The 57,671-nt window shown below is 32.3% G+C and carries 55 protein-coding genes, 1 pseudogene and 1 riboswitch (1 of these 57 only partly in view); of the genes and pseudogenes, 17 read left to right on the top strand and 39 right to left on the bottom strand.

What is annotated here, in order from left to right:
* The 3 genes from HMPREF2580_RS06795 to HMPREF2580_RS06785 form a co-directional block, all read left to right on the top strand.
* On the top strand, window positions 1-482 hold the 3' end of the coding sequence (locus tag HMPREF2580_RS06795; protein WP_037541437.1) for an aminoacyltransferase. 772 nt of this gene lie to the left of the window's left edge; 482 of the gene's 1,254 nt are visible here — the last part of the coding sequence; its start codon lies off the left edge, out of view; its stop codon occupies window positions 480-482.
* A gap of 28 nt (window positions 483-510) precedes the next feature.
* A complete protein-coding gene (locus HMPREF2580_RS06790; RefSeq protein ID WP_070831434.1) occupies window positions 511-1,764 on the top strand; it encodes an aminoacyltransferase in 1,254 nt (417 codons plus the stop codon).
* A gap of 1,032 nt (window positions 1,765-2,796) precedes the next feature.
* On the top strand, window positions 2,797-3,573 hold the full coding sequence (locus tag HMPREF2580_RS06785; RefSeq protein ID WP_070831431.1) for an HAD-IIB family hydrolase: 777 nt from the start codon (window positions 2,797-2,799) through the stop codon (window positions 3,571-3,573).
* An 84-nt stretch (window positions 3,574-3,657) separates the two neighbouring features.
* Here HMPREF2580_RS06785 and HMPREF2580_RS06780 read toward each other — a convergent pair whose 3' ends face one another.
* From HMPREF2580_RS06780 to HMPREF2580_RS06760, 5 genes are all read right to left on the bottom strand, one after another.
* A complete protein-coding gene (locus HMPREF2580_RS06780; RefSeq protein WP_070832591.1) occupies window positions 3,658-4,353 on the bottom strand; it encodes an ATP-binding cassette domain-containing protein in 696 nt (231 codons plus the stop codon).
* A gap of 2 nt (window positions 4,354-4,355) precedes the next feature.
* Window positions 4,356-5,129, bottom strand: a complete 774-nt coding sequence (locus HMPREF2580_RS06775; protein WP_070831428.1) for an ATP-binding cassette domain-containing protein — start codon at window positions 5,127-5,129, stop codon at window positions 4,356-4,358.
* Window positions 5,101-5,946 (bottom strand): nickel transporter permease, encoded by an 846-nt coding sequence (gene nikC, locus HMPREF2580_RS06770; protein ID WP_070831425.1) that lies wholly within the window; start codon window positions 5,944-5,946, stop codon window positions 5,101-5,103. Before nikC ends, HMPREF2580_RS06775 begins: the two co-directional genes overlap by 29 nt.
* The gene (gene nikB, locus HMPREF2580_RS06765; RefSeq protein ID WP_070831422.1) at window positions 5,936-6,940 is read right to left on the bottom strand and encodes a nickel ABC transporter permease; all 1,005 of its coding nucleotides are present in this window, start codon (window positions 6,938-6,940) and stop codon (window positions 5,936-5,938) included. The genes nikC and nikB overlap by 11 nt, the downstream gene beginning before the upstream one ends.
* Window positions 6,941-7,133: 193 nt before the next feature.
* Window positions 7,134-7,484: a membrane protein gene (locus HMPREF2580_RS06760; RefSeq protein WP_002442782.1), complete on the bottom strand. Its 351-nt coding sequence runs from the start codon at window positions 7,482-7,484 to the stop codon at window positions 7,134-7,136.
* Window positions 7,485-7,759: 275 nt separating this feature from the next.
* Here HMPREF2580_RS06760 and pepF point away from each other — a divergent pair, with 275 nt between their 5' ends.
* Entirely contained in the window at window positions 7,760-9,568 is a 1,809-nt protein-coding gene (gene pepF / locus HMPREF2580_RS06755; RefSeq protein WP_070831419.1) for an oligoendopeptidase F, read from the top strand.
* 69 nt (window positions 9,569-9,637) lie between these two features.
* Here pepF and phoU read toward each other — a convergent pair whose 3' ends face one another.
* From phoU to cvfB, 10 genes are all read right to left on the bottom strand, one after another.
* On the bottom strand, window positions 9,638-10,285 hold the full coding sequence (gene phoU / locus HMPREF2580_RS06750; protein ID WP_002442786.1) for a phosphate signaling complex protein PhoU: 648 nt from the start codon (window positions 10,283-10,285) through the stop codon (window positions 9,638-9,640).
* Window positions 10,286-10,288: 3 nt separating this feature from the next.
* A complete protein-coding gene (pstB, locus tag HMPREF2580_RS06745; protein WP_002442788.1) occupies window positions 10,289-11,167 on the bottom strand; it encodes a phosphate ABC transporter ATP-binding protein PstB in 879 nt (292 codons plus the stop codon).
* 87 nt (window positions 11,168-11,254) lie between these two features.
* Entirely contained in the window at window positions 11,255-12,160 is a 906-nt protein-coding gene (gene pstA / locus HMPREF2580_RS06740) for a phosphate ABC transporter permease PstA (RefSeq protein ID WP_002442790.1), read from the bottom strand.
* A gap of 1 nt (window position 12,161) precedes the next feature.
* Window positions 12,162-13,088 (bottom strand): phosphate ABC transporter permease subunit PstC, encoded by a 927-nt coding sequence (gene pstC, locus HMPREF2580_RS06735; protein WP_070831417.1) that lies wholly within the window; start codon window positions 13,086-13,088, stop codon window positions 12,162-12,164.
* 207 nt (window positions 13,089-13,295) lie between these two features.
* Entirely contained in the window at window positions 13,296-14,267 is a 972-nt protein-coding gene (locus HMPREF2580_RS06730) for a PstS family phosphate ABC transporter substrate-binding protein (protein WP_070831414.1), read from the bottom strand.
* 437 nt (window positions 14,268-14,704) lie between these two features.
* The gene (locus tag HMPREF2580_RS06725) at window positions 14,705-15,346 is read right to left on the bottom strand and encodes a DUF443 family protein (RefSeq protein WP_256326449.1); all 642 of its coding nucleotides are present in this window, start codon (window positions 15,344-15,346) and stop codon (window positions 14,705-14,707) included.
* A 69-nt stretch (window positions 15,347-15,415) separates the two neighbouring features.
* A complete protein-coding gene (locus HMPREF2580_RS06720; protein ID WP_070831409.1) occupies window positions 15,416-16,075 on the bottom strand; it encodes a DUF443 domain-containing protein in 660 nt (219 codons plus the stop codon).
* A 349-nt stretch (window positions 16,076-16,424) separates the two neighbouring features.
* Entirely contained in the window at window positions 16,425-16,733 is a 309-nt protein-coding gene (locus tag HMPREF2580_RS12535) for a DUF443 family protein (protein WP_371106731.1), read from the bottom strand.
* A gap of 119 nt (window positions 16,734-16,852) precedes the next feature.
* Entirely contained in the window at window positions 16,853-17,488 is a 636-nt protein-coding gene (locus HMPREF2580_RS06710; RefSeq protein WP_083321676.1) for a DUF443 family protein, read from the bottom strand.
* A 415-nt stretch (window positions 17,489-17,903) separates the two neighbouring features.
* On the bottom strand, window positions 17,904-18,800 hold the full coding sequence (gene cvfB / locus HMPREF2580_RS06705) for an RNA-binding virulence regulatory protein CvfB (protein WP_070831403.1): 897 nt from the start codon (window positions 18,798-18,800) through the stop codon (window positions 17,904-17,906).
* Between the two features lie 217 nt (window positions 18,801-19,017).
* Between cvfB and HMPREF2580_RS06700 the strand changes: the two genes are divergently transcribed.
* From HMPREF2580_RS06700 to lysA, 9 genes are all read left to right on the top strand, one after another.
* On the top strand, window positions 19,018-20,625 hold the full coding sequence (locus HMPREF2580_RS06700; RefSeq protein WP_002442807.1) for an ABC-F family ATP-binding cassette domain-containing protein: 1,608 nt from the start codon (window positions 19,018-19,020) through the stop codon (window positions 20,623-20,625).
* Window positions 20,626-20,929: 304 nt separating this feature from the next.
* Window positions 20,930-21,106, top strand: a riboswitch (Lysine riboswitch).
* 86 nt (window positions 21,107-21,192) lie between these two features.
* Window positions 21,193-22,395 (top strand): aspartate kinase, encoded by a 1,203-nt coding sequence (locus HMPREF2580_RS06695; RefSeq protein WP_070831400.1) that lies wholly within the window; start codon window positions 21,193-21,195, stop codon window positions 22,393-22,395.
* A gap of 68 nt (window positions 22,396-22,463) precedes the next feature.
* Window positions 22,464-23,453, top strand: coding sequence for an aspartate-semialdehyde dehydrogenase (locus tag HMPREF2580_RS06690; RefSeq protein WP_070831397.1), 990 nt, complete (start codon window positions 22,464-22,466; stop codon window positions 23,451-23,453).
* 1 nt (window position 23,454) lies between these two features.
* Window positions 23,455-24,342, top strand: a complete 888-nt coding sequence (gene dapA, locus HMPREF2580_RS06685) for a 4-hydroxy-tetrahydrodipicolinate synthase (RefSeq protein WP_070831394.1) — start codon at window positions 23,455-23,457, stop codon at window positions 24,340-24,342.
* Complete coding sequence (gene dapB, locus HMPREF2580_RS06680; RefSeq protein WP_070831391.1) at window positions 24,339-25,064, top strand: 4-hydroxy-tetrahydrodipicolinate reductase; 726 nt, start codon at window positions 24,339-24,341, stop codon at window positions 25,062-25,064. The genes dapA and dapB overlap by 4 nt, the downstream gene beginning before the upstream one ends.
* A 26-nt stretch (window positions 25,065-25,090) precedes the next feature.
* Complete coding sequence (dapD, locus tag HMPREF2580_RS06675; RefSeq protein ID WP_070831388.1) at window positions 25,091-25,810, top strand: 2,3,4,5-tetrahydropyridine-2,6-dicarboxylate N-acetyltransferase; 720 nt, start codon at window positions 25,091-25,093, stop codon at window positions 25,808-25,810.
* 183 nt (window positions 25,811-25,993) lie between these two features.
* Complete coding sequence (locus HMPREF2580_RS06670) at window positions 25,994-27,145, top strand: amidohydrolase (RefSeq protein WP_070831386.1); 1,152 nt, start codon at window positions 25,994-25,996, stop codon at window positions 27,143-27,145.
* 5 nt (window positions 27,146-27,150) lie between these two features.
* Window positions 27,151-28,227 (top strand): alanine racemase, encoded by a 1,077-nt coding sequence (locus HMPREF2580_RS06665; RefSeq protein ID WP_070831383.1) that lies wholly within the window; start codon window positions 27,151-27,153, stop codon window positions 28,225-28,227.
* Complete coding sequence (gene lysA / locus HMPREF2580_RS06660) at window positions 28,228-29,493, top strand: diaminopimelate decarboxylase (RefSeq protein ID WP_070831380.1); 1,266 nt, start codon at window positions 28,228-28,230, stop codon at window positions 29,491-29,493. It abuts the gene before it with no gap.
* A gap of 133 nt (window positions 29,494-29,626) precedes the next feature.
* Here the strand turns inward: lysA and HMPREF2580_RS06655 are convergent, their stop codons facing one another.
* From HMPREF2580_RS06655 to msaA, 6 genes are all read right to left on the bottom strand, one after another.
* Complete coding sequence (locus tag HMPREF2580_RS06655; RefSeq protein ID WP_070831377.1) at window positions 29,627-30,376, bottom strand: hypothetical protein; 750 nt, start codon at window positions 30,374-30,376, stop codon at window positions 29,627-29,629.
* An 8-nt stretch (window positions 30,377-30,384) separates the two neighbouring features.
* Window positions 30,385-31,248, bottom strand: a complete 864-nt coding sequence (locus HMPREF2580_RS06650; protein ID WP_070831375.1) for an ABC transporter ATP-binding protein — start codon at window positions 31,246-31,248, stop codon at window positions 30,385-30,387.
* Window positions 31,235-31,645 carry an Msa family membrane protein gene (locus tag HMPREF2580_RS06645; protein WP_070831372.1) on the bottom strand — a complete coding sequence of 137 codons (411 nt, stop codon included), beginning with the start codon at window positions 31,643-31,645 and terminating at the stop codon, window positions 31,235-31,237. The genes HMPREF2580_RS06650 and HMPREF2580_RS06645 overlap by 14 nt, the downstream gene beginning before the upstream one ends.
* Before the next feature lie 5 nt (window positions 31,646-31,650).
* Window positions 31,651-32,232 (bottom strand): type II CAAX endopeptidase family protein, encoded by a 582-nt coding sequence (locus HMPREF2580_RS06640; protein ID WP_070831370.1) that lies wholly within the window; start codon window positions 32,230-32,232, stop codon window positions 31,651-31,653.
* A gap of 373 nt (window positions 32,233-32,605) precedes the next feature.
* Window positions 32,606-32,806, bottom strand: a complete 201-nt coding sequence (cspA, locus tag HMPREF2580_RS06635) for a cold shock protein CspA (RefSeq protein WP_002433901.1) — start codon at window positions 32,804-32,806, stop codon at window positions 32,606-32,608.
* A gap of 182 nt (window positions 32,807-32,988) precedes the next feature.
* Window positions 32,989-33,297 carry a regulatory protein MsaA gene (gene msaA / locus HMPREF2580_RS06630; RefSeq protein WP_070831367.1) on the bottom strand — a complete coding sequence of 103 codons (309 nt, stop codon included), beginning with the start codon at window positions 33,295-33,297 and terminating at the stop codon, window positions 32,989-32,991.
* A 159-nt stretch (window positions 33,298-33,456) separates the two neighbouring features.
* On the opposite strand from msaA, the gene HMPREF2580_RS06625 reads away from it, so the two are divergent.
* Genes HMPREF2580_RS06625 through HMPREF2580_RS06615 form a run of 3 tightly spaced genes read left to right on the top strand, consistent with a single transcriptional unit; the run spans window position 33,457 to window position 35,534 of the window.
* Window positions 33,457-33,726 (top strand): acylphosphatase, encoded by a 270-nt coding sequence (locus HMPREF2580_RS06625; RefSeq protein ID WP_002442828.1) that lies wholly within the window; start codon window positions 33,457-33,459, stop codon window positions 33,724-33,726.
* Between the two features lie 25 nt (window positions 33,727-33,751).
* Complete coding sequence (locus HMPREF2580_RS06620) at window positions 33,752-34,378, top strand: 5-bromo-4-chloroindolyl phosphate hydrolysis family protein (RefSeq protein WP_037541443.1); 627 nt, start codon at window positions 33,752-33,754, stop codon at window positions 34,376-34,378.
* 22 nt (window positions 34,379-34,400) lie between these two features.
* Window positions 34,401-35,534: a toxic anion resistance protein gene (locus HMPREF2580_RS06615; RefSeq protein WP_070832588.1), complete on the top strand. Its 1,134-nt coding sequence runs from the start codon at window positions 34,401-34,403 to the stop codon at window positions 35,532-35,534.
* 144 nt (window positions 35,535-35,678) lie between these two features.
* On the opposite strand, the gene brnQ is transcribed toward HMPREF2580_RS06615, so the two are convergent.
* The 5 genes from brnQ to HMPREF2580_RS06590 form a co-directional block, all read right to left on the bottom strand.
* The gene (brnQ, locus tag HMPREF2580_RS06610) at window positions 35,679-37,022 is read right to left on the bottom strand and encodes a branched-chain amino acid-like transporter carrier protein BrnQ3 (RefSeq protein ID WP_070831364.1); all 1,344 of its coding nucleotides are present in this window, start codon (window positions 37,020-37,022) and stop codon (window positions 35,679-35,681) included.
* 198 nt (window positions 37,023-37,220) lie between these two features.
* Window positions 37,221-39,110, bottom strand: coding sequence for a vWA domain-containing protein (locus HMPREF2580_RS06605; protein ID WP_070831361.1), 1,890 nt, complete (start codon window positions 39,108-39,110; stop codon window positions 37,221-37,223).
* A gap of 12 nt (window positions 39,111-39,122) precedes the next feature.
* Window positions 39,123-39,914 carry an ATP-binding protein gene (locus HMPREF2580_RS06600; RefSeq protein ID WP_002442834.1) on the bottom strand — a complete coding sequence of 264 codons (792 nt, stop codon included), beginning with the start codon at window positions 39,912-39,914 and terminating at the stop codon, window positions 39,123-39,125.
* Window positions 39,915-40,026: 112 nt separating this feature from the next.
* Entirely contained in the window at window positions 40,027-40,230 is a 204-nt protein-coding gene (locus tag HMPREF2580_RS06595) for a DUF6501 family protein (RefSeq protein WP_002442835.1), read from the bottom strand.
* Window positions 40,231-40,260: 30 nt separating this feature from the next.
* Window positions 40,261-41,070, bottom strand: coding sequence for a VOC family protein (locus HMPREF2580_RS06590; protein ID WP_070831358.1), 810 nt, complete (start codon window positions 41,068-41,070; stop codon window positions 40,261-40,263).
* Window positions 41,071-41,267: 197 nt separating this feature from the next.
* Between HMPREF2580_RS06590 and HMPREF2580_RS06585 the strand changes: the two genes are divergently transcribed.
* A complete protein-coding gene (locus tag HMPREF2580_RS06585; RefSeq protein ID WP_002442837.1) occupies window positions 41,268-41,438 on the top strand; it encodes a hypothetical protein in 171 nt (56 codons plus the stop codon).
* A 743-nt stretch (window positions 41,439-42,181) separates the two neighbouring features.
* Here HMPREF2580_RS06585 and HMPREF2580_RS06575 read toward each other — a convergent pair.
* From HMPREF2580_RS06575 to HMPREF2580_RS06520, 13 genes and pseudogenes are all read right to left on the bottom strand, one after another.
* Entirely contained in the window at window positions 42,182-43,012 is an 831-nt protein-coding gene (locus tag HMPREF2580_RS06575; protein ID WP_070831352.1) for an ATP-binding cassette domain-containing protein, read from the bottom strand.
* Window positions 43,013-43,105: 93 nt separating this feature from the next.
* Window positions 43,106-44,227 carry a Fic family protein gene (locus tag HMPREF2580_RS06570; RefSeq protein ID WP_070831350.1) on the bottom strand — a complete coding sequence of 374 codons (1,122 nt, stop codon included), beginning with the start codon at window positions 44,225-44,227 and terminating at the stop codon, window positions 43,106-43,108.
* A gap of 47 nt (window positions 44,228-44,274) precedes the next feature.
* A complete protein-coding gene (locus tag HMPREF2580_RS06565; protein ID WP_083321675.1) occupies window positions 44,275-45,195 on the bottom strand; it encodes a Fic family protein in 921 nt (306 codons plus the stop codon).
* 208 nt (window positions 45,196-45,403) lie between these two features.
* Window positions 45,404-46,678 carry a dihydrolipoyllysine-residue succinyltransferase gene (sucB, locus tag HMPREF2580_RS06560; RefSeq protein WP_002442845.1) on the bottom strand — a complete coding sequence of 425 codons (1,275 nt, stop codon included), beginning with the start codon at window positions 46,676-46,678 and terminating at the stop codon, window positions 45,404-45,406.
* A gap of 17 nt (window positions 46,679-46,695) precedes the next feature.
* Window positions 46,696-49,500, bottom strand: a complete 2,805-nt coding sequence (locus HMPREF2580_RS06555; RefSeq protein WP_037541444.1) for a 2-oxoglutarate dehydrogenase E1 component — start codon at window positions 49,498-49,500, stop codon at window positions 46,696-46,698.
* 208 nt (window positions 49,501-49,708) lie between these two features.
* Window positions 49,709-51,079, bottom strand: coding sequence for a HAMP domain-containing sensor histidine kinase (locus HMPREF2580_RS06550; protein WP_044466266.1), 1,371 nt, complete (start codon window positions 51,077-51,079; stop codon window positions 49,709-49,711).
* Window positions 51,076-51,735, bottom strand: coding sequence for a response regulator transcription factor (locus tag HMPREF2580_RS06545; RefSeq protein WP_002442853.1), 660 nt, complete (start codon window positions 51,733-51,735; stop codon window positions 51,076-51,078). The genes HMPREF2580_RS06550 and HMPREF2580_RS06545 overlap by 4 nt, the downstream gene beginning before the upstream one ends.
* Window positions 51,736-51,942: 207 nt before the next feature.
* Window positions 51,943-52,079 (bottom strand): annotated as a pseudogene (locus HMPREF2580_RS12465) (hypothetical protein); the annotation flags it as partial.
* A 251-nt stretch (window positions 52,080-52,330) separates the two neighbouring features.
* On the bottom strand, window positions 52,331-53,098 hold the full coding sequence (locus HMPREF2580_RS06540; protein WP_002442858.1) for a DeoR/GlpR family DNA-binding transcription regulator: 768 nt from the start codon (window positions 53,096-53,098) through the stop codon (window positions 52,331-52,333).
* 6 nt (window positions 53,099-53,104) lie between these two features.
* Window positions 53,105-54,430, bottom strand: a complete 1,326-nt coding sequence (locus tag HMPREF2580_RS06535; RefSeq protein ID WP_070831348.1) for an MATE family efflux transporter — start codon at window positions 54,428-54,430, stop codon at window positions 53,105-53,107.
* Window positions 54,417-55,271, bottom strand: coding sequence for a metallophosphoesterase family protein (locus HMPREF2580_RS06530; RefSeq protein ID WP_070831347.1), 855 nt, complete (start codon window positions 55,269-55,271; stop codon window positions 54,417-54,419). Before HMPREF2580_RS06530 ends, HMPREF2580_RS06535 begins: the two co-directional genes overlap by 14 nt.
* 13 nt (window positions 55,272-55,284) lie before the next feature.
* Window positions 55,285-56,181: a carbohydrate ABC transporter permease gene (locus tag HMPREF2580_RS06525; RefSeq protein ID WP_002442864.1), complete on the bottom strand. Its 897-nt coding sequence runs from the start codon at window positions 56,179-56,181 to the stop codon at window positions 55,285-55,287.
* Window positions 56,182-56,196: 15 nt separating this feature from the next.
* The coding region (locus HMPREF2580_RS06520; RefSeq protein WP_070831345.1) for an extracellular solute-binding protein at window positions 56,197-57,671 on the bottom strand (1,475 nt) is incomplete at its 5' end.

Here is a 57,671-nt window from a genome sequence, read left to right as displayed (position 1 = left end):
TATTAAATAAAGATTTAAACAAAGCGCTTAAAGATATTGAGAAACGACCTGAAAATAAAAAAGCGTATAACAAAAAAGAAAATCTTGAACAACAGCTAGATGCAAATCAACAGAAGATAGAGGAAGCTCAAAATTTACAGCAAGAACATGGGAATGAGCTACCTATCTCAGCTGGTTATTTCGTCATCAATCCATTTGAAGTAGTATATTATGCCGGTGGCACTTCAAATCGTTACCGCCATTTTGCAGGTAGTTATGCGATTCAATGGAAAATGATTAACTACGCTTTAGAACATGGCATTAATCGTTATAATTTTTATGGAATAAGTGGGGACTTCAGTGAAAACGCTGAAGACGTAGGAGTAATTAAGTTCAAAAAAGGCTATAACGCTGATGTTATTGAATATGTAGGTGATTTTATCAAACCAATAAATAAACCTATGTATGCAATCTACAACGCACTTAAAAAGTTAAAGAAATAGATTTTTTTAGGAAGGGAATTATCTAATTATGAAATTTACAGAGTTAACAGTAAAAGAATTTGAAAACTTTGTACAAAATCCATCATTAGAAAGCCATTATTTTCAGGTGAAGGAAAATATTGCTACGCGTGAAGCAGATGGGTTCCAAGTTGTATTATTAGGTGTGAAAGATGACGATAATAAAGTAATCGCAGCAAGTCTTTTCTCTAAAATTCCTACAATGGGAAGTTATGTATATTATTCTAACCGTGGTCCAGTCATGGATTATTCAGATTTAGGTTTGGTTGATTTTTATTTAAGAGAATTAGAAAGATACTTACATCAGCATCAATGTTTGTATGTAAAATTAGATCCTTATTGGATGTATCAATTGTATGATAAAGACATCAATCCTTTAACAGAAAAGAATGATGCCTTAGTTAACCTATTAAAATCACATGGCTATGAACATCATGGTTTCACTACAAAGTATGATGCTTCTAGTCAAGTAAGATGGATGGGTGTGCTTGATTTAGAAGGTAAAACGCCTGCTTCATTGAAAAAAGAATTTGATAGCCAACGTAAAAGAAATATAAATAAAGCGATAAACTATGGAATTAAGGTGAGATTTCTCGATAAAGATGAATTCGATATCTTCTTAGATTTATATCGTGAAACTGAAGCTAGAACTGGATTTGTTTCTAAAACAGATCAGTATTTCTATAACTTTATTAATCATTACGGTGATAAGGTTTTATTACCATTAGCGTATATTGACTTAGATGAATACATAGAAAAAGTTCAACACACACTCAATGACAAAGAAAATCGTCGTGATGATATGATGGCTAAAGAAAACAAAAACGATAAGCAATTAAGAAAAATCGCCGAATTAGATAAACAGATTGACCATGATAAAAAAGAATTACTTAATGCAAGTGAAATTCGTCAAACTGATGGATCTATTTTAAATTTAGCTGCAGGTGTATACTTTGCTAATGCCTATGAAGTCAATTATTTCTCTGGAGGTTCTTCAGAAAAGTACAATCAGTACATGGGACCTTACGCAATGCATTGGCATATGATTAATTATTGCTTTGACAATGGCTACGATAGATATAATTTTTATGGTTTATCTGGGGACTTTACTGAAGATAGTGAAGATTATGGTGTTTATCGCTTCAAGAGAGGATTTAATGTTCAAATTGAGGAATTAATTGGAGATTTCTATAAACCAATTAATAAAGTGAAATATTGGTTATTCACGACATTAAACCGTATACGTAAAAAGATTAAAAAATAACTATATATTTAAAAAGTAGAGCATATTGGGATAGAGCCAATATGCTCTTTTGCCGTTTAGAGAAGGGTTGGTAAACTCTAAAAGGCTTAATGTAGGTATAGTAAATCTAAGTTGTCGAAATCGTGTTGCACCCTACATAATTAATCATAGCATATGAGTAAAATGATACAATAATACTTATTGATTAATTTTTAATAATGTTTTTATAACTTAGCTTATTAAATTAGTATAAAGATGTCATTGATTTATGAAATAAAAACTTAGTCATAATGTAAATATTAACCAACAAACAATACTTAAAAAATAATAAGGAATGAAACTTTAAAACGTTACATTAGCTACCTATATAATGTCATATACCTATGTGCAGCAAAATAGGTGATTATAAAAGTGTTATGTAAACCTATAGAGTGTCTACTATTTATTAAACATATAGTTAAGGGTTTCGACTAAATACTTGTGTTATCTACATTTCAATAGCAACTGGCCAGTTTTTAATTGTAAATGATAAAGGTTAAAATATAATACTGCATCTTTAGCAAATGAAGTTGAGTATCTTTGTGAAGTTTAAAGAATTAATTTTATGTTGATTCAACACGCATATTCATATTAGATTAGTAAAAGTGATGCAGATTAAATTACAAATCACTCAAGGATAGATATTTAGATAATGAGGATGAATAATGTTAAATATTGGAACATATTTAGCTTCGAATATTTTAGTTTACATAATATATATTATAGGAAGTTGTACATAGTTCTATAGGGGACTTACCTCTTTAGTATTTGCCTCATTTACATTCTCATTCTATGCTGAGTTCTTTTCATCAATTATATCCTTATTATTCTACGTTTAAATTATCTGTGCGTTTCTCACTTTAAAAATTCTTATCAGCTTCAAATACATCCTTAACCATGAACAAACATCGTATCATCATTCAACTAAAATCATTCCGTTAGTAATTTTATGTTTCAAGACATTATCGATATGCTATACTAGATTCATTATTATCATTTTGGAGTGACACGTTCATGAATTTTATTTTCGATATTGATGGTACGATTTGCTTTGACGGTAATCATATTGACCAATCTATTAAAAATCGTCTTATGCAACTCAACGATGAAAACCATAAAGTTATATTTGCATCTGCCCGTCCTATAAGAGATTTGCTACCAGTGATTCCCGAATTTGCAGATTATACTTTAATTGGTGGTAATGGCTCAATTATATCCAAAAATGGACAAATCGAAATCATTTCGGAAATCAATGAACACGATATTAACCTCATTAAAAACCTCATTAAACAATATGGATTGTCGTATATTATTGATGATAAATTCAATTATTCAACGAATTTAAATGCTGATAATGAAATTTATCAACGTATCGATCCTAATCATACTGCGCAAGCTTTACATATGGACGACATTAAGGATCCGATTAAAGCAATTCTTTTGAATATTAAACCTGATGACTTCGATACTATTGCTAAGATTTTAGAAACAGTATCAGACGGTATTGAGCTTATTTATCACTTCAATGAATCATATATTGATGTGACCGCTCAAGGTATCGATAAACATACGACAATTCAATATTTAATAGGTTCAGATACAGATTATATTGCATTTGGTAACGATCATAATGATATTCACATGTTAGATAACGCTTCGCAAGGTTATTTTGTGGCTAATGCACTGGTTGAACATCAGTCATTTTTGAAAAATCCTAATATCAAAGTCATTGATAATTCGAATGATGCAATATGTAAAGTGTTAGATAACTATTTAGCTATCAAAAGTTAAATTAAACATGAACTATATTAAAAAGTCTCTTACAATACTAAAGTTTGAACATTATCAAACAGGTTGTAAGAGGCTTTGGCTATTTTATTCCATAGAATTGATGAGTAATTGAGTATACGGATGGCGTGATTTATCGAACAAATCCTCAATCTTAAAATCATCTACCACTTCTCCATCTTTTAACACAATCACACGTTGCGTCAGTCTTTGAATAACTGAAAGATCGTGGGAGATAATAAGTAGGGTTTTAGGATTGATGTGGTCTTCATTTATTAAAATATCAATAACATTTTGCTCGGCCACAACATCTAGATTGGATGTAATTTCATCACATATCAATATATCTGGCTGAGAAATGAGTGATCTTATGATATTCAATCTTTGTAACTGACCGCCACTGACTTCTCGTGGAAATTTTTGCAACAAATGCTCTGCTAAACCAAATGATTCTAAATATTTTAGTAAGTTGGGCTTTATTTCCGAAGTTTTCATTTTATTATAAAAAATGAGTGGTTCTTCAAGAGATTGTTGGATTGTATAATGTCTATCAAAACTTTCGAAGGCATGCTGAAATACTGGGAGTACGCGTTTTGAATTGACTTTAACTTGTCCACGCGTAGGATTTAACTCTCCTAATATTAAAGAACTTAAAGTACTTTTACCTGCCCCGCTTTCACCTAATATCCCTACTTTTTCATTTTTATCGATTTTAAAGTTTACACCGTTAAGAACAGAATGGTTTTTACTATATTCAAAATGAACATTTTCAAATTTTATGATAGTCAACGATTTCCATCCTTTCTTAATGTGTTTCTGTATTTTAATAATTGCTTTGTATACGTATGTGTAACTTCATTTTCAGTAAGTTTATTAATTGAGCCAGATTCAACAAGGCTACCATTTCTCATAACATTAAAATAATCTCCATAATTAAGTACGTGATTCATATTGTGAGTAATCAACAGCACTGTATGATGATGGTCTTTAACTATATGTTTAAGCATTTGCATAATTTGATGACCGTTGACGACATCTAAAGATGCTACTGGTTCATCGGCAATGATAAGTGGAGGTTTCAACATGAGCACGCTAGCAATGTAAACACGTTCAAGTTGACCACCAGAAAGTTGAAAACTGTATTTTTTAATAATACTAGAATCATTTAAATTAACCCAAGTTAAAGCAGTGATAATGTTCTTTAATGCCTCCTCTTTAGATACATTAAAGTGTGTTCGATATATTGCAATAAGTTGTTTATCTAGACGTGAGTATTCATTAAAGCTTTGCGCATAATTCTGAGAAATATAACCAATTTGTTTACCTAAAAGATGATTCATATTAGTAGCATTTTCTCCAAAATCATACTCATCATATGTCATATTTAATCCTTCTGGTAAATATTTCAAAAGTGCCCTTGCTGTGAGACTCTTACCTGCCCCACTTTCGCCAATAATAACATTAAGTTTTCCTTGATAAATATTTAAATCGACGTTTTGGACTAACTTATAATTATTAGAATCGCTAATGTTAAGATTTTTTATTTTCAAAAGCGTCAAACTCGACACCTCTCTTCTCTAATAATCGATCTCTGACAGCGTCTCCAGTTAAGTTGAAAATTAATATCGTGATCGAGATTAACGTCGCTGGTGCAATAATCATGATTGGATGTGATGTGATAAAGTTACGTCCTGCTTGAAGCATTGCGCCCCACTCTGGAGATGGTGGTTGCGCGCCTAATCCTAAAAATGACAATGAACTAATGTAAAGAATAATTTTACCAAAATCAACAATCATAATAACTAAAATGGAAGGAAACACTTTGGGTAATAAATGTTTAAATAAAATATTAAAAGTTGATACATTAAATAATTTGGCCATCTTTATATAGGAAAGATTCATTTCTGAATTGACGATCCCTCTTGTTACCCTTGTATAATTCATCCATTTTATAACAGTAATGGCAATCACTAAATTCCATATGCTTGGATGGAAGAAACTTGCTAAAGCAATCATAATGACGAATTCAGGTATACTCAAACCGATATCTATCATTCTCATGATCATCGAATCGATCCAACCTTTTTTATAGCCTGAAAGTAAGCCAAGTGGTACGCCGATTAAAACAGTAAAAAGTAAAGTCAATAAAGTAACAAATAAAGTTGTTCGTGCGCCTATGATGAGTCGACTAAATAAATCGCGACCATAATCATCGGTTCCTAAAAAGTGATGTAAACTTATGGGCTCAAATGTTTCTGATAAATTAACTTTAAAAGCTGCATCATTACTAACAAACAGTTGAAGGGCGATAATTATAAATATATAGATTCTAAACACATAGAAAATGAGATTCTTCTTTGTCAATTTAAACTTCATGATCGTCACCTTCTTTTTTATAATTTCTCAGATGTGCAAAATTAAATATATTTGTCTTAGCTGATCGATTGTAACGCTGTTTAGGATCAATAAATAAAGTGGTTATATCAGCAATCGTATTAATGATTACAACGAAAAATCCTATAAAGAGTACGCAACCTTGAATGACCGGATAATCTCTAGATTTAATACTGTCGACTAAAAAGTAACCTAAACCTGGAATGTCGAATAAATTTTCAATCACGACGGTACCTCCGATTAAGCTCCCTACTGACAGACCTAATAAGGGAATAATAGGAATTAAAGTCGGTTTGAAAATATCATGAAATAAAATATAACGTTCTGACATCCCTCTTAATCGAGAAGCTTCTACAACTGGACTCCGATATTGTTCTAATAAATTAGAGCGTATAAGACGTATGTAATATGCACACATACCCACACTCATTGTAATAATCGGTAAAATATACGCAGCTATTGATCCATCTTCTGATGTTGGTAATACATTTAACTTTTGGTTGAAAATAAATAATAATATTAAACCAATAAAAAATGAAGGTAAGCTCACAGATAAAGAAGTTAAAACTCGAATCATTTTGTCTAAAGTTTTGTGATAATTTATTGCGGCTATCACTCCTAAAGGTATTGAAACAAGCATAGATAAAATTAATGTTCCAAAAGTAATGATTAATGTTGGAACAATATAGTTCATGATTTCTTTAGATACTGGAGCACCTGTTTGATAACTTGTACCTAAATTTAAATGTAATAATTGACTGAACCAATGCCACCATTGACTGAGTAAAGAATGATCCAGTCCTAATTGATGTTCTGTAGCTTTGATTTGAGATTGTGAAACTTGAGAGGTATCAAGATGAAGAATTTTATTAACTGGGTTCCCTGGTGATAATTTCATTAAAATAAATGTGATTGTTGTTAAAACAAAAAGCACGATAATCATTTGCAATATTTTTGAAATGATTGTTTTAAACATCTTCGCAACATCCTTCTGTATTAAATGGATTAATTATTTATATATTAAAATTTTACATTAAATTATTTTTATCGTCATTTACCTATTATAATAGTCACATTGAAAAAATAATAGTATAAGCGATGTAGCCCTCCAATTTAACAAAAAAACTCAACGCCATCTAACTAAATAGACAGCGTTGAGTTCCAAAATATTATTTACGATGGCGCCCTCTTAACATTTTTAAATCTTCTTCATCTTCATATTTACGAATTTCTTTTTCAAGTTTATTCTTCTTACGTTCTCGTCTCCATTTACGTGTAAAGTACCATAATAAGAAACTAATGATTAAACTCATTAAAGCTAAGAAAGCAGCGTAACCTAATAACGGCTGATAAGAAATATGTTGGAAATTAGGAATAAAGAATGCTAATAAACCTAAAACTACAAATGTAATTACTGCGGCAATCAACCATCTATGTAAAACTAATGTACAGAATACTGTTAATAAAACCATTGCTAAGATAGTAATCCATAAGTAATTAGGCATATCAAAAATTGTCATAATACTATCTCCTTGTTAGTTCATTTAATAATAATTTTATTATACTATTTATTTGAATTAAACCACTCAGTCTAGAGAAGTAACGTTCCTAAAGAATATTCAGAGATTGGGACATCATTTATTATTTCTGTCCTACTCCTATTCACATACTTAAATTAATTATTCCCTACTCTTATGTTTGATAAACGAATACTTGCCTTCTCTAAACGCTTCGAATGTTATTCTGACTTGAGTTTTGTATAATAAAGGTAATACATATCAAAGGAGTGTTCCCAATGACAAAAGGTTTACCTTTAAGAAAGGATGTCCCTACTCAAGAAACATGGGATTTGAAAGACCTTTTTGAAAATGATGAAGCATTTTATCAAACTCTTAATCAAGTGCTCCAATCTTCTAAAGCGTTCAAATCTACATATCAAAATCAACTTAAAGATATCGAAACAGTTGAACGTGCGCTTAAAGATTATGAAGATATTTTAATTCAATTGGATCGTCTTTATAATTATCCCGAACTAAGAGTGAGCGTAGATGCCACTAACGAAGAAGCGCAAAAAGTAAATGCTAAATTGAATACGATGTCTGGTAAAATAGCAGGCTTACTCTCATTCGTAGATTCTGAAATCTTAGCATTACCTGAGGACATGTTAAATCAATTACAACAACAATCGAATTATCCTCACTTCATTAAACAGTTGAAAGATAGAAAGCCGTATCAACTATCTACAGAAGTAGAACAAGTATTGGCTACTCTAACGCCAACACTTAGAAGTCCTTTTGAATTATATGGAACAACCAAAAGTTTAGACATTGACTTTGAGTCATTTGAGCATAATGGTATGACTTACCCTCTCGATTATGCCACTTTTGAAAATGAATACGAAGATAATCCAGATGCCGAATTTAGAAGAAAGAGTTTTAAAGCATTTAGCGACTCAATTCGTAAATATCAAAATACAACAGCAGCTACGTATAATATGCAAGTTCAACAAGAAAAAATCGAAGCGGATATGCGTGGATATGATTCTGTGATCGATTACTTATTACAAGACCAAGAAGTGACACGCGACATGTTTGATCGTCAAATAGACGTTATTATGAGTGATTTGGCTCCGGTAATGCAAAGATATGCTAAGTTAATTCAACGTGTCCACGAACTTGATAAAATGCGATTTGAAGATTTAAAGATATCTATCGATCCTAGTTATGAACCAGATATTTCAATTGAAGAGTCTAAAAAATACATTTATGGCGCTTTAAATGTTTTGGGTGAAGATTATGTGAAAATGTTAGAATCTGCCTATGATAATCGATGGATAGATTTTGCTCAAAATAAAGGAAAAGACACAGGTGCTTATTGCGCGAGTCCTTATTTTACACATTCATATGTATTTATTTCTTGGACTGGAAAAATGGCTGAAACCTTTGTGCTTGCTCATGAGTTAGGACATGCTGGTCATTTTACTTCAGCGCAGAAACATCAAAATTTATTAGAATCAGAAGCATCTATGTACTTTGTCGAAGCACCATCAACGATGAATGAAATGTTAATGGCGAATTATTTATTCAATAGTAGTGATGATCCTAAATTTAAACGTTGGGTCATTGGTTCTATACTTTCTAGAACGTATTATCATAATATGGTAACTCACTTGTTAGAAGCGGCATATCAGCGTGAAGTGTACAGATTAGTAGATGAAGGAGAGTCGCTTACTGCCCCACTTCTTAATAAGATTATGTTAGATGTTTATGAAAGATTCTTTGGCAATGCAGTTGAGATGACAGATGGTGTTGAACTCACTTGGATGCGTCAACCTCATTATTATATGGGATTGTACTCATATACTTACTCTGCAGGTTTAACAATTGGTACTGTGGTTTCTCAGAAGATTAAAAATGAGGGACAACCAGCTGTAGACCAATGGTTAGAAACACTTAAAGCTGGCGGAAGTAAATCACCAGTTGAATTAGCGCAAATTGCAGGTGTTGATATAACAACAGAAGCACCATTAAAAGCGACGATTAAATATATTTCAGAATTAGTCGAAGAACTAGAAACTCTTACAGATCAAATTGAAGCAGATTAATTAAAAAATTATTTTCCAATCAAAAATCGCCCTCATAGACTTAAAGCCTATGGGGGCGATAATTTATTATTAATCAAATGTATCGAAGTGTTCACCTGTTAAATAGTAATAAACGCTTTCGGCAATATTACTGATATGGTCTCCTATACGTTCTAAATGTCGAGCAGCTAAATGAGCCTGACCAGCAACAAATGGATCATTATCAATTAAATAAGTTGTGTTAACAATATTGATGTATAAGTCATCAATATCTTTATCTCTTTCGATAATTTCTTTAATTAGCGTTAAATCCTCTGTTTTGACAGCGGTATTGAGATCTTCCAACATGAGCATTGCTAATTTACCCATCGTTTTTAAACGTGTAAATACATAGTCATCGTTAATTTTAACCCTTAGACGAATGTGTGCGATACTCGCAGCATTATCTCCCATTCTTTCAAAGTCTGTTGAAATTTTTAACGCAGCCATCATCATACGTAAATCCGTGGCAATAGGTTGCTGTTTGGTAATTAACATAATCACTTTCTCATTTATTTCATAATCTAATTGATTAATCTCTCTATCCTTTTCAATGGTTTCTCTAGCGAAGGTTCTCTTTTCCTCACTTAACGACACTAATGCATTTTTAATATTAAAATAAACACGAAGGCCAAGACGACGTAAATCTTTAATTAACTCATCTAGCTGACCTTCGTATTTATGTCTAATGATTGCCATATATTATCCGAAACGTCCTGAAATATAATCTTCTGTTTGTTTATCAGAAGGATTAGAGAAGATTTTATCAGTGTCGTCGTATTCGTTCACATAACCATTAAGGAAGAAAGCAGTTTTATCAGATACACGTGCAGCTTGTTGCATGTTGTGTGTAACCATAATAATTGAATAATTTTCTTTTAATTCTTGTACTAATTCTTCAACTCTTAGTGTTGAGATTGGATCTAGTGCTGATGTAGGCTCATCCATTAAAATAACATCCGGTTCGATTGCTAAACATCTTGCAATACAAACACGTTGTTGTTGTCCCCCTGATAAGCCATAAGCATTTGTGTGTAATCTATCTTTTAATTCATCCCAAATTGCCGCGCCACGTAATGATTTTTCTACGATTTCATCTAAAACTTTTTTGTTTTTAATACCATGGGTTTTAGGACCGTAAGTGATATTATCATAAATTGATTTAGGGAATGGGTTTGGTTGTTGGAAGACCATTCCTACGTTTGTTCTTAACTTTTCTTTAGAGTATTTCGGATCAAAGATATTTTGATCTCGATATAAAATTTTTCCTGCAGTTTTAACTGAAGGTACGAGTTCAACCATACGATTGAGTGCTTTGATATATGTTGATTTACCACAACCTGATGGTCCGATAATCGCTGTAACATTGTTTTCTAAGATATCTAAATTAATATTTTGTAATGCGTGATTTTCACCATACCATAAATCTAGATTTTGAGTTGAATAAACAATATTCTTTTGACTATCTGGTGTTGTATCTTTTCTATCATTTTCAGTAGTCACGATTGTAGAGACTGAACCATTCGTTTTGTCAGTTTGTTCACTTAATTTATTTTTTTCTGCGACTTGTGAATTAGCCATAATTAAAAACTCCTTCTATATAGAGGAAAAGTTGTAAAGAAACAAATCTTTTCCTCGTTGAAATAACAATTTTCCCAATAAGCTATATTAATATTTTTTACTGAATTTATTTCTTAAAAGAATCGCAATTGCATTCATTGCTAATAAGATAACAAGTAATACGATAATTCCTGCTGATGCCACATTTTGGAATTCAGCTTGAGGCATTTTAGCCCAAGTATAAATTTGAGTTGGTAAAGCAGAGAATTGATCTAATAGTCCACTTGGTGTAGCTAATAGAATTGTAGGAATACCAATAACTACAAGTGGTGCCGTTTCACCTAATGCACGAGATAAAGATAAAATGAAACCAGTTAAGATACCAGGTAGTGCTGCTGGTAAAACAACCTTTCTGATGGTTTGCCATTTATTGGCACCTAAACCAAATGAAGCTTCTCTTACAGAACCGGGTACAGCTCTAATTGCTTCTTGGCTTGAAACAATAATTACTGGAAGAATAAGCAATGACATTGTTAATGCAGCTGCTAAAACACTGTTTCCCATTCCAGCTGCTCCAACGAAAAGTGTGTAACCTAAAAGACCAAATACGATTGAAGGCACACCGGCTAAGTTTGAAATACTTATTTTTACTATGCTTGTAAAAATATTGTCCTTTGCATATTCCTCTAAATAAATAGCTGTGCCAATACCTAGAATAATTGTGATTGGAATGATACTAACAATTAACCAGATTGAACCAATGACTGCCCCTTTAACACCAGCATCTGCAGGTGTTGAAGAAGAGAAATTAGTAAAGAATTCAGGTGTTAAATGGCCGGCTCCTTTGATGATGGTTTGTGCTAATAATGCTACTAACACAACAAGACCGATTAACGTACAGAGGAAGAATAACCATTTGTTAACTTTATTCTTAGTATCTCGAGTAGAAATATTTTTGTCGACTTTGTTTTTGTCGATTAACGTTTTATTATTAGAATTTGTTGTCGCTGTCATATTAATACTCCTCTCTGAAGCGTTTTGAAATCCATTGTGAAAGTAGGTTCATAAGTAAAGTAAAGATGAATAAAGTGAAACCTACTGCATAGATACTGTAGTAGATATCAGAACCAAATGGTGCATCACCGGTTGCGACTTCTACAATGTATCCAGTCATGGTTTGAATTGAACTTGTTAAGCTTAGAGATGAAGTTGGCGAACTACCAGCCGCTAGTGAAACGATCATTGTTTCACCAATTGCTCTTGAAATCCCTAATACGATTGATGCAACAACTCCTGAAGTGGCTGCAGGTAAAACAACTTTAGTAGCAACTTCAAATTTAGTTGCGCCTAAGCCGTAAGCACCCCCACGTATTTTATTTGGAACTGAAGACATTGCATCTTCACTCATACTTGTAATAACTGGAACAATCATAATACCAACAACAATTCCAGGACTGATAGAGTTAAACTCACCTAATATAGGTATAAAACTTCTTAAAAGCGGTGTTACAAATGTAAGGGCGAAGAAACCGAATACAATTGTAGGAATACCTGCTAAAATTTCCAAAATTGGTTTAATAATTCTACGTGCTTTATCGCTTGCATATTCATTAAGGTAAATAGCTGCACCTAAACCGATAGGAACAGAAACGATAGTGGCAATGATTGTAATTTTCAAGGTACCAATGATTAAAGCCCAAATACCATATTCTGGTGAAGAACCTGTAGGATTCCATGTACCAGATAAAAAGAATTTAGAAAATGGTACGCGTGTAAAGAAAGTAATCGTCTCAGTTAACAAAGTGAATAAAATAGCAATTGTCGTTAAGATTGAAATAGCTGAAATAATACCTAGAATAATTGGAACGATTTTATCGCTTGCTCCACCCTTTTTAGCATTATTCTTAGCTATCATTTCTCTAACATTCGTTTGTGAAGCCATGTAAAACCCTCTTTCTTAATCTCCCAAAATAATTTAAAAAAAGATTGGGAATTGCTAAAGGGAATTGTTGAGTACTAATTAAATTACCATTTAGTAATGACTCAATTCTCTTCCCTGAAGCTGAATAGTACAGACAAAGCGGTTGATTAACCGCTTTGTCAAATACCTTCACAAATTCCCAACCCTTTAAAATTCGTACGTTATTTATTATTTTTTATCGTCAGATTTTTTGTCATCTGATTTTTTGTGTTTGTCTACGAATTTATTTAATTCTTTTAACTCAGATTTGTAAGTTTTCTTAGGTGAAGCTACATAACCAGCATCTTCAGCTGATTTACCTTCATCTTTAAGAACGAATTTCATAAATTCTGACATTACTTTGTTATCTTTTAATGATTTATCTTTAACGTAGATGAATAATGGTCTACTTAAAGCGTATGAACCATTTTTGATTGTTTTCTTAGTTGGTTCAGTTAATTTGCCGTTATCGTCTTTGATTTTAACTTCTTTTAATTTATCTTTATTTTGTTCGTAGAAGTTATAACCGAAGTAACCAATACCTTCTTTGTTTTTAGTTACTGAAGAAACGATAGCGTTTGTATCAGCATTTTTCTCAGCTTTGATATCTTGTTTGTCCATTACTTCCTCTTCGAAGAAGTCGTAAGTACCATGACTTGAGTTAGGTGATACGGCATTGATTTTTTTGTCTGGCCATTTAGAGTTAACATCTTTCCATGTTTTAGCTTTACCAGAGTAAATTTCTTTTAATTGAGATTTAGTTAATTCTTTAACAAAGTCGTTATCTTTGTTAACTGCAATTGTTACACCATCTTGTGCAATTTTGAATTCGTGGTATTTAATACCTTTATCTTCTAATTTTTTCTTTTCTTCATCTTTAATAGGTCTTGAAGCGTCTGAGAAATCAGTTTCGCCAGCAATGAATTTTTGGAATCCAGCACCTGTACCAGCTTGGCCAGAAGAAATTTTAGCGTCTTTATGATCTTTAGCCCATTTTTCGTTTAATTTTTCAACGATTGGAGCTACTGTTGATGAACCTTCACCTTTTGCAGAACCTTTAAGATCGCTTCCACTTCCAGAACCTCCATTATTACCGCCACAAGCGCCTAGTAAGAACGAAGCTCCTAATACAGTAGTACCGACTAATTGCCACTTTTTCATTGATACATCCTCCTAATATAAATAACCCTAATGTTATATGTATTTCTTACAGTTTTTATGATACATACCTTTTGTTAATTAAAAATAGAGTAATTGTAAATCTTTTGTTAAGAATGTTTAAAGGTTGATATGACGTGTTTTATAGAGATATAGATGGAGTTTATATTTTATGGGATTTGGTTGAAAAGGAACCTCCAAATATGGCTATCGTGAGCTAATGAATTTGGAGTGGAGTTAGTTAAATAAAATACTAGTGATAAAGGAGAGGATTATACAAAAATTCGGGAAATTGAAAACTATGTCGAGTTAGAAAAAACGCATCACAAGACATTAATCCTGCAATGCGTTTTGGTAAATAGTCTAAACTAAAATAAGGTGTTTAATATTAATAATTATTAATTTTTGAAAATCATATTTTAAATAAACAGAACTACCTATCATATTCCTTTAATTTTTCCAATTGTACCTTCAATTTTAGTTTGACCGTAGAGAATAGAATTTTGAAATAATATTATAAAGAAAAATACGATAATACCAAAGATGTATAAATAGTTGGACTCCTTTGGAAATAAAAATTCATATAGAAGAAGTAAAAATGATAAGGTAAATATTACGTTAATAAGTATGTTTTTTATTAAAATGGATAGTTTTGGCAGAATAAAGGCTTTTTGATTTGGATTTTGTTTTAATTTTCCAATCTTCTTTTTGTAAACTTTATCACTTTTATATTTGATTAAAATCATTGGTATAACAACTATAGAAACAAGTAATAAATTTAATAATATATTATTAGAAAAATCAAAACTATCAACGATTGGTCTTGCCATTATGGATATAAATGTACCTATACCAGTAGATATCCAAATTAAAGCACTTCTATTTTCCTCTACTTCTTTTGAAATGTTTGTAGTTTTGATATCTTTTAATTCTTGTTCGTTAAGTTCTTCTAAAGGTTGGCGCGTTAAGTAATTTAACATTGGAAAAACAAATGATAATTTATTTCGATTTAAGTTTATTATATAGTGTTTGCCATTGTAATATACCAATTTATATTTGATGTTTTTTTCAACGGTCTCGATGGTTATAGAATTGATTATTTTTCACTCCTAGTTTTGTGCGCAAAATATTATTTATATAACTTAGCTCATTCAATTTATTTCAGACATCTTTCCGTAAATTTTTATTTTTCCATATAGTCTAATATTCTGAAATAAAATAAGTAACAAAAATATAATCATTGTTAGTATGAAAAATATATTAGAATTTTCCATAGAATAAAATGCAATTAAAGACATCAAATATAGAAAAGAAAGTATCAAATAAAGTACCGTATTTTTAATAACGATTTTAAAATTAGGTAAAATGTATGCAAGTTTTACATTAGTTCCATTTCTTAAGGCTAAAACATCACGTTTTCTTTTGTCGAAAATAAATTTCGTTAATATTAAAGCAAAATTTGTTAGTAGAATTATCAATAAGTTGAAAATTCTACTTGATGGAAAGTTTCCATAATCAAATAAAGGTCTAAATAAAACTCCTAAAATAACAGTTATACCAACACTTAAGCTTAATAAAGCTTCATTAAATTTATCTTCATTTTTAGTTATACTTTTTTCATTATTTATATCATTTAATGATACTTCTATTAATTTATGAGGAGTAAAGTAATTTAGCAGTGGGATAATGTACGACAATTTATTAGAATTGAGATCTATAACATAGTTTTTCCCCTCATATTTAATTAATTTATATTTACTGTTACCTTTTATGCTTATAATTTCTATTTGTCTTTTTAATTTTTTGTCCATAATAAATTCCCTACTATCATTTCCTTTTAATTTCCCCCATCTTGCCGTGGATTTCAACATATGAGTAAAGCATGTTGTTTTGAAATAAAATAATAAAAAATAAAAATGCGATTAAGAAAATAAAACTAAAGTTTGAAATAGTCATAAATAAAAACGCATAAATTGTAGCTAGCAAAAAAATAGTGGAAGATATACCAATTAAAATATTTGACAGTAAAATAGAAAAATGAGGCCATACATATGCACTTTGTTGAGCATTTTCTATTAAAATATCAATTTTTCTTTCATCTTTTTTATTAATCACAATTTTAAATATTAATAAAGGCACGATAATTAGCAATACTATTACTTAATTTAAGATAAAGTTAGTTGAAAAATCCATATAATCACCTATAGATTTAGTTAATATTCCGATTAATGAGCCAATCCCAGCAGTCCACCCTATCAGTGAATCATTTTTATCTTTTTCTTCCTTTGAAATGTTCGCAGTTTTTATATCTTTTAGTTCCTGTTCGTTAATTTCTTTTAGTGGGTGAGGCGTTATGTAATTGATTAATGGCAAGATAAATGATAGTTTATTACGATTTAAGTTTATTATATAGTGTTTTCCGTTATTGTGTATCAATCTGTATTTGTTGTTCTTTTTAAGAGATTCAATTGTTATAGAATTGATTGTTTTTCTCCCCTTTTATATCTATGTTTAATACAACCCCAATATTATCTTTCAAATAAGTTAACTTAAGAAAAATAAAATTGAGTTAACTATAATCCATACTGCTATCGGTTCAATTTGATTTCCCCTATCTTTCCATCAATTGTCGTTTGCGCATATAAAATAACATTTTGAAATAGGATAAAAGTTAGAAATATCATTATTCCAAAAACAAATATTATATTTGTTTGTTTTAACCACAGAAATCCATATGTTGTAGCAATGAAAATAAATGTAATAGGTAAGTTATAAATGATATTTTGAAATAAAACTTTAGAATTTGGCAGTATAAATGCTTTGCTTTCAGCATAACTTAATTCTATACCTAACTTAGTTTTCTTTTTTCTATCAACGATACTTTTTATTAAGACAATTGGAATAATTGCGATTAATACAAACATAATATTAATTAAAATATTTGTAGAAAAGTTCAAGTTATCAATTAATGACCTTGTTAAAGTTGCAATTAAAACAGCTACCCCAGCCCCTAAGATATTTAATGAGTCACGTTTGTTTTTCTCGTTTTTAGAAATAAATGCTGTCCTTATATCTTTCAACTCATTTTTATTAACTTCTATAAGTGGTTGACGTGTAATATAATTCAACAACGGAAATATGTAGAATATTTTATTTCTATTGAGATTTATAATGTAATATGTATTATCATAATTTATAATTTTGTATTTACTATTTTTCTCTATTGTCTCTATAGTAATTTTATTAATACATGTATCCTCCTCTCCCCTTATTAAAATTTATTATCTTAAAATGATGATGACACTGTTTTTCGGATTGGTTAAAAAATTTTAAACATCCTCAAGTTCTTTTGCTAAGCACTTTGTATTATTGTAAAAATACTAGTCGCTCTCCCTAAATTACTTTACTTAGTTGTTATTTATCTTGATTTTATTGAAACCTGTAAAACGTATATATAATATTTTATATAAATATTGTACCAATTATTATACGTGATACCTAGTTTTTTATAATGATTTATAAATTGATTTTTAGTAGAAATTGTAAATATAAAAGATGGAAATAATAAAGGGACTTTACTTAATAAATAAAAAGACTTATTCCCTACATGCTGTAAGAAATAAGTCCTAACCCAATATGCTACTCTTCTACTCTACTCCAACCTTTTTTAGTAAGAGTAATCTTGCCTGTTTCGATATTGATAATTTTCTTCTTATATAAATGACCAATGGCACGTTTAAATGAGCCTTTACTCATATTGAATACTTCTTTAATAGCCTCAGGACTTGATTTATCCCAAAATGGCAACTCGCCATCATATTCAACTAGTAAATCGAAAATAATTTGGCCATCATCATCGAGACGTTCATGAGCTAGTGGTAGGAATGAACCATTTAATTCGCCTTTATCATTATGACCGATGATTCGCACCTCAACTTTTTCACCTAAACGAGGCTCTTCTTTACGTTCAGATTCATGTACAAAGATTTTGTAGCCATCTTCGCTTAATAAGAAACTTCCTACTCTTAATAAGCGATATGCTCGTGCTTCTATCATTTCGTTTTGTTTACTCTCATCCATGACTGGTGTAAACATTCCTTCTACAATTGTTTCACTTGCAAGACGACCAAACATTTGATTATTACTGTCTATTCTTAATGTAACAAGTAAGTAATCTCCGGCTTGTGGCCATAATTCTTTTAATTTTGGTAAGTCTTCCCATGGAACTAATACTTCACGTGGTAAGCCTACATCGATATGTGCACCGTCACGATCTGTTTTTAATACTTTTGCGAAATCGTATTTATCTTTCGTTATGTCAGGCATATTTTGTGTAGCAAAAAGTTCGCCCGAACGGTTAGGATAAACGAAGAAGCTATATTCTTCCCCTATTTCGAATTCATCTTCTTCTGCTATCTCTGACTGATTTAATTTTACTTGTTCGCCGTTTGGTCCTTTTAATAAATAAGTAGAACCTTGCAATCCTTCTACTTCTAGAAATTCTATTGAACCTACGATATCTTTATCTAATGCCATTCTGTTCTCCTTATAATCATGTGATTTTTAAATTTCATTCATGTTCCTTCTATATAAATAGTTCTTTTCAAACTAAAATAAATGATTCGATACGATAAAATTCCTTTCAATTATAACATGAGTCACGCATTCTATCATTACTATGGCAACGAGGTCGAAACTCCTACTATTATATGATATAATTTCTCCGTTAGAATAACGATAAAGGAGCAAATGCATGTTACAAGTAACTGATGTAAGTTTACGTTTCGGTGATCGTAAACTATTTGAAGATGTAAATATTAAATTTACTGAAGGTAATTGTTATGGCTTAATTGGTGCAAACGGTGCAGGTAAATCAACGTTTCTAAAGATTCTATCTGGCGAAATTGATTCACAAACGGGTCATGTTTCATTAGGAAAAGATGAACGTCTAGCTGTATTAAAGCAAGATCACTTTGCATACGAAGATGAGCGCGTATTAGATGTCGTGATTAAAGGACATGAGCGTTTATATGAAGTAATGAAAGAAAAAGATGAGATTTACATGAAGCCAGATTTCAGCGACGAAGATGGTATTCGTGCAGCTGAACTTGAAGGCGAATTCGCAGAAATGAATGGTTGGAATGCGGAAGCTGACGCAGCGAACCTATTATCTGGTTTAGGTATTCAAGCGGATTTACATGACAAGAAAATGTCTGAGCTTGAAAACAATCAAAAAGTGAAAGTATTATTAGCTCAAAGTTTATTTGGAGATCCTGACGTACTTCTACTTGACGAGCCTACAAACGGTCTAGATATCCCTGCTATTAGTTGGTTAGAAGATTTCTTAATTAATTTTGAAAATACGGTCATCGTCGTATCTCACGACCGTCACTTCTTAAACAACGTATGTACACACATTGCCGATTTAGACTTCGGAAAAATTAAAGTCTATGTAGGAAACTATGATTTCTGGTATCAATCAAGCCAATTAGCTCAAAAAATGGCTCAAGAGCAAAACAAGAAAAAAGAAGAAAAAATTAAAGAGTTACAAGACTTTATTGCTCGTTTCTCAGCGAATGCTTCTAAATCTAAACAAGCGACAAGTCGTAAAAAGCAACTAGACAAAATTGAATTGGATGATATCCAACCATCTTCAAGAAGATATCCATATGTTAAATTTACTCCTGAACGTGAAATAGGAAATGATTTATTAACAGTTGAAAATCTCTCTAAAACAATTGATGGTGAAAAAGTATTAGATAACATTTCATTCACAATGAATCCGAATGATAAAGCCATCTTAATCGGTGATAGCGAAATTGCTAAAACAACTTTACTTAAGATCTTAGCTGGTGAAATGGAACCTGATGAAGGTACATTCAAATGGGGTGTCACAACATCGCTCAGCTACTTCCCTAAAGATAACTCTGAATTCTTTGATGGCGTAGACATGAATTTAGTAGATTGGTTACGTCAATATGCACCTGAAGACGAACAAACTGAAACATTCTTACGTGGTTTCTTAGGACGTATGTTATTTAGCGGCGAAGAAGTTAAGAAAAAAGCAAGCGTCTTATCCGGTGGTGAAAAAGTTCGCTGTATGTTAAGTAAAATGATGTTATCAAGTGCGAATGTTTTATTACTTGATGAGCCAACAAACCATTTAGACTTAGAAAGTATTACTGCAGTGAACGATGGTTTAAAATCATTTAAAGGTTCTATCATTTTCACTTCTTATGACTTCGAATTTATTAATACAATCGCTAATCGCGTGATTGATTTAAATCAACAAGGTGGTTTATCCAAAGAAGTCCCTTATGAAGAATATTTACAAGAAATTGGCGTTTTACAAAATAATTAATGAAGCAATGTTACCTCTTGAGAGTCAGAAGATTCTCGAGAGGTTTTTATTTTACTTTAAGTTTTGCTAGACTGCATTTCTTTAATAAACAACTTTACTCTCTTTTGCCAAACTTCTTTCACACTTCTCCTCACTGATTAAAAACTAAAACTATTAAATGGTACTACTTATAAAAGTATTTCTTAATATTAAATCACAGATGAATTGAACTTACCCTAAAATTTTCAGTATATTTCAAAAAATCTAACATATTGGTTTACAGAGATATGTACTCTATGTATAATAAACACATATCAATTGAATAAGATTTTGATGAGGCGCATCAATCATGAGTAAAATTTAGAATTTTGCCTGCTAGCAACTAATTTTGAAAGGGTGCGATGCCGAAACAATTCATAATAGCAGTTATGAGTCGTTGGACTTTTTGGTTAAGAGCTAAAAGTTTGTCATTATTATTAAATAATGGAGTGCATCACTTGTACATAAATGTAGAGCAAGTTCGCGCATTCCGAACTTGCTCTTTTTTTACATCGTGTGTGCCTTCCTTATTAAACAGGAGGACTAAAATTGAACAGAAGTGTTTTGAAATTTGGCGGTTCTTCCGTCAGCGATTTTACAAAAATAAAAAATATTGCTGAAATGCTTAAAACACGTGTAGACAAAGGAGAAGAATTAATCGTTGTGGTCAGTGCAATGGGCAAAACGACTGATCAATTAATGGAAAATGTGTCTTCATTGACTTCCACACCTAAAGATCAAGAACTTGCGCTTTTACTTACCACTGGCGAACAACAAACCGTCTCCTACCTTTCAATGGTACTCAATGACATTGGTGTAAGTGCTAAAGCAATGACAGGATATCAAGCAGGCATTAAAACGATTGGCCATCATTTAAAAAGTAAAATTGCCGAGATTAATCCAGAAACATTTAATCAAGCATTTGAAAAACATGATGTACTTGTGGTTGCAGGATTCCAAGGCATTAACGATGAATTTGAATTAACTACACTAGGTCGTGGAGGTTCAGATACAACCGCAGTAGCCTTAGCAGCAAGTAACCAAACGCCTTGCGAAATCTATACAGATGTTGATGGTGTTTATGCGACGGATCCTAGAATATTAAGTCATGCGAAGCGTTTAGAATATGTTTCATATGAAGAAATGATGGAAATGAGCGCGCTTGGTGCAGGCGTACTAGAAACGCGAAGTGTTGAGCTTGCTAAGAACTATGATATCCAGCTTTATTTAGGAAGAACATTATCAAATTTGAAAGGAACATGGATTATGTCTAGAACAGATTTATTAGAGAAAAAAGCCGTCACAGGGGTAGCTTTAGATACACACATGATGCACGTAACGATTAGCTATCCCCTTCCAGATAATCGCTTACTAACTCAATTATTTACAGAATTAGAAGAAGGTTCAGTCAATGTCGATATGATTTCTCAAATCGTGAATCTTGAAGGTTTACAGCTATCATTTTCAATTAAAGACAGTGACGTTCATCAAATTTCTTCAATTCTTGAAAATTTATCAGCACAATTTGACGCATTAGATTATAAAATCAATGAAGAATACGTTAAGATTTCACTCATCGGTTCAGGTATGAGAGATATGTCAGGTGTAGCTTCTAAAGCATTTATGACTCTCATTAATTCGAAGATACCATTCTATCAAACGACTACCTCAGAAATTAGTATCTCGTATGTGATTGATGCTGAAAATGGTCAAAGAGCAGTCGAAGAATTATACAAAGCCTTTGATATCTAAAGTTGATATAATATATTTATTAAGAATTTTCTTAAAATTACCAATATTACAAATGGAGTGACTTTATTATGACAAGATTAGCAGTAGCCGGAGCAACAGGTTTAGTAGGAACAAAAATGTTAGAAACATTAGACCGTAAAAATATTCCTTTCGATGAGCTTGTCCTCTTCTCATCAGCACGCTCAGCTGGAAAGAAAGTTGAATTCCAAGGTCAAACATATACCGTTCAAGAATTAACAGATGAAGCAGCAAGTGAACATTTCGACTACGTGTTAATGAGTGCAGGTGGTGGTACAAGTGAACATTTTGCCCCACTCTTCGAACAAGCGGGTGCCATAGTTATTGATAACTCAAGCCAATGGCGTATGACTGAAGATGTAGACCTAGTTGTTCCTGAAGTGAATGAACCTAAATTCACACGTGGAATTATTGCAAACCCTAACTGTTCAACTATTCAATCAGTAGTACCTCTTAAAATTTTAAAAGATGCTTATGGATTGAAACGCGTGGCTTATACGACTTATCAAGCGGTTTCAGGCTCAGGTATCAAGGGTAAAAGAGATTTATCTGAGGGCGCTAATGGTAAAGAACCGGAGGCATACCCTCACCCGATTTATAATAATGTTTTACCTCACATCGATGTTTTTCTTGAAAATGGTTATACCAAAGAAGAACAAAAAATGATTGATGAAACAAGAAAAATTTTAAACGATAAAGATTTGAAAGTGACTGCAACTTGTGTACGTGTACCAGTTCAAGACAGTCATAGTATTGAAATTGACGTGACATTAGATAAAGACGCGACGGTCAAAGATATTCAACGATTATTTGATCAAGATGACAGAGTTGTACTTGTAGACAATCCTGAGAAAAATGAATACCCATTAGCGATTCACTCTACAGGTAAAGATGAAGTCTTTGTAGGTCGAATCCGTCGCGATGATTCATTAGATAATACATTCCATGTATGGTGTACATCTGACAATCTCCTTAAAGGAGCAGCATTAAACGCAGTACAAGTATTAGAACAAGTTTTAACTTTGAAAGGAGCTCGATAATATGACACACATGTTTGAAGGCGTTGGTGTAGCTCTTGCTACTCCTTTTACAAATAATGAAGTTGATTACGACGCATTAGAAAGACATGTACAATTTTTATTAGAAAATCAAACTCAAGCGATTATAGTGAATGGTACAACAGCAGAAAGCCCTACTCTTACTGATGAAGAGAAAGAACAAGTACTTGAAACAGTAGTGAAATTAGTAAATAATAAAGTTCCTATTATTGCAGGAACTGGTACGAATAATACTCAGAAATCTATTCAAGCATCGAAACGTGCAAAAGATATAGGCGCAGATGCAGTTATGCTGATTACACCTTATTATAATAAAACGAATCAACGTGGATTAATTAAACATTTTGAAACGATAGCAAATGAAGTGAAATTACCGGTTGTCTTATATAATGTGCCTTCTCGTACAAATATGACAATCGAACCTGAAACTGTAGAAACCCTTAGTCACAACGAATATATTGTAGCGCTTAAAGATGCGACAAATGATTTTGATTATATGGAAGAAGTTAAACAACGTATTAATCAAGACGAATTCGCATTATATAGTGGTAATGATGACAATGTCGTTGAATTCTATCAACGCGGTGGTAAAGGTGTTATATCAGTTATCGCAAATGTTATTCCGCAAGAATTCCAACATTTATATGATGCTAAACAAAGTGGAGAGGATATTTCAACACAGTTTGAACCTATTAGAAAATTATTAGATTCACTATCAGTAGACGTCAATCCTATTCCAATTAAAGCCCTTACTGCACACTTAGGATTTGGTAATTATGAATTAAGATTACCGCTTATTCCTTTAGAAAATGCAGAGCGCAAAGTATTAGAGCAAGCTTATGATCAGTTTAAAGCAGGTGAACAATCATGAAGATACTACTTATAGGCTATGGTGCTATGAATCAACGTGTTGCAAGATTAGCTGAAGAAAAAGGTCATGAAATCGTTGGTGTTATAGATCGAACTCCTAAAGCATCGACACCGTACACACATTACAACAGTATTGCAGAAGCTGAAGCACATGTGGATGTTGCAATTGACTTCTCTAATCCGGAATTACTATTTCCATTATTAAATGATACATTTCATTTACCTTTGGTGATTGCTACGACTGGTGAGAAGGATACGTTAATTACTAAATTGGAAAAGTTAAGTCAAAATATGCCCGTTTTCTTTAGTGCGAATATGAGTTATGGCATTCACGCCCTTACTAAAATCTTAGAAACGGCTGTTCCCCTACTTCAAGATTTTGATATCGAATTAACTGAAGCACATCATAATAAAAAAGTCGATGCCCCAAGTGGCACACTAGTCAAATTATATGATGTTATCAAGGAACTCAGAGTGCAAAGCACTCCTGTATATGACCGACATGATAAAACTGAGAAACGTTCAAAAGATGAAATAGGTATACACGCAGTACGAGGCGGTACTATCGTTGGCGAGCATGATATTTTATTTGCTGGTACTGATGAAACGATTACCATTTCACATAAAGCGCAATCGAAAGATATTTTCGCAAATGGAGCTATAGGCGCTGCTGAAAAGTTAATCCACAAAGAAAATGGTTATTACACTTTCGATAATTTATAAACGTTAAACAAAGGAGAATATAAACTATGGTACAACATTTAACTGCACAGGAAATTATTCAATATATCAGTGATGCAAAGAAATCAACGCCATTAAAAGTATATGTGAATGGTCGTTTTGATGGTGTCACATTCCCTGAATCGTTTAAAGTTTTTGGTTCAGCAGAATCTAAAGTTATCTTCTGTGAAGCGGATGACTGGAAACCGTTCTATGAACAAAATCAAACTCGCATTGAAGATGTAGAAATTGAAATGGATCGACGTAATTCAGCAATTCCACTTAAAGATTTAACTCATACTAATGCACGTATTGAACCAGGTGCATTTATACGTGAACAAGCAATCATTGAAGATGGTGCTGTTGTAATGATGGGTGCAACGATTAATATTGGTGCAGTTGTTGGTGAAGGCACAATGGTAGACATGAATGCGACATTAGGCGGTCGTGCCACAACAGGTAAAAATGTTCACGTGGGTGCTGGTGCCGTACTAGCTGGTGTTATTGAACCACCAAGCGCTGATCCAGTGGTCATTGAAGATAATGTATTAATTGGTGCCAATGCAGTTATTCTTGAAGGTGTACGTGTGGGCGAAGGTGCTATTGTGGCAGCTGGTGCAATCGTAACTCAAGATGTCCCTGCTGGTGCTGTAGTTGCTGGAACGCCTGCTAAGGTGATTAAACAAACGTCTGAAGTTGAAGACTCAAAACGTGAAATTGTCTCTGCTTTAAGAAAGTTAAATGATTAATAAGTAGTTATGTGTTAGTCATTTTCCAATAAATGAATGTTAAAAGGTTGAAGCAAATGATACTATCGAACGCTGATGTTGAGTTCTATTCATTTGTTTCACCTTTTTATTATAAAATGAAGCACCTCCTCTAGTTATAAATACATAATTAAAGAATAAAACTTCATACAAGGAATGATTAAGATGAATGAATTAGAATTTGTAACGAAACATAGAAGACATTTACATCAATATCCAGAATTAAGTTTACATGAGTTTGAAACAACGAAATATATTACGCAATTTCTAGATGAATTGGGAGTGACATACGATCGCCCTCTTGAAACGGGCGCTATTGCTTATTTAGAAGGTCAAAGTGGTCATACTATAGCCTTTCGAGCAGATATTGATGCTTTACCTATATTTGAGGAAAATGAAGTAGAATATAGAAGCAAAATGGATAATGTCATGCATGCGTGTGGACATGATGGTCATACGACGGCGTTGATGTTATTCGTAACACGTTGTAAAGCGATGGCCGATAAAGGAGAATTACCTCATAATGTAGTCTTTATCTTCCAACCTGCCGAAGAAACTGGCGGAGGTGCCAATCGATTGATTAAAGCAGGCGCATTCGATAAATATCCTATCGAAGCTGTATTCGGCATTCATGTGAATCCTTTTGCTGAAGAAGGAAGAGTTGTTATTCGTGATGAAGAAATTACAGCAAGTGCGACAGAATATCGCTTCTATTTAAATGGTTTATCTAGTCATGTTGCTGATAAGGAACAAGGTCATTCATGTGGTGAAGCGCTTCAGCATGTTTTAACTCAAGTAGGACAGATTCAACAATATCACCTCAATGGTTTGAAACGTAATATCGTTCATATGGGTCACTTTGAAGCGGGAGAAGCCATCAATACTGTACCAAGTCATGGTTATCTTGAAGGTACAATCCGTACTTATGACGTAGATGATTTAACCGTCGTTAAACAGCAGATGAATAAGATTGCCGAAAGTGTAAAGTTGCTATTTAATGTTGAATGCCAAGTCAAATTTGAGGAAGGTTACCCACCTACAATGAATAGCCCTAAGTTGCGTGAAAGTGTTGAACGTGCTTTAGAAGGTGCTAATTTAGAAGTTATTGATAAACCTACCCCGTTCTTATTTGGTGAAGATTTCAGTTTTTATGGTCAACAACTTGCGCCATCTTATTTTGCATTTGTAGGTACTCAGAATAAAGATAAAGGTTATGTCACAGGTTTACATACCTCTCATCTTAATTTCGATGAAAAGGTATTAATTGATGTAGCGAATTATTATGAACAATTACTAAGAAATTATAAAGAGGTGTAAGGCAATTGACAGCAATTTGGTCAGTAGATACAGAAGCGTTTTATCAGAATGCTGTAAACGTTAGAAATGAACAACCTATTATGGCAGTTGTTAAGAACAATGCTTACCATTACGGTTTGGAATTTGCAGTGAAACAATTTTTGAAGGCAGGTATTAATACGTTTAGTACTACGTCTTTGAAAGAAGCTGTGCGTGTAAGAGAAATCGCACCTCATGCAACGATTTTCCTAATGAATGCAGTATATGACTTTGATACTGTAAGAGAATATCAAATTCACATGACCCTTCCCTCTTTAGTATATTATTACGAGTACAAAGAGGATTTAAAAGGTATTCATGTTCATTTAGAGTTTGAGAATTTATTACATCGCTCAGGATTTAAAGATTTAGATGAGCTACATGAGGTTCTGGAAGACCATGCTCAAAATGACAATAGCGAAAAAATGATTATTTCGGGTCTATGGACACATTTCGGATATGCAGATGAATTTGATGTGCCGGAATATGGTATAGAACGTAAAGCTTGGTTAAATGTATTAAATACTTTGCTCGAGGAAGGCTATATATTTGAAATGATACATGCGCAAAATAGTGCGAGTTATTATCGCGAAGGTCAACAAGTTCTTCCCTATCATACTCATGCGCGTGTGGGTATTGCGCTTTACGGGTCTAGGCCTTATAGCAAGTTAGATACAAGTCGTATTCAACAGTCTTTAACAGTTAAAGGAAATGTGATTCAGACACGTGAAGTAAATGCCGGAGATTATTGTGGGTATAGCTTTGCCTTTGAGGCCACAAAAGACCATACACGATTAGCCGTCGTTGATGTTGGATATGGTGATGGTATTCTTAAATCAAGGGCACGACATGAAGCTATGATAAACGGAAAACGTTATCCAATTAGAGCGCTAATGATGAGTCATATGTTTGTTGAAGTAGATGACGAAGTTCATGCACAAGATGAAGTAGTATTATATAATAACGATATACGCATTGATGAATTTACATTCAAAGGTGTGGGCGCGAATTCTGAACAACTGAGCGCTATGAACCACGATTCTCTAATAAAGGAGTACATATAAATGGCAGTAGAATATAATGATTATGGCGAATTAACTATGGAAGGTACAAGCTTAAAGACGGTTGCTCAAAGCTTTGGTACCCCTACTATCGTTTATGATGAAGATCAAATCCGTACTCAAATGCGCAGATATCATGAAGCATTTAAGAAAAGCGGTTTAAAATATAATATATCGTATGCCTCTAAAGCATTTACGTGTATTCAAATGGTAAAACTTGTTCAAGAAGAAGATTTACAATTAGATGTTGTTTCTGAAGGTGAACTTTATACTGCATTAGAAGCTGGCTTTGATGCAAGTCGTATCCACTTCCATGGGAATAACAAAACTAAACGTGAAATCCAATATGCATTAGAAAATGGTATTGGTTATTTCGTGATCGATGCGTTAGAAGAGATTGACTTAATCGATAAATATGCAAGTAATGATGTGAATGTCGTTATACGCGTTAATCCAGGTGTTGAGGCGCATACGCATGAATTTATCCAAACAGGACAAGAAGATAGTAAGTTTGGTCTTTCAATTAAGCATGGTTTAGCACTTGAAGCGGTCAATAAAGTAAAAACTTCTAAGCACTTACAATTAAAAGGTGTTCACTTCCATGTAGGATCTCAAATTGAAGGAACTGAAGCGATGATTGAAACGGCTAAGATTGTGTTGAATTGGTTATCTGACAATGATATTCAGGTAGACTTACTTAACTTAGGTGGCGGTTTTGGAATCAAATACGTTGAGGAAGATGTAAGTTTCCCTATTGAAGAAGGCATTGCTGAAATTACTGATGCTATCAAAGAGACAGTACAATCATTGAATTATGAGTTACCTGAAATTGGTATTGAACCTGGACGTTCAATTGTAGGTGAAGCAGGAATTACGTTATATGAGGTTGGTACAATTAAAGAGATTCCTGAAGTTAATAAATATGTATCAGTGGATGGTGGTATGAGTGATCATATCCGTACTGCGTTATATGATGCTAAATATCAAGCGTTATTGGTTAATAGACATGAAGAAGCGGATGATACTGTGACAATCGCTGGTAAATTATGTGAATCTGGAGATATTATAATTAAAAATGCTAAATTACCTTCTTCAGTTCAACGAGGAGACTACTTAGCTATCTTGTCTACAGGTGCATATCATTATTCAATGGCTTCCAATTATAATCAAATGCAAAAGCCATCCGTATTTTTCTTAAAAGATGGAAAAGCACGTGAAGTGATTAAACGTCAATCACTGAGACAATTAATTATAAATGATACGAAATAATAGTAAAAATGAGCGAGTAAAAGCTCACCTACTATCAATATGATTTTAAGTAAAAACAATTTGAAAATGCCTTGGATAGATGATGTACTGAACCTATCCAAGGCGTTTTTGTTTAATTTAAATTAAATGAAATTTAAAATTGAATTTTTCTGAATATCGTAATTGCTATGAGATAAATAATGATTATATAAACAATAGTAATAGAGCTCATTACTGATAAGTTTAAAATAAAACTTTTATCGGTATCTAAATTTGTGAAATTTGAAGGGAAAAACTTGATTTTATTGATATTGTCTGTAATCTTTATGACTACATAACATAAAATCATACTGATAATAGTTATCCCAGAATTAAATTTCACAGAAAAAATAACAACATAGAAAATTAAGAATAAATCAGTTAAAAAAATCCCAAGAAGATTTAAGATTAGAGTATGATTTAATTCTGAGTTATTTAACATAAAAGAATGAGATGAATACTCATGGTTGTTAACATAAAACAAATAAACTACTAATGTTGATAATAATAAAATGGATAAGAATATAAAATAACTAGAAATAATAGATGTTAATTTAGAATTAAAGATTTTGTAACGACTTTGATCCTTATAAAATAATAGTCTTCCTGTGCTAATTTCGCTATAAAATAATAAAGAAGATAAATATCCAATAATTATAAGTGATAGCATTGCTTTTTGTTGAGTATCATATATTGCGATAAATAATTCTACAAAGCTTACACTATTCGTTTGAGTTGCTGATAATGAAAGAAAATTACTATTAAGTAATTCAGCTAGGAATATCAAGAGAGGATAAAGTCCAATGAGGTATGGCATCCAAGTTGCACGAATCTTTGAAATATATAAGAAGTTAAATTTAAACATAATATTACCTACTCTTTATAGAAATATGAAGATAATAGATTATCATTGCTTTCTATTTTTATTAAGGGGTTTTTACCTACTAAATTAAGTAAATTTGTAAGATCTACTTCTTCATCCTTATTAATAATTGTTATTGTATTGCCATCAATTTTTTTGATGAACCTGAAATTATCTTTTAATTCTGAAGCATTGCTTAAAGTATTTTTGAATATTAACTTTTGAGTGATTATTCTATTATGTAAGTCAATTTCTTTAATTTGGTGGTTTTCTAATAATAGAAATCTATCACAAAGTCCTTCTAATTCTTTTAACTGGTGGCTAGATATTAAAAATAGAGTATTTTTTTCTTTTGAATATTTCTCAATGATATTATTTAATTCCCTTACCCCTAATGGATCCAGTCCTAAAAATGGCTCATCTAATACAGCTACTTTTGGTTGGGTAATTAAACAAATAGCTAAACAAAGTCTTTGTTTCATTCCATACGAATAATTTTTAACCTTCTTTTCATTATCTTCTAGACCTACAATGTTTAGCATCGTTTGAATTTCACTTATATAGCTCATCTTATTATTAATTTTTAGGTAATTTTCAATATTTTGCCTTGCATTTAACTCAGGATAATATATTTGTCCTATCATGAAAGAAAAATCTTTTATCATATTGTGAGATTTATGTATATCTATATTGTTAAAATAAACCTTTCCTTTAGATGGTAATTGAGTTTTAGCTATTAGTTTCATTAATGTTGATTTTCCTGACCCATTAGAACCTATAAGACCTACTTTTTCTCCGGCAGATAATTTGAAATTAACATCACATAATACTTCTTTCTTCCTAAAAGATTTATACACATTTCTAAATTCTAGCATTGATTTCACCTCTTTTATGTTTAATAAAAACTACAATCATTTGAGGTATTAAATAAACAAAAAATAAAAAGATAATCTGAGATAGTTCAAGCATATTTGGAGATATTTTAATTTCTATATCACTATTATTGATTTGTGCCCTCTCGATATAGGACAAATAACCATCTAGATGCATTATATATTTACTATAAATAATGTAAAAAATTAGGTTTGAAATTACATTTAACCATAAATATAATTTCATTTTTGAAGTGAAAATAATTAAGATAGCTGATGTAATGGATGGGACTAAAATAATTAATAAATTTGCCAAGTAAACATCAATGCGTAATTCTAAAAGAGCTAAAATTGAGAAAAATATACAGTTTAAAAATAGGGATAATAATATTGATTTCATGAAATTCACCTCATTACTACAGTTAAAACATTATATATCCAATGAGCGATAATTGAAAAACTAATTTTGAATTTATATCTTATAACATACAAAATTATACTTGAGGGAAATCTTATTAATAGATTAGATACCAATGACTCATTGAGATGTAAGATTAAAGCAAATAGTAAAGAGCCAATAGAAATAGAAATTAATAAACTGAAGTTATTTAGCAAAATGTTAAATAGTACTTCCCTAAATAAATATTCTTCTCCTAAAGCTATAAAGAAATAGAATGTAATTAACTTAAAATCATCAACATAAACTATTAAAATTAATAAGACTATAAAATATGAAAGTAAATTTTGTGTAGTTAACAACTTAAATGGATTAGTTTTATAATTAAATATTGAAGAGAGATAAGTAGGTATTAATATAAAACTTATTATAAGAGTAAGAATCATTAATAAAAATTCGAAATATTCAGATAATTTAAGGTATGCTATTATTCCAATACTTATATTTAGTACAATTACAGTAATAATAATAATACTTATTGATATGAATAAATTAATTAGCTTTAATTTTTCAATTTTATAATTTACCATTTAATGAAACGACCACGGTAACCAAAATAAAAACGACCAATTGAAACCTGCAATAATTTAAAAGGATTTGGCATAACATTGTCTCCTTCCCCCTACTTATCACTTTTATTATAAAGCGTTTACATTAATAAATCAACAAAAAATATATTGCGTACTATATTATTTGGTGGAAGTGTTGAAGAAGTTATGTTTTTCTTTCTTTAGACACAGACATGCAAAAAATAATTAGATACTCTTAATTCTTATTTTTGGGCATAAAAAAACAGAAAGAAATTAACATCGATTTCTTTCTGAGATACTGTATGTATTGATATAAAAAACACCCTACATCTTGGTAAGGTGTTAGTTAAAGTCAATAATTACAATCTATTTATTATAGTTTAACAACGTTTGCAGCTTGAGGACCGCGGTCGCCTTCAACTACTTCAAATTCAACTGATTGACCTTCTTCTAATGATTTGTAACCATCTTGGTTGATTGCTGAGAAGTGTACGAATACGTCGTTTTCTCCTTCAACTTCGATGAAGCCGAAACCTTTTTCAGCGTTAAACCATTTAACTGTACCTTGTTTCATAATTCTGAAACCTCCAAGACTAAATTCTTTCAATATGCGTTATTCGCATATTACAAAAAATACGTGTGCTTATATGTATGATAAATCCAAATATTCTTTGCAATATGGAATAAAACAATTGCTTAATAATCATTATAGTTTAGTCATAGCTAAATTGCAATACAATTATAGAAAATTATCATTTAATCAATTTTTGGAAGATTAAAATAAACCTCATTATTTTTTAAAATAATAAAACTATAAAATATTTGTAAATCTTCTTCGCAATCTTCGCAAAAATTCAAGTCGCAATTATTGTAAAAGGCATGAATATTGTACTTTCCCACTACATAATTATCAAAACAATTCTTACATTCTTGAAGTAATTCTCTGTACCTTGCCAACATGTCGTCATAGGTATTAAAATCTAATCTTTCAACAACTTTTTCGGGCCAATCGCTAAATAGCCACCAACCTTCGTAGTCAGCCCTAATCTTTGCAACTGTCCACATTTCAAAATCCCCTTCCATGTTTAAAACCTATAACCTCAATTGTAACTTTTCATAATTCAAAATCAAGTTTCAAGACTCATACTTTTGGCCGATAGTACGTATAGCAATTATTAGTTTTTTACAACTAAAATACGTATAATGAAAACATGAGGTGATATTATGCAACGTAAACATATTCAAGTTTTCGGAACTGTTCAAGGTGTGGGATTCAGATTCTATACTGAACGTATCGCTAGAGAATACAATATTAAAGGGACAGTTCAGAATGTTGAAGACTATGTAGATATATATGCGCAAGGTAATAATAAAGAGTTAGAACAATTTATACAATCGGTAATTAAAGGTGCTTCACCTGCTTCATCGGTTACGAATTATACTATTGAAGATTTAGATACCGATGACTCCTTAACAGAATTTAAAACGATTTAAACTTTAATATAAAGGAAGATGACATTTGAGATATAACATTTCTCGTATATTTGGAGTGTTAGTGGGTATACCAGTAGCTTTTGTCGTTTGGTTAGTTACTGTTTTTGCTTGGGATTTATCCTTTTTAATTGATGGTGTTATAGGGATAGTTGGTTTTTTAGCATCTTACTTCCCTACTCAAAGACTCACTTCACGTAAATATCTTAATGAAATCGGATTATCGCGAAGAGACTATAGATATGTTAGAGCGCAGCTTAACCAAGCTCAATTAAAGATTAGAAACATTTTAAAATCATTTATAAATATACGATCTATTAAAGATTTTAGACAGGTTAATGATATTTATCGTATTTCTCGTTCAATATATACGAGTATTAAACAACGTCCAGGGATGTTTTTCAAAGTAGAAGGTTTCTTTTATTCTCATTTAGACAATGCGCTTAATTTGGTAGATTCGTATACACGTTTAGCTCGCATGCCAAGGAAGTCAAAAGAAGAAAAGCAAAAGCTTGAACAAACACGAATTACTTTGGATGAAGTGAAACGAACGTTAGTAGCAGATTTGAAACGTTTAAATGAAGAAGATTATGAAAGACTTGATATTGAAATGGAATTAAATAAATTGGAACAGGAACGTCGTAAAGATGTATAACAGAAATGGAGAGATGAATGAGATGACGCGCGAATTAAACAGCAATCAATCGCATCCACTCGATCAATATATTCAAGATAATTCAACTCAAAATCCAACAGTGGCTCAAGACTTTGAACCTCAATTTAGTGAGGAAGACAAACAAAAAATAGAAACAATTAGTCAGCAAATTAAACCTTTAGATCATGAAGGTTTGTTACAATTTGGTACGAATTTACAACAAAGCATGTCTCAATTTTCTCATCAAATGTTAGATGAAGTTCAATCTAAAGATATGGGACCGGTTGGTGATTCTCTTAATCAATTAATGGGAAAATTAAAGTCTGTTAATCCTAATGATTTAGATCCAAACAAACAATCTAAGCTTAAACGACTATTTAGAAGAACGAAAGCTTCTATAAATGAAGTTTTCTCTAGAATGCAATCTGTAAGTTCGCAAATTGATCGAATTACGGTTCAGCTAGACAAGCATAAAGGTAATTTAACGAAAGATATTGAGTTGTTAGACGGTCTTTATGACCAAAATAAAAAATATTTTGATGATGTAACACTATATATTGCAGCAGCTCAGCGTAAGAAACAGCAGATTCAATCAGAAACGATACCAGAGTTACAGGACAAAGCGCAACACTCTGGAAATCAAATGGATATTCAAGCCGTTGCTGATATGGAACAATTCGTAGATCGTTTAGAAAAGCGAATTTACGATTTGCAATTATCTCGACAAATTGCGATTCAAACTGCACCACAAATTCGTATGATTCAAAATGTTAATCAGGCATTAGCTGAAAAAATCCAAAGCTCAATTCTTACAAGTATTCCTTTATGGAAGAATCAAATGGCAATTGCTTTAACATTAATGCGCCAACGCAATGCAGTTTCAGCACAACGAGCCGTTACAGATACGACAAATGATTTACTAACACAGAATGCTTCTATGCTTAAACAGAATGCAATCGAAACGGCTACTGAAAATGAGCGTGGTATTGTTGATATTGAAACACTAAAAACAACACAAAGTGATATCATAGAAACAATTGAACAAACGTTACAAATTCAGCAAGACGGACGTCAAAAACGTCAAGCTGCTGAAAAAGAACTGAATGGTCTAGAACAAGATTTAAAGCAACACTTGTTATCTATGAGAAAAGAATAAATATAAAAATGGCACTCATACGAAGTAGAAATAAAGTGCATCCTCTGAAGTTAGATTTAATTCCAACTTTTGGGTGCACTTCTAAAAGATTACTTCCGTTATGAGTGCCTTTTACATAGTCATATTTAAATTTTTATTATGGTATTACTCTTTTTGATATGCGATGGTCTTTTGTTTAACAAAGTAAGAAACAATATAACCAATGATTGTAGCAACCACAGCAATCGGGAACCATTCAAGTGAATAGTGTTTTAATGGTAAATGATCTATAAAAGATATTTTAATCCAGCCTTGCGTAGTGATTAAACTTAAAATAGACTCAATCGCTATAACAACAAGCGGAATTTGTTGAGCGATGGGTTTGGTTGGAACAAAACGAGCAATTAATATGAGCAATACAACTGTAATGGCGATTGGATAAACAATACTCAACACCGGTACAGACATCGTTATTACTGAATTAAGCCCTTGGTTTGCTAGGATGAAACTTATTAAAGTAAAAATAATGACATACACTTTATAAGGGATTTTAGGTAAAATACGATGGAAATATTGGCTCACTGAGACAATAAGTCCGCAAGCTGTAGTCAAACATGCTAGTGCAACAATAATACCTAATAAGTATTTACCAAAAGTACCGAAACCGGTAGCTGCCATCGTAGTTAGTAAATAAGTACCCACGTTTTGATCGTTTGCTGTGAGTTCTTTCATTTTCCCAGGAGTGACATGCATATGATTACCGATAAATCCTAATGAAATATAAATAAAAACTAAAGCTACAGCAGCGATAAGCCCTGCTATCATCGTTTGTTTGAAAATCTTATCAGCATGCTGAATGCCAGTAGCCTTCACCGCATTAACGACGATCATTGAAAACGCAATTGAAGCTATTGCATCCATTGTTAAGTATCCCTGAGTAAAGCCTTGTGAGAAACTACCAAATGCAGAATGGAACAGTTTTGTGTTACCAGCATCTGGTGTCTGCCCTCCGAAATCTACAAAACCTTTAATAATCATAGCTAAGATAGTTATGAGCAATAAAGGTGTAAGTAATGAACCAATTCTATCAATCATTTTATTTGGATTGAGACATAAATAAAGAACGATTAAAAAATAGATGATAGTAAAAATTAATAAAGCTAAACTTCCATTTGTATGAGCAATTGGTGTAATCGTCATTTCAAATGATGTTGAAGCTGTACGAGGAATTGCAAACAATGGTCCGATTGTTAAGTATATAATAATTAAAAATATTAAAGAAAATTTTGGTGAAATTTTATTAAATGCCCCGATATAACCTTGATGGTCTAAAGCCCCTACGACGACACCTAATAAAGGTAGACCTATACCTGTTAAAGCAAATGCAAGTATAGCCGGCCACAAGAAATGTCCACTATCGAGACCGAGATTTGTTGGAAAAATAAGGTTTCCCGCACCGAAAAACATGGCAAATAAGGTAAAACCTATAATCCAAGTATTTTTATTCATAATGCTGCTCCTTTTTATCTAATAATGCAACATTCAACATTCTATCATAATTAAGATTTATAAGTCTATATAATTTCAGAAAATTTAAAAACTTATATAATGTAAATATCTTCATATTTTAAATTTAAAGTAGAATATCTTCTAATTAAGAAAACGAAGTGCAACCCAACACTTACACATTCCGCTATTTTCAAAAGTTTAAAAGGACTTCAGCAATAGTTTCTTCAATAATGGAGATAAATGACTTGGTAAATGTTCCACACCTTCAACAAAAATTGAAAATTGACCATAGATATTGTGAATGGTTTGCTCAATATCTTCAGTAATTGGTTCTTGACTAAGGAAGACGTTAAAAACTTCAATCCCAAACTTACGTGCAGTTTCAACAGCTTCATACGTATCAATGATGCCATCTTGACTATAATTAAATGCTGATGGTTCACCATCTGAGAACACGATAAGAAAACGCTGTTGATGACTTCTTTGTAAAAGACGTTCACTTGCGACTCTGATTGCCACGCCATCGCGATTATCATCTTGCGGTTCTAATGACATAATTCGAGGGCCTTCCTTTTCAAAAATTGAATAATTATAATTAATAATTTCATCAATAATATTAGGTTGCTCGCGATCATCAGCTTCAAAGGCATCCTCATTAAAAGCTAAAATTTCATGTTTAATATTTAAAGTTTTCAATGTTTCGTGGAATAAAACGACACCTTTGATCGTTTCGTCCATTTTGTCATGCATGCTCGCAGAGGCATCTACTAACAGTGTGAAGGTTGCATCAAAAGTCTTACTTAAGTCCTGTTTTTTATAAAATAATTTAAATTGATCATCAATAAACCAGTTGATTAAATCTTTTTGAAGCCGCCCTTTAGTGAGATTGCGACGTTCATCTTCATGTTCTCGGTCAATTGTTTTTTTAATGATTTGAATTAAATCTTTAATCTCATATTGCACATCATTCTTCGAAGATTGGTAATTTATGATGTCTTGAGGTTGAATATCAGGTACTTTCCATTCAATTTTTACATTCTTATTGATTCCTTCTAAGGCAAATGCTTGATTTTGGCCTATTAAACCACCTTCATCATGATCTAAAGTACTCTGAGAGCCCTTTCCTTTCTTAGTCATCATATCGGTCATATCATCAGTGCTGTCGCCTTCTCGAGCTGTGTCATTATCCGCCATGACTTCACTATTTTCACCTTCATGAAGTTCCATTTCTAGATAAGCACCGCCTTTGGATTGACTATCCGCTGACTTTGTTTCTGCTTCTGCAGTTTCAATATCTTCTTCGGAATTATTAGTATCGTTACCATCTGTTTGACTTGCATCTGTACGTTTCAAATCGTCAAATGTAGTAGTTTGAATATCTTCGTATAACTTTTGTGGTAAATAATAATATTCATTTAACATATCTTCTTTGAGTAAATCATCAACTTGGTACATAATACGTTCAGCGAGGTACATATTATCTTCTGAAGATTGATTCTGGAAAATATTAGGCAGATACTGATACATGCTAACTAAAATATCATCAAATAACGGATGTATTGTTGGTATGTCAAAGAAGTTTTGACTTAGAAAGGCACGCTCTAAATAAAGGAATAATAAATCTGTATAAACAGTTTTAGTTTTATACACATTGATTTGTGAATCTGTGAAAGCCATTCGCGTATTTAAACGTAAATCGATATACTTAGCAGTACTTGGTCGTTTGTTACGGATAATTTCGAAGATACGCACATCTTCCAATAACTTGAACAACTGATGAAAGAATTTACGATGTTGGAAATCACTATGATGTAGGACTTCGTTTACAATATCTACATCCATGTGATGGTAGCCATATGCAGCTAATAGTACGTCAGTTTTAAGCCCTGCTTGTTCAACTTGAGGTGGCCGATGAGACCAAAACCAACTTGTGATTAAAGTATTGCTAAATGGATTATAATATGGAAATTTTTGGATTTTGACTTGTGTTTGTTCATTTTTCAAAAGCAATCGTGCTAGGTCTTGTAACATCATGACTTGCTTAGCATCTAATTGTTCATCGTTGAATTTGATAAAACGATCACTCATACGTATCCCTCTTTAAAAATTTAACTCAATTGCGTTAACAATGGCTTGTTGCTCACGTTCATCTTCTAACTTATCTATAATAGTACGTTTAATCGCACGTTCAATAGGTATAACAGTAGCTAAGTCACTTAAGTCGATGAGTGCACGTATACTAGCAGCCTCTTCGGAAATTTGTCCTTGCTTCGTCATTGTTCTTAAATCTTCATTAAATTTGATAATTTGTCGTATCACTTGATCATCTTGTAAACGGCTTTGCTCTTTGATGACCGTTTTTAAAATATCCCCATCAATATAATCAACTTCTATGACGATAAAACGGTTCTTGAGTGCTTCGTTCATAGGTAATGTACCGACATATCCTTCATTAATCGCAGCGATAACATTGAAGCCTGGTGCAGCTTTAATGACCTCACCAGTATATGGGTTAGTAATTTGACGTCGATAGTCTAAAACACCATTTAGAATTGGTAACGTCTCAGGTTTCGCCATATTAATTTCATCAATATAGAGAATATGACCCTGTTTCATTGCTTTAATTACAGGCCCATCTATAAACACAATTTCTTGATGGCCTTCTTCATTTGTTTGAATTGTTTTAAAGCCGAGTAAACTTTCAGTATCTAAATCAACTGAACAATTGACTTGGTGCATAGGCCGTTGAACTTCCTGACTAAGTGTCTCAGCAAGCTTCGTTTTCCCAGAACCTGTAGGGCCTTTTAATAAAATATTTTTATTTAATTCAAAAAGCACTTTCGCATCTTGAAATACAGATTCATCTGAGTTTTTATAAATTGTTTGTACCATCGTTACCCTTCCTTTATGTATAAAAAGAGGCTAAGACATCTAAGTCTCCACAGACCTGTCTTAGCCCTATTAATAATGTTAAGTCATCACTACTTCAATTGCATGGCGCGTTCTATACTTCTTTAAAGTAGTCCTTGAAGTATCCGCCCACTAAGCCAGAGTTATCAATAATTTGATAATACTCTTCAGTTTCATTGATAACGTCATATTGTTTACCAACTGTTAACATATCAGAAACTGTAAATTTCTTAGCATCTGTATTTGTCACTTCTACTTTCTTGATAGGTGTACGTTCTTTCCATGTCTCATGTAACATTGTATAACCTTCCTCTATTTTAAAAATGATTTACTTTTCTAATGTGTAAATAAATGAGATACCACTGCTTTCAGTGATTCTTAAAGATTCTGAATCCTCTTGTTCTAACGTTTGGTAAGGTATACCGATTTCATCTAAACGTTCTTTAGCTTGATTAAAAGCTTCACGATGTTGCGTTGAGAATTCGACTTGTTCTACTGGACCGACATCAGACATTTCAATATCTTTATCGGCTTCATATAAGTGAAGTTCACCACCTAAGCCACCTTCACCAATTTTGAAAACTTGAATATTTTCATCGGCGTCTTCACTTGGTAAATACTCTGCGAATAAATCCAGACCAAATACTCTCGTTAAAATAGATGTAGTAATCGCCAATTCGTTGACTTTAAGTATCACAGGCCCTAAACCTTGCACTTGATGAAGTGGATTAACCGAACTATCAAATGAAGGCATGCCGAGACCGACACCAGTATTATGTTCATTTGAGTAAATATCGAATGTTTGATGATTGTCATCTTCAAAACTAAAATGTTTATTACCATTGAGTTCAGTCATTGAGCTATAAGAGATGTTGTGATTTGAGAGAATTTCTTGATACTCATCTAATCCTAAATCAGAAGGTGTGCGTAACCCTACACTATCAATATGCTGATTTATGTAATCATTAGTAGGAATTTCTACAAAATGTAGTCGAGTACCGGGGTTTAAATTAGCATCTCCAAATCTTAAAGCATTTTCATTTTTATCAGTATATTGCAATCCGATGATGTTACTAAATAATTCTTTAGTTTTAGATAGGTCACTCGTCCCTATAGTGACACTTCTAAGTCCGCTCATAAACTGACACTCCTAGATTTTGTCTTTATAATCATTATTATAACGTATTTTAATGCTAATGAATATGATGAAAGTTTATTCTATGTGGGTTATTTTAAGTCAACATTGTCATTTGTTTGAAAATTAAAATTACACATTGGATAAAATTTTTGTATATATTAAAATATATGTAAAGACATGTTTAAGGAGGCGTACATATGTCTAATTTATGGATTTTATTTGCAATTACAGTACTTATTGCAGTTTATTCAGGTATTCAAGTTTTCACTAATTTAGATAATAAACAAAAGCCTAGTTTTAAATATTTTACAATTGCATTTGTAGTTTGTGTAATTCTTGCAATTATTGAAATTATATTTCTTTCTTAATCATATATAATATAATAAACGTCCTAGCCAATTGGGTTAGGACGTTTATTTTTGCTCGGATTTTAAGAATATAAATATGGTGAGCCCAAATAAAACTAAAATATAGACTATCATAATTGTTGTTATTGATAGATAGTTAAAATGAGCGAGTATTTCTGTATTATAAAGTGACATATAGTCACCTATTGGTGGTACAATCCACAATATATATTTAAGAAAAGTGTACGTTTGTAATAAAAATGGACGTAAAATACTTACCAAAATGATTAAAGCAATAAGTAACCACTTATATTTTTTTGATAACACATTAATATTCGCAATGAATGTAGAAATTAGGATTGCAGTTAAACAAACAATGATGTGTAAGGCAATTGCCAGTGTGGCCTCTTTTAAAGATACTTTATCCTTAAAACTATGTATTAAAATTGGATAAAGCATCGAAAAAACAATTAACATACAGTTTACCAAAAATATAAATAGTAACTTACCAAAAAGGTACTTAAGTTTAGACTCAAACTGTATAAAAAGTAAATATTTTTCGTTTAACGTTTCTAAATTTAAAATATTTATGGTAAGCCAACATGAAATAATAAGCAACACCAAGCAACTTGAAGCATAACTAGACAATATTGGTTGGCCACTATAAAGATATTGAATAATAATCCAAGTTATAAAAATCATCATCGGCGGTATGAACTGATAAGAGCGAAGATATTTCTTATATTGGTATTGAATAAACGCTATCATGAACCAGTCACATCCTTTATTTCGATGATGTCACACTGATGCTCAAGTAATAATTTAAGTAAGGTATTCAAATAAGATGCATTAATTTGAATGTGCAACTTATCATCTACAGTTTGAATAGAGTTAAGATGATGATACTTTGATAAAATTTTAGAAATACTAGCGTTATATTGAATAATAACTAATTTAGTAATTTGTGAGATTTCGTTTTTATCACTTTCAACAGTATGAAATTCTCCAGTTTCAATATTAAGAATGTGCGTAGTGATTTTTTGATGTAAAAATGATTCGTGAGACGTTAATACTATAGTAGCTATAGATTTTAATTGACTTAAATAATCTAATAGAAATTGTGTAGCTTCTTGATCTAGTCCAGAAAATGGTTCATCTAAAATATAAATATCAGCTTTTTTAAGCAAACACTGAATCATATTTACCTTTTGTTTCGTACCTTTTGAACAATTTATAATTTTTTGAGTTAAAAATGGCGATAAATTGAAGTGTTGAATAAAGTAATTAAGATTTTCCTGGGTTTGCTGAGATGGGTATGTTTTCAATAAAAATTCAAAGTATTCATTAATAGTTAAATTTAAATTGTCAGGAAAGTAATCTATCGCATAACTTACTCGCCCATTAACAGAAAGACTCCCACTCTGATAATTCATTAGACCAGCAATAATCTTTAAAGTTACACTTTTCCCCGAACCATTATGCCCCTTTATTAAAGTGATGGAATTTTGAGGTACATACATATCAAGATTATTAATAATCTTGTGGGCATTTAAAGTTTTTGAAATATTTTTACCCTCAATAGATAAATTTCTCATCTTATACTCCAATTGAATTTGTCATATTTCTTGTGAATCATTCTATATTGATATATTAACATTTATTAGTTTTTAAAGATTGGTTCCCCACACCTAATTATTAATTATTCTTAATAACTCATAATTATTATAAGTCCGATTTCTTTTCTTGCTTTTTTCTTCATATATTAAATCCAATTCTGCTAATTTTTTTAAAGCTCTTCTAACAGTTGGCTGAGATAGTTTTGTGATTTCACTTGCTCTCCTTACAGTAATTTTAGGTTCTTGAAAAGTTATAAACCAGATTAACTTTTCTGAAGAGGTATGAAGTAAATTGGCACCTGTTAAATACAATGATTCTGAATTAGAGATTTTGAGTAAAATGCTATCAATCATTCTTTCAGTAGCTTGCAAGAAGAAAGTAATCCATCCTTGCCAATCGCTTTTTTCTGATCTTACGCCATTGAGTAAATCATAATATCTAGCTTTTTCTTTTTCTAACTCCTCGCTGACAAAGAATACTGGCTTTTCAATAGTTTTAGCATTTACTAACATCAAAATAATTAAAATTCGCCCTAATCTTCCATTTCCATCTAAAAAAGGATGTATTGATTCGAATTGAGCATGAGAAATTGCAGTTCTAATAAGAGGATCAGCATTATAATTAAAGTATGTTTTGAATGGTTCTTCTTTTAAACTCTGGTGTTCCATTCCATTCATAAAGTATTCTAAGTTAGTCATATATTCCTCAATTAAATTAGCTTCAATTGGTATATAGATAGCGTTCTCAATTTTATTATCTGGACCAATAAAATTTTGTATTTTTCTAAAGTTACCGGGATTTTTATCTTTTCCTCTAGTACCAGTTAATAATATAGTGTGAAGTTCTTTAATCAATTTAGTTGATAAGGGTCTATTGTGAGTGGTGATTTGTTCAAAACCATAAGATAAAGCGTCCATATAATTTAATACTTCTTTAACTTCGTTACTTGGATTCTTATCCATTTTTTCCTCTAATACTTCATCAAAAGTGACTTGTGTTCCTTCAATTTTAGTAGATTCTAATGATTCTCTTATACTCATGATATTGATGAAATTATCGTTAATAATTGAATGGTTAAGTTCACTATTGAGTCTACCTATTTTTCCATTGATTACAGCTATTTTGCGATATATTTTCAATGCTATTTTATCATCGATTTCAATTGGTAATTGGAAAATATTTTTTAAGGCCATTTTCTTCTCCTTATTTAGTAATAATATTGTTTATTAAGAAAAAAGTACTAAATTCTTTCGATTAAACTTTCTTGACCTTTCTTAATAAAGTTTAAAAAGTTGTTAATAAAATAGTTGAGTTCACCTTTATTTATTACACTATTTGTTTTATCGAACATGTCATAATAGATATTTTTATTATTTTCTATGATGTTAGAAAATGAAAAGGCAGTATATCGATTGAACGCTTTACTTAAATATAAGGCGTTTATAAAACGTGATGTACGACCATTTCCATCATAAAATGGATGAATATATCCAAAGTAATAATGAAAAATAGCAATTTTAATAATAGGTACAACATGACTGGAAGAATTCATAAAATTTAGTAGGATTTGTAAATGATTGACGATATTATTATGAGGATGAATACCTTTATGTATAACTTTATTAGTAGAGGTAACAATGTTCACTGAATGATTCCGGAATAATTCGCCGTCCGGTTTATTCTCAAAATCGGCTTCTTCTGCGATCATTTCATAAATAGTTTTAATATCTTTTGGTACTTCAGGAAGATTATTTTTACCGTCAAATATTTCTAAATAAGATTTCAACATACTTTTAAATCGAGTATTCATTTTAGGGTTTTCTTTTATATGTTTTATGCTATTTAAGATTTCTTGTTTGCTACATTTTATGCCTTCTATCTGATTAGTAGAGAATAATTCATTGACTATCAACTCTTGATGTAATGATTGAGTAGCAATTTCAGGTAAATTTGTAATAAGTTTTGCTATAGTCGAGTTGTTTTTATCGATATCGTCAATTAAATTTTTAATTTTCGAAGTAAGAATATAATATAAATTGAAGCTGTCACTAGATTTAAATGGTTTGATTTTTAAATCTAATATCTCTACATTTGGATTATTTAGTCGTACATTTAATTCTTTTTCGAACTCTTTGGGATATTTATAGAAATATTTATACATAAATTCCTTCTCTTCACCGCCTAAATATATGATTCGATAAATTTTATCACTAAGTATATTTATAAACAATATTTAATTTATAATATGAAAAAATATCTATGTGTAAACGCGTGATGATTAAGATAACTTTACTTAATTTTTCACATAAAAAATACAGCGACGTCGAACGCCGCTGTATCAGTATTTATAGAGTATATTTAGTTCAGAATTATGATTCTAGTAATAAATCTTCTGGATTTTCAATGAGTTCTTTGATTGTTTTTAAGAATCCTACTGCTTCTTTACCATCAATGATTCTGTGGTCATAGCTTAGAGCTAAATACATCATTGGACGGTTTTCAATTGTATCTTTATCGATTGCGATTGGACGTGTAATGATTGAGTGCATACCTAAGATAGCAGCTTGGCTACCATTAATGATTGGTGTACTCATCATTGAACCGAAGATACCGCCATTCGTAATTGTGAATGAACCGTTAACCATGTCATCTAAGCCTAATTTTTTATCACGTGCTTTGACAGCTAAGTTAGCAATTTCTTGTTCAATTTCAGCAAAGTTTTTCTTATCGCAGTCTCTAACGAATGGAACTAATAAACCATCATCTGTAGAAACAGCAATACCGATATCATAGAATTGCTTAGTAATCATATCTTCGCCGTCGATTTCAGCATTTACTTCAGGATATTTCTTAAGTGCTGCTACTGCTGCTTTAGTGAAGAATGACATGAAACCAAGTTTTGTTCCATCATGATCTTTCATGAATTGTTCTTTTTTACGTTTACGTAATTCCATAACATTTGTCATGTCTACTTCGTTGAATGTTGTTAACATTGCTGTTTGATTAGATACTTCTAATAATTTTTTAGCAGCTGTTTTCTTACGACGCGACATTTTTTCACGAATAACTGGTTTAGATGGATTGTCATTAGATTTTTTAGAACCACTGTCTTGTGATTTGCTTTCACTTTTAGCTGGTTGACTTGCTTGTTTTTGACTATTATCAACGTCATCTTTTCTTAATACGTCATTTCCTTTACCAGAAACTTCGCTTAAGTTAACGCCATTTTCACGTGCATGTCTACGTGCAGATGGCGTAGCATTGACACGTTGATTGTTAGTATCTTGGCTATCTTGTTTATTATCTGAAGAAGCTTGTTTTTGTTCTGATTTATCTTCAGTTTGTCCTGCATCTTTAGATTCATCTTTTTGTGGAGTGTCTTCTGATGAACCACTTGATGCATTACCACTACCTTCGCCTACAACAGCTACAGCTTGACCTACTTCAACTGTATCGCCTTCTTCGGCTAATTGTTCAGATAGTACGCCTGCTTCCTCAGAAACAACTTCAACGTTTACTTTATCTGTTTCTAATTCTAAGATAGCTTCACCTTTATCTACGCTATCTCCAACGTTCTTTAACCACTCTGCAATGGTACCTTCTGTGATTGATTCTGCTAATTCTGGAACTTTTACCTCTGGCATACTTAATTTCCCCCTAGTTAATTATTAATGCTACTTTCAATAATTCGATTTTGAACAAGTTTATGAATTTCTCCATCACCTTCAGCAGGTGCTGCCCTTTGAATTCTACCATGATAGCTAAGATCATATCTATCAGCAACAAGTGCTTTAAGATAAGGATAAACAAATAACCAAGCGCCTTGGTTTTTAGGTTCTTCTTGAACCCATGATACTTTTTCTAGATTTGGTAGTGATTCTAGAACTTCTTTAATTTCTTCTTCAGGGAATGGATATAATCTCTCTACTGCAACAAGTAAAGTAGATTCATCAGGGTTTTTCTCTAAATGTTCTTTTAAATCGATAAACATTTTTCCTGAAGCTAAAATAACTTTTTTAACTTTTTCTGCATCGTGTTCTTCAGTAATGATAGGTTTGAAACCACCAGAAGTAAATTCATCGATTGGTTTAGCAACTGTTTTATTTCGTAATAAACTTTTCGGTGACATTACGATTAATGGTCTCATTTCTTGAGAATCTAAGCTTGCTGCTTGTGCTCGTAATAAGTGGAAGTAGTTACTTGAACTAGATAAGTTTACTACTGTGCTATTATTCTCAGCAGCAAGTTGCAAGAATCTTTCTAAACGAGCAGATGAGTGTTCAGCACCTTGACCTTCATAAGAATGAGGTAAGAATAATGTTAGACCTGAACGTTCTCCCCATTTAGCACGAGAACTTGATAAGAAGTTATCAAAAATCATTTGTGCCATGTTAGAGAAATCTCCGTATTGAGCTTCCCAAATGTTGAAACTTCCTTTGTTCTCAACGTTGTAACCATATTCGAAACCAACAACAGCAGCTTCAGATAATGGTGAGTTGTGAATTTCAAAAGTCGCTTTTTGATCAGGTACATGATGCAATGGTGTATAAGTATCACCATTTTCTTCGTCATGTAGAACAGCATGTCTATGACTGAAAGTACCACGTTCACTATCTTGACCAGTTAAACGAACTGAAGTTCCATCTTGTAAAATAGTGGCGAAAGCAAGTTGCTCTGCTTGAGCCCAATCAACTAATCCGCCATCTTTTTCAAATGGTTCTCTACGTTTTTCGAGTACTTTATTTAGCTTTTTAAGTACATGGAAATCTTCAGGATATGTGAGCATTGCATCATTGATTTCTTTAAGATGATCAAATGTGAAATCTTTCTCGTCACTTTGTAATGGTAATTGAAGTGACTCAGGTTTTTCCATATCTGGATTATCCATCTTATCTGATTTATCGATTTTGTCATGCGCTGCACGCATTTCTTTTTGAACATTATCAATTATTTCATTCATTTCGTCTTCTGAAATGATACCGTCTTCTACTAATTTCTTACCATATAAAATTTCGACTGATTCATGTTTACGAATATTATGATATGGAACAGGGTTTGTGATAGAAGGTTCATCCATTTCATTATGCCCATAACGACGATATCCTACTAAATCGATAACGACATCTTTGTGGAACTCTTTGCGGAATTCCATTGCGATATCGATGGCTTCAATTGTTGCTTCTACATCATCTGCATTAACGTGTAAAATTGGAACATCGTAACCTTTAGCAACGTCTGTTGAATAAGTTGTTGAACGTCCATCAACAGGTTCAGTTGTGAATCCAATTCTATTATTTGTAATGATGTGAAGTGAACCGCCAGTAGTATAACCCTGTAAGCTACCTAGGTTCATTGTTTCAAAGTTAATACCTTGACCTGGATAAGCCGCATCACCATGAATGATAATTGGCATTGCTTTATGGAAGTCAGTTGATGGTGAACCAGCTTGATGTGTTTCATCTTGTGCAGCACGTGTTCTACCTTCAACAACGGGTGCTACAATTTCCAAGTGGCTTGGGTTATTAGCTAGAGAAATACGTTGTTCAGTACCGTATGAGTCAGTCGTTTTAACGCCACCTAAGTGGTACTTAACATCGCCTGTCCAACCTGAAGTTAATTCTAAACTACCGTCTTCAGGTAAGAATTTCATAGGATCTGTGTGCATGAATTCTGAAATCATCATTTCATATGGTTTTTCAAGCACATGTGTTAATACGTTTAATCGTCCTCGGTGAGCCATACCGATTTGAATATTCTTAATTCCCTCATTACCCGCTAAAGTAATAGTATGTTGAAGCATTGGTACTAACGTGTCTACCCCTTCAATAGAGAAACGCTTTGCACCAACGAAGTTTTTGTGTAAGTATTTTTCAAATCCTTCAACATGCGCTAATTTTTTGAAAAGTTCTTTTTTCTGATTATTGTTTAAATTCGCTTTATAAGGCGTTTCTATACGTCTTTTTAACCAAACGCGCTCTTTACTATTATTAATATGTGTATATTCAAAAGCAATTGGTCCTTTATAGCGTTTTTCCATACGGACAATCGCTTCATAGGCATTGTCATAAATATCTTCAAAGTGTTCTGATACAATACCAGCTGAAATTTGTTCCAAAGTTTCTTGGTCTAAATCAAAGTCTTCAATTCCTAATTTAGGGACATGTTTACGCTCTGGAGGATTAACTGGATAAATGCCTGCTTTTAAGTGTCCGTATTGACGTATATTATCGATTAAGCGCATCACACGTTTAATCGTGCTGTCTCCCGCTTGTGAACCACTTGAACCAGTGGTCGGTTTAGCCTCGATATGAGCTTCCCCTGTTTTAATTGTACTAAATAGAACTTGTAAATCTTCTGGAACTGATGATGGATCTTGTAGGTAATCATCATACAAATCTAGCATTAAGCCGAGATTTGCACCGAAGTTTACAGGCGCCTCTGTAACTTCCTTTTTGTCCTTTGTCATTTTTACACCCTCCACAAAAATGTTGAAACGCTTACAAGATAATAATAGCATTATTTCAAATTTTGTTAAAGTCAATTTACCTATTTATATACAAAAAGCAGAACCAAATATAGATTGGTTCTGCGTTATTTTAAAAAATGGAATGAGTTGCTTCGTCGATGCGGTTCAAAGACGCAATGGAGCTATCCAAAAAATTATATTTAGTTACCTAATTTTGTAATGGAAACTGGATTTTGAAAGTAGTAAACGATTGAACTTCACTGCTGACTTCAATTGTTCCACCATTTAATTGTACGATTTTTTGGGCAATCGATAAACCTAACCCGTTTCCACCTTGACTTCGTGCACGTGATTTGTCTACACGATAAAATCTGTCAAAGATAAACTCTAAATCTGCTTTAGGAATGCCCATACCATGATCGGTAATTTCGATACTAACAAGTTTATTCTTTAACTGTGTAGTGATCGTTATATATTTGTTATCAGTATCATACTTCATCGCATTATCTAAGAAGATAAGTAATAATTGTTCGAATTGATGTCGGTTGATCTTCAAGTGAATAGGTTTAGAAGTTAATTCTGTTTCAAATGTATATTTAGGATGTAGTTGTCGAAGTGATTTGACGCGGGTTTGAATTTCATTATTTATATCTACATTTTCACATTCAAGTACATTACTGTTCACTCTATCTTTGGTTAACATCAGTAATTCTTCAACAAGTTTAGTAATTCGGTTTACCTCTTCAATAGATATATCCAGTGACTCTTCTAGAACTTCTGGGTCTTTTTTACCCCACCGTTGAATTAAATTGAGATGGCCTTGAATGATTTGTAAAGGTGTTCTTAATTCGTGAGAGGCATCTTCAACGAATTGGCGCTGTTGATTGAAGGATTCTTCAATTTGATACATCATATCATTGAAAGTCACGATAAGATTATCTGTTTCTTCATAATTTGTGGTTAATTCAAGTTTATTCTGGAAACCATCGCGTCGGATTTGATTCATTTTATTAGACATCGTCACAATGGGTTTTGTAATTTGTGATGAGAAGATATAACTAATTCCTGCTGTAATGATTGTAGCGATGAGTCCAAATGCTAAGGCTACGATATAAAGTGATCGCACTAGATTATCGTAATTTTGTAGTGAATGGATTAATACGCTATATCCGGAAAAGTCCTTTGAATGTATGGGTTCAGTAATAATTAAGTAGTTGATACCATGACTTTTATGGATGTGAATACGTTCAGGATGATTGATATCAACCTTTTTGTCATAATTGATGGCATTTTCATTAGATGTTTGTATTAATTTTTTACCTCTATCATCAAAAATGATGACCTCTTGAAAGTTCTCTAACGAAGCATTTAAATCGAGCGGTGATATTTGATCTAAAGATTTAGAATGAAACAAATTTGCAATATCACTCGAACTTCTCTCAGCTTCGTCTAATTCACTATTTCTCAATGTATCCTTTAAGAAGAAAATGATAATCAAACAAAATAACAATATTGTCGTAAATGTAATGAGTGTCGTAATCATCATCCATTTATATTTTAACTTACGACGTTTAATCATCGAATCACATACCCTACACCACGAACGGTTTCAATCGATTTTTCCTTATTAAAAGGTTTTAATTTATTACGTAAATATCGGATATAAACATCTACGACATTCGTTTCAACTTCACTATTGAAACCCCACACGTGGTCTAAAATTTGTTCACGTTGCATGACGTGATTTCTATTTTCAGCTAAAACATATAGCAAATCATACTCCGTCTTCGTCAATTCAAGCTGTGTACCGTCAACTGTAACTTTGAAAGCATCTTTATCAATGATAATTCCGTTAATGTCAATGACATCTTTCTGAGGCTGTCTACGTAAGATAGCTCTAATTCGAGCGAGCAGTTCCTCAATATCGAAAGGTTTAACGATGTAATCATCGGCGCCATAATCGAGTCCAGCAACTTTATCATATGTTTCTCCTTTAGCGGTGATAATGATAATTGGCGTTGAATATTCTTGACGAATTTGTCTACAAATCTCTAGGCCGTTAATGTTAGGTAACATTAAGTCAAGAATGATCAGATCATATGATTTATTTAATGCTTTATCTAAACCTGTGCGACCATCATTTTCTATATCTACATTGTAATTCTCATGTGTGAGTTCAAGTTCTATAAATCGAGCAAGATTTTGCTCATCTTCTACGATTAAAATATTTGTCATATTTGCACCTCATGATACATCTTACCTAATGGCATATGAATGAAAAAGATGTATTCTTTAATTGTTATGAATTTGTTAATAATTTCTCTTTATTTGCTTTATCTATTTTATCACAATTCATTCTCAAAGATTTTATCATTAATGAAAGTTTATTTGGAAAATTAAAAATCTGAGAAGTGTTGATATGACAGCATTTATAGTATGTTAGATGAAATTTATCAAAAAAGTTTGTGATTCTAATTGACAACGATTCTCAGTCATGTATAATACTAGTTGAAAATGATTATCAATACCGACTAGAACATTCCCCCCCACATATATTTCGTTCTTATTGGATTGGTCATTTTCAATTATCCCCTTTTATATGCCCGTAAAAGACTAACGTTGAGAAACAACGTTTCAATAAAAGCAGTAGACCTTTGACACTTGAGGTTTACTGCTTTTTTAGTGCCACTGCAACGAATAAAATATTCGTTGCTAGTGGCACTTATACTTGAGCAAAGCCTCAAGTGTTACCATTGTTAAAATTAAATAAAGCCTAAGACGTCATCTTTCATTTAATAAAGACGAAGTCTCAGGCTTCATTTTCAATAAGTTAAATCTGCAACCAATGCTTCTGGTTAAAATATTCCATATTCTGCGGTTTAGCATAATCAGAAATCATATAATCAATTTCGCTAAACCCATCAATACGATACGACGCATGCGCATCTCGCTTACTACTATCTGCTAAGAGATAACTCAGTTGACTTTGTTGAATCATGATGTGACTCGCATGGGCTTCTTCCAAATCAAATTCATAACAATCACTCGTATCAAACGAACCACATGAAATAAAAGCTTTATCAAATTTAAAACGTTGTAGTAACTCATTCGTCATATGCCCACGCACAACATCTTGTTCAGTATTCGTCTTTCCAGCAAGCATAATCACTTCTGCTTGAATACGTTGCTCCTCGATAGCACGATTCAATTCATCTGCAATCTTCAAAGAATTCGTCACAATCGTGGTCTGAGTAATATCATTGAGATATTGAGGAATTCGCCCTGTTGTTGTCCCTCCATCGATGACAATAATTTCTCCAGACTGTATTTGTAAAGCAGCTTTCTTAGCAATACGTTCTTTTACTTGTGATTGTTTCTGCCACTTATTCGCATATGATTTCTCTTTATTAATATGATTGTATTGAATCGCACCTCCATGTGTACGTGTAATCAGTTTATCATTTTCTAAGGTTTCTAAATCCTTTCTCACGGTTTCAGGCGTCACTTGTAAAAAGATAGCTAAATCTTTTACGGCCACCTGCCCGTACTGATCAACACGTTTACGAATGAGATTCAAACGTTCATTTCTTTTATACATAATTATCTAAACTCCAATCTGCTTCATACGTGCTTGCCATCGATCTTTACGCCATCTAAGATACATAATGATAAATCTCAGCGCTTCATCTGCAATACTCACTAAAATAATTCCTGTATAGCCAAATCTCCAATGAATCCCTAATAGATAACTTCCAGGTAATAATAACAGCCAAGTGGTGACAATACTCACTGTGACTGGATAACGTACATCCCCTGCCACGTTTAATAAATCTACAATTAAATTATTCATTGCACGTATCGGTTCTAATCCAAAAAGTATAACAAGATAGTAGATGATTAAATGATAGGTTTGTAAGTCGTGTGTTATCCAACGTCCACACACAATAAATCCTATAAGTACACACGTCATAATCATGAAGGATTGTATGATGTTAAACCAAATACTTTTTACAACAACTTTCTTTAAAGTGCGGTAACGACGTCGAGATATAAATTTTCCTAAATAAATTTGGCTAGCGGCACTAAATGCCATAGCGCAACTAAAGGACAGGCCGCTTAGTACAGTGGAAACAGATTTCGCAGCGATGACTTGAGTGCCTAACATCGCAATAAATGCAGTTGTAAATGTCTGCGCAAAATTATAAGAAATTTGTTCACCTGCTGTTGGGATACCTAATGTCGAAACCTGGTATATTGTCTTCCAGCTCAGCTTGAAGTAGTGCTTGAGTGGACGGAAAATTTGTATCAGTGCAATCAAAGCTAAAATACATCCCAATAAACGACTGAGCGCTGTTGCCACCGCGACACCTAATACAGGGTTACCTACATACTCTGGAATAATAAAGAGTACAACACCATTTAGAATGATATTAGTCACATTACTAATGATAGTAATGCGTGTCGCTGATGCTGCATGATTCATGACACGTAATACGGTACCAATGTACATTTGACAAGTCGTTAAAGTGAGTACACTCAATATAATCAGTCCAAATTGATAGGTCAGTTTGAATATATCTTGAGGTACTTGAAAAAGTCGTAGGATAGGTTCAAATGCGAGTCCAATCACAATCGTAAATATGATAGATACTATGATATTGAATAACAAATTATGATAAATCTCTTGTGAAATACTTGATGGTTGATGTTCCTTCAAGTGAACAATACGTATATTTGTACCCACATGAATGATTGTAATTAGAAACGTGATGAGCATGAGTATTTGGCTTATCATTCCCGAAGCAGCAACGGCATCAGTGCTATAGCTGTTTAACATCAATGTATCAGCTTGTCCCATGATGAGTATGAAAAGTTGTTCTATTAAAATAGGAATGTATAATGCCCGAAATGTTCTTTTAGAAACGATCATCAAATTCTAACACTTTCGATTTATATATAGCGTCAGGTTGCAACTCAATTAATCTTGCCCCACGTTGTAAATCACCATAAGTATTGTAACCACCAACACGACCAAAGCTAAGGCGAATGCCATATAAATTAATCGTAAAATCATTGTCATGGTCATGACCGCAGAACACACCTTCAATATCTCCATTTAATAACATCTGGCTGAATAATCCGGAATTAATTTTTGAGCACGCAATGGGTTCATTGAAAATGCCATGATATTCAGCAATATTCTCAACTTCTTTATATTCTTGTAACGGAATATGCGTAAATAATAAGTTATGTTGAAAGTTGTGTTGAAATTGAGTTTGATATGTTTGGTGTGTTTCTCTAAGCCAATTCACATGTTCAGGTCTTATAAAATCATAATCACCTATGCCAAATGGATTATAGTCTCCACCGTCAATGACATAAAGTACATGTGTGACTGTGTCATTGCTTTTAACTTCTATTGTATAAGCTTCTTTATCATCAACAATGAGGCTATGATTTTTCTGTACGTAGTTAGTAGAATATTGGTCCTCAATATCGCGTAAGTCTGAACGTTTGAGGTGTCCCTCGGTATCGTGATTACCAAATGTCGTTGCAATTTGCGTATCATATTGATTTAAATACTCCATTAATTCCTTGTAAACACGCCCCGAATCAATGACGCCTTCAGACCAAATTTGGTCACCTGTTAATACTGTTATGTCAGGTTGATAGTGTGTCATCATATGATGAATTAAATCGTAAGTTTTTTGATCTTTTTCATCATTGTGTGGCCCAATATGTAAATCACTTAATTGTAGAATTGTAGTCATTGTTTCGTCTCCTTTACTCTTTTGTCGAACCGATATTGATACCTTTTACAAAATGCTTCTGAACGAATGGGAAGAGGAATAGTACTGGAATTGTTAATAGTACAATCATGGCCATCTGCATTGAGTCACCTGTAATTGTCAACTTGTCTAACATTGCATATGAACCTGACTTTTGTTTTAAAGCATCTGCAATGGCGGCTTGTTTCGTTAACATATCTTGTAAAACAGTTGCTAACGGTTTGAGATTTGGATTACGTACGAAGAATGCCCCTGTAAACCAATCATTCCATTGACTTACTGCGTTAAATAATGTAATGGATGCCACAACTGGTTTACTCATGGGTAAGACAATTTTCCAAAAGATTTGAAAGTCATTACAACCATCTACTCTAGCGGCTTCAATTACACTACTAGGTAATTGATTGAAGAATGTACGCATAATTAAAATGTTATAAACGCTATAAAGTGACGGTAAAATGTATACCCAGAACGTATCTGTTAAATGTAGTTGATTTAATAGGATATAAAGTGGTACAACACCGGCACTGAATAACATCGTAAATACTAGGAAGAATGAGATGATTCTTCGAAATGGTAAACTTTTGATTGTTAGAACGTATGCCGCCATAGCCGTTAATATCACACTTAATATTGTTCCTATGACTGTCTTCGCGATACTAATGAATAATGCGTTTAATAACGTACCTTGTTTAAATATCTCCTTAAAATTATCTAGCGAAAATTTACGCGGGTAGAAAGTGATGCCACCTTTTTGAGCATCTACCCCAGAGTTAAATGCTAAGGCAAAGATATTAATCATCGGTAGGATAATTGTGATCACTAAGCCAATAATAATGATTAATGAGATAATACGAATGACAATTGCACTTTTATCTTGTGAAACTTTCATTGTCTATGCCACCTCTTAATAAATGATTTGAGTTCCTTTTTTATCTCTTTGATTTTCAACGTATCTTTCAAATTGATTTAAGCCTGCCTCTTCTAAACGTTGCTTAGCACTATCAATAATTTGTTTTGCTTCTTTGTCTGATTGAGAATAATATGCACGTTTAATAGCGTCACTATAATCATCGAGTGCAACTTCTAAATCTTCTCCATATTCATATTTAGATAGGAACGATTTTACTGTGAGTCCGTTTACGATTTTGGCGTGTTTCTGTTTTTCATCGTAATGCCACATATCAGCAATCTTTTCAGGAGTAGTTTTTTTCGTTTTTGTATTGTCTCCGTACTCAGTTTCACCAAAATCAGCTTTATTATCGATATCTGTATAACCAAGATGATCTGCCCAATAAGAACCTGCACCTCTAAAACCACGTTTTTTAGCTTCGTCTGGATTATTCTCAACTTCTTTTAAGACTTCAGGTTTAACATGAGGGTTACCTTTCTTATCTAAAGTATAGTCACGTCCTTTAATACCGTATTGACCGAGTAATTTACCTTCACGACTTGCAAGGAAATCAGCGAGTTTAACGACGTCTTCAGGATGTTCAGTCGTACTTGGTACAGCCCAACCGTTTGCGCCTGATTTATATGGCTTTTCAACTCTAAATTTACCTTTGACTGTGTTGAGTGGTCCAAGTGGAACGTATTTCATACTTTGGTTTTCAGTAACATAGTTATGTAAATCTGAAACAATGCCCCATGAACCATTAACGAGTCCTTCTTTTGCTTTATTTTCTTCCATTGTATAGAACTCTTTTGTCATTAAGCCCTTCTTCATAAGGTCTTTAACGTAATGTACACGTTTAAGCGGATAATCAGTTTGTGATTCATGTACAATTTTCTTACCTTTATTTAAAAATTTCTCATCAGACTGACCAGTCCAAACAAGGTCATTATAGAATTTAGTACGATCGTCACCGCCCCATGCTGTTGGGCCAATAGGTGTGATTTCTTTACCATTATCATCTTTGAAGTGGTGTTCTTTCATCTTCTCAGCAAGTTTTTCTACATCTTTTGACGTCTTGATAGATGCAGGGTTGATATGAAGTTTATCCATGATATCTTTTCTGACATAAGGACCACCTACAGTGCGACGTTCTTCTTGTCCTGGATGGCGGTTAATTCCCATATGTACAAGGTACGTCCCATCCTGTTCTTTATTAAACATGATGTTATCTTTCGTATCCTTTGGTAGATATCCTTTTTTGAAATACTTACTATAAATTTTTGTGTTTTTAAGCATTTTTGTTAAGTCTGTGAGTCGACCTTGTTTCGCTGCTTTATTTAGTACTTTCATTTCAGGTCGTCCACTATCGTCTAAGTAATAAACGATGAAGTCGGGTAAATCTCCTGAAGCGAGTCCTGAGGTTAATGCTTCTGTAGAATCTTCATTAGAAACGGTTTGGAGTTCTAACGTGATGCCAGTCTTTTTTT

The organism is Staphylococcus sp. HMSC036D05 (genome assembly GCF_001836225.1).
In the GTDB taxonomy this organism is placed as follows: domain Bacteria; phylum Bacillota; class Bacilli; order Staphylococcales; family Staphylococcaceae; genus Staphylococcus; species Staphylococcus caprae.
Note: the sequence above shows the minus strand (reverse complement) of the source record. Positions and strands in the feature narration are given on the sequence as shown.

Coding starts and splice junctions, on each gene's coding strand:
- HMPREF2580_RS06790 (WP_070831434.1), top strand. CDS start 511: ATGAAATTTACAGAGTTAACAGTAAAAGAATTTGAAAACTTTGTACAA.
- HMPREF2580_RS06785 (WP_070831431.1), top strand. CDS start 2,797: ATGAATTTTATTTTCGATATTGATGGTACGATTTGCTTTGACGGTAAT.
- nikC (WP_070831425.1), bottom strand. CDS start 5,946: ATGAAGTTTAAATTGACAAAGAAGAATCTCATTTTCTATGTGTTTAGA.
- nikB (WP_070831422.1), bottom strand. CDS start 6,940: ATGTTTAAAACAATCATTTCAAAAATATTGCAAATGATTATCGTGCTT.
- HMPREF2580_RS06760 (WP_002442782.1), bottom strand. CDS start 7,484: ATGACAATTTTTGATATGCCTAATTACTTATGGATTACTATCTTAGCA.
- pepF (WP_070831419.1), top strand. CDS start 7,760: ATGACAAAAGGTTTACCTTTAAGAAAGGATGTCCCTACTCAAGAAACA.
- phoU (WP_002442786.1), bottom strand. CDS start 10,285: ATGGCAATCATTAGACATAAATACGAAGGTCAGCTAGATGAGTTAATT.
- pstB (WP_002442788.1), bottom strand. CDS start 11,167: ATGGCTAATTCACAAGTCGCAGAAAAAAATAAATTAAGTGAACAAACT.
- pstA (WP_002442790.1), bottom strand. CDS start 12,160: ATGACAGCGACAACAAATTCTAATAATAAAACGTTAATCGACAAAAAC.
- pstC (WP_070831417.1), bottom strand. CDS start 13,088: ATGGCTTCACAAACGAATGTTAGAGAAATGATAGCTAAGAATAATGCT.
- HMPREF2580_RS06730 (WP_070831414.1), bottom strand. CDS start 14,267: ATGAAAAAGTGGCAATTAGTCGGTACTACTGTATTAGGAGCTTCGTTC.
- HMPREF2580_RS06720 (WP_070831409.1), bottom strand. CDS start 16,075: ATGGACAAAAAATTAAAAAGACAAATAGAAATTATAAGCATAAAAGGT.
- cvfB (WP_070831403.1), bottom strand. CDS start 18,800: ATGGCATTAGATAAAGATATCGTAGGTTCAATAGAATTTCTAGAAGTA.
- HMPREF2580_RS06700 (WP_002442807.1), top strand. CDS start 19,018: ATGTTACAAGTAACTGATGTAAGTTTACGTTTCGGTGATCGTAAACTA.
- HMPREF2580_RS06690 (WP_070831397.1), top strand. CDS start 22,464: ATGACAAGATTAGCAGTAGCCGGAGCAACAGGTTTAGTAGGAACAAAA.
- dapA (WP_070831394.1), top strand. CDS start 23,455: ATGACACACATGTTTGAAGGCGTTGGTGTAGCTCTTGCTACTCCTTTT.
- dapB (WP_070831391.1), top strand. CDS start 24,339: ATGAAGATACTACTTATAGGCTATGGTGCTATGAATCAACGTGTTGCA.
- dapD (WP_070831388.1), top strand. CDS start 25,091: ATGGTACAACATTTAACTGCACAGGAAATTATTCAATATATCAGTGAT.
- HMPREF2580_RS06670 (WP_070831386.1), top strand. CDS start 25,994: ATGAATGAATTAGAATTTGTAACGAAACATAGAAGACATTTACATCAA.
- lysA (WP_070831380.1), top strand. CDS start 28,228: ATGGCAGTAGAATATAATGATTATGGCGAATTAACTATGGAAGGTACA.
- HMPREF2580_RS06655 (WP_070831377.1), bottom strand. CDS start 30,376: ATGTTTAAATTTAACTTCTTATATATTTCAAAGATTCGTGCAACTTGG.
- HMPREF2580_RS06650 (WP_070831375.1), bottom strand. CDS start 31,248: ATGCTAGAATTTAGAAATGTGTATAAATCTTTTAGGAAGAAAGAAGTA.
- HMPREF2580_RS06645 (WP_070831372.1), bottom strand. CDS start 31,645: ATGAAATCAATATTATTATCCCTATTTTTAAACTGTATATTTTTCTCA.
- HMPREF2580_RS06640 (WP_070831370.1), bottom strand. CDS start 32,232: ATGGTAAATTATAAAATTGAAAAATTAAAGCTAATTAATTTATTCATA.
- cspA (WP_002433901.1), bottom strand. CDS start 32,806: ATGAAACAAGGTACAGTTAAATGGTTTAACGCTGAAAAAGGTTTCGGC.
- msaA (WP_070831367.1), bottom strand. CDS start 33,297: ATGTGGACAGTTGCAAAGATTAGGGCTGACTACGAAGGTTGGTGGCTA.
- HMPREF2580_RS06625 (WP_002442828.1), top strand. CDS start 33,457: ATGCAACGTAAACATATTCAAGTTTTCGGAACTGTTCAAGGTGTGGGA.
- HMPREF2580_RS06615 (WP_070832588.1), top strand. CDS start 34,401: ATGACGCGCGAATTAAACAGCAATCAATCGCATCCACTCGATCAATAT.
- brnQ (WP_070831364.1), bottom strand. CDS start 37,022: ATGAATAAAAATACTTGGATTATAGGTTTTACCTTATTTGCCATGTTT.
- HMPREF2580_RS06605 (WP_070831361.1), bottom strand. CDS start 39,110: ATGAGTGATCGTTTTATCAAATTCAACGATGAACAATTAGATGCTAAG.
- HMPREF2580_RS06600 (WP_002442834.1), bottom strand. CDS start 39,914: ATGGTACAAACAATTTATAAAAACTCAGATGAATCTGTATTTCAAGAT.
- HMPREF2580_RS06595 (WP_002442835.1), bottom strand. CDS start 40,230: ATGTTACATGAGACATGGAAAGAACGTACACCTATCAAGAAAGTAGAA.
- HMPREF2580_RS06590 (WP_070831358.1), bottom strand. CDS start 41,070: ATGAGCGGACTTAGAAGTGTCACTATAGGGACGAGTGACCTATCTAAA.
- HMPREF2580_RS06585 (WP_002442837.1), top strand. CDS start 41,268: ATGTCTAATTTATGGATTTTATTTGCAATTACAGTACTTATTGCAGTT.
- HMPREF2580_RS06575 (WP_070831352.1), bottom strand. CDS start 43,012: ATGAGAAATTTATCTATTGAGGGTAAAAATATTTCAAAAACTTTAAAT.
- HMPREF2580_RS06570 (WP_070831350.1), bottom strand. CDS start 44,227: ATGGCCTTAAAAAATATTTTCCAATTACCAATTGAAATCGATGATAAA.
- HMPREF2580_RS06565 (WP_083321675.1), bottom strand. CDS start 45,195: ATGTATAAATATTTCTATAAATATCCCAAAGAGTTCGAAAAAGAATTA.
- sucB (WP_002442845.1), bottom strand. CDS start 46,678: ATGCCAGAGGTAAAAGTTCCAGAATTAGCAGAATCAATCACAGAAGGT.
- HMPREF2580_RS06555 (WP_037541444.1), bottom strand. CDS start 49,500: ATGACAAAGGACAAAAAGGAAGTTACAGAGGCGCCTGTAAACTTCGGT.
- HMPREF2580_RS06550 (WP_044466266.1), bottom strand. CDS start 51,079: ATGATTAAACGTCGTAAGTTAAAATATAAATGGATGATGATTACGACA.
- HMPREF2580_RS06545 (WP_002442853.1), bottom strand. CDS start 51,735: ATGACAAATATTTTAATCGTAGAAGATGAGCAAAATCTTGCTCGATTT.
- HMPREF2580_RS06540 (WP_002442858.1), bottom strand. CDS start 53,098: ATGTATAAAAGAAATGAACGTTTGAATCTCATTCGTAAACGTGTTGAT.
- HMPREF2580_RS06535 (WP_070831348.1), bottom strand. CDS start 54,430: ATGATCGTTTCTAAAAGAACATTTCGGGCATTATACATTCCTATTTTA.
- HMPREF2580_RS06530 (WP_070831347.1), bottom strand. CDS start 55,271: ATGACTACAATTCTACAATTAAGTGATTTACATATTGGGCCACACAAT.
- HMPREF2580_RS06525 (WP_002442864.1), bottom strand. CDS start 56,181: ATGAAAGTTTCACAAGATAAAAGTGCAATTGTCATTCGTATTATCTCA.